35 protein-coding genes and 6 tRNA genes are annotated in these 41,341 nt (G+C 67.8%); 24 read left to right on the top strand and 17 right to left on the bottom strand.

Annotated elements, in window-relative coordinates:
- Positions 1 to 50: 50 nt before the first annotated feature.
- The 7 genes from mfd to IQ458_RS17140 form a co-directional block, all read right to left on the bottom strand.
- On the bottom strand, positions 51 to 3,536 hold the full coding sequence (mfd, locus tag IQ458_RS17170; RefSeq protein WP_203323568.1) for a transcription-repair coupling factor: 3,486 nt from the start codon (positions 3,534 to 3,536) through the stop codon (positions 51 to 53).
- Positions 3,537 to 3,652: 116 nt separating this feature from the next.
- Positions 3,653 to 3,925, bottom strand: coding sequence for a DUF4242 domain-containing protein (locus IQ458_RS17165; RefSeq protein WP_203323567.1), 273 nt, complete (start codon positions 3,923 to 3,925; stop codon positions 3,653 to 3,655).
- Positions 3,926 to 3,941: 16 nt separating this feature from the next.
- Positions 3,942 to 4,991, bottom strand: coding sequence for a class I SAM-dependent methyltransferase (locus IQ458_RS17160; protein ID WP_183637802.1), 1,050 nt, complete (start codon positions 4,989 to 4,991; stop codon positions 3,942 to 3,944).
- Between the two features lie 139 nt (positions 4,992 to 5,130).
- Positions 5,131 to 5,682: a GNAT family N-acetyltransferase gene (locus tag IQ458_RS17155; protein WP_183637798.1), complete on the bottom strand. Its 552-nt coding sequence runs from the start codon at positions 5,680 to 5,682 to the stop codon at positions 5,131 to 5,133.
- A 53-nt stretch (positions 5,683 to 5,735) separates the two neighbouring features.
- Positions 5,736 to 6,689, bottom strand: coding sequence for a DUF808 domain-containing protein (locus IQ458_RS17150; protein WP_192198796.1), 954 nt, complete (start codon positions 6,687 to 6,689; stop codon positions 5,736 to 5,738).
- A 68-nt stretch (positions 6,690 to 6,757) separates the two neighbouring features.
- On the bottom strand, positions 6,758 to 7,642 hold the full coding sequence (locus IQ458_RS17145; protein WP_203323566.1) for a 23S rRNA (adenine(2030)-N(6))-methyltransferase RlmJ: 885 nt from the start codon (positions 7,640 to 7,642) through the stop codon (positions 6,758 to 6,760).
- Between the two features lie 19 nt (positions 7,643 to 7,661).
- Positions 7,662 to 8,603 carry a LysR substrate-binding domain-containing protein gene (locus tag IQ458_RS17140; protein ID WP_203323565.1) on the bottom strand — a complete coding sequence of 314 codons (942 nt, stop codon included), beginning with the start codon at positions 8,601 to 8,603 and terminating at the stop codon, positions 7,662 to 7,664.
- 91 nt (positions 8,604 to 8,694) lie between these two features.
- Between IQ458_RS17140 and IQ458_RS17135 the strand changes: the two genes are divergently transcribed.
- The 9 genes from IQ458_RS17135 to IQ458_RS17095 all read left to right on the top strand — a co-directional run bounded on the left by IQ458_RS17135 (position 8,695) and on the right by IQ458_RS17095 (position 17,136).
- Entirely contained in the window at positions 8,695 to 9,414 is a 720-nt protein-coding gene (locus tag IQ458_RS17135; protein WP_235996939.1) for an FMN-dependent NADH-azoreductase, read from the top strand.
- A gap of 47 nt (positions 9,415 to 9,461) precedes the next feature.
- Positions 9,462 to 10,139 carry a two-component system response regulator CreB gene (gene creB / locus IQ458_RS17130; protein WP_203323564.1) on the top strand — a complete coding sequence of 226 codons (678 nt, stop codon included), beginning with the start codon at positions 9,462 to 9,464 and terminating at the stop codon, positions 10,137 to 10,139.
- 2 nt (positions 10,140 to 10,141) lie between these two features.
- Positions 10,142 to 11,563 carry a two-component system sensor histidine kinase CreC gene (gene creC / locus IQ458_RS17125; protein ID WP_203323563.1) on the top strand — a complete coding sequence of 474 codons (1,422 nt, stop codon included), beginning with the start codon at positions 10,142 to 10,144 and terminating at the stop codon, positions 11,561 to 11,563.
- Between the two features lie 188 nt (positions 11,564 to 11,751).
- Positions 11,752 to 13,131, top strand: a complete 1,380-nt coding sequence (creD, locus tag IQ458_RS17120) for a cell envelope integrity protein CreD (protein WP_203323562.1) — start codon at positions 11,752 to 11,754, stop codon at positions 13,129 to 13,131.
- A 9-nt stretch (positions 13,132 to 13,140) separates the two neighbouring features.
- Positions 13,141 to 13,593: a hypothetical protein gene (locus IQ458_RS17115; protein WP_203323561.1), complete on the top strand. Its 453-nt coding sequence runs from the start codon at positions 13,141 to 13,143 to the stop codon at positions 13,591 to 13,593.
- Positions 13,593 to 13,910, top strand: a complete 318-nt coding sequence (locus tag IQ458_RS17110; protein ID WP_203323560.1) for a hypothetical protein — start codon at positions 13,593 to 13,595, stop codon at positions 13,908 to 13,910. The genes IQ458_RS17115 and IQ458_RS17110 overlap by 1 nt, the downstream gene beginning before the upstream one ends.
- Positions 13,911 to 13,949: 39 nt before the next feature.
- Positions 13,950 to 14,555: a GNAT family N-acetyltransferase gene (locus IQ458_RS17105; RefSeq protein ID WP_203323559.1), complete on the top strand. Its 606-nt coding sequence runs from the start codon at positions 13,950 to 13,952 to the stop codon at positions 14,553 to 14,555.
- Entirely contained in the window at positions 14,552 to 15,436 is an 885-nt protein-coding gene (locus IQ458_RS17100; protein ID WP_203323558.1) for a carbon-nitrogen hydrolase family protein, read from the top strand. Before IQ458_RS17105 ends, IQ458_RS17100 begins: the two co-directional genes overlap by 4 nt.
- A gap of 128 nt (positions 15,437 to 15,564) precedes the next feature.
- A complete protein-coding gene (locus IQ458_RS17095; protein ID WP_235996941.1) occupies positions 15,565 to 17,136 on the top strand; it encodes a M28 family metallopeptidase in 1,572 nt (523 codons plus the stop codon).
- 79 nt (positions 17,137 to 17,215) lie between these two features.
- Here IQ458_RS17095 and IQ458_RS17090 read toward each other — a convergent pair whose 3' ends face one another.
- The 9 genes from IQ458_RS17090 to IQ458_RS17050 form a co-directional block, all read right to left on the bottom strand.
- Positions 17,216 to 17,767, bottom strand: a complete 552-nt coding sequence (locus IQ458_RS17090; RefSeq protein WP_183637761.1) for a phosphatase PAP2 family protein — start codon at positions 17,765 to 17,767, stop codon at positions 17,216 to 17,218.
- Positions 17,745 to 18,887 carry a glycosyltransferase family 4 protein gene (locus IQ458_RS17085; RefSeq protein ID WP_203323556.1) on the bottom strand — a complete coding sequence of 381 codons (1,143 nt, stop codon included), beginning with the start codon at positions 18,885 to 18,887 and terminating at the stop codon, positions 17,745 to 17,747. Before IQ458_RS17085 ends, IQ458_RS17090 begins: the two co-directional genes overlap by 23 nt.
- 343 nt (positions 18,888 to 19,230) lie before the next feature.
- Positions 19,231 to 20,202 (bottom strand): aldo/keto reductase, encoded by a 972-nt coding sequence (locus IQ458_RS17080; RefSeq protein ID WP_203323555.1) that lies wholly within the window; start codon positions 20,200 to 20,202, stop codon positions 19,231 to 19,233.
- Positions 20,203 to 20,277: 75 nt separating this feature from the next.
- Entirely contained in the window at positions 20,278 to 21,525 is a 1,248-nt protein-coding gene (locus IQ458_RS17075) for a sensor domain-containing phosphodiesterase (protein ID WP_183637753.1), read from the bottom strand.
- Between the two features lie 175 nt (positions 21,526 to 21,700).
- Positions 21,701 to 23,230 carry an exopolyphosphatase gene (ppx, locus tag IQ458_RS17070; RefSeq protein ID WP_183637750.1) on the bottom strand — a complete coding sequence of 510 codons (1,530 nt, stop codon included), beginning with the start codon at positions 23,228 to 23,230 and terminating at the stop codon, positions 21,701 to 21,703.
- A 71-nt stretch (positions 23,231 to 23,301) separates the two neighbouring features.
- The gene (gene ppk1, locus IQ458_RS17065; RefSeq protein ID WP_183637747.1) at positions 23,302 to 25,392 is read right to left on the bottom strand and encodes a polyphosphate kinase 1; all 2,091 of its coding nucleotides are present in this window, start codon (positions 25,390 to 25,392) and stop codon (positions 23,302 to 23,304) included.
- The gene (gene phoR, locus IQ458_RS17060) at positions 25,389 to 26,729 is read right to left on the bottom strand and encodes a phosphate regulon sensor histidine kinase PhoR (RefSeq protein WP_183637744.1); all 1,341 of its coding nucleotides are present in this window, start codon (positions 26,727 to 26,729) and stop codon (positions 25,389 to 25,391) included. The genes ppk1 and phoR overlap by 4 nt, the downstream gene beginning before the upstream one ends.
- Before the next feature lie 89 nt (positions 26,730 to 26,818).
- Entirely contained in the window at positions 26,819 to 27,508 is a 690-nt protein-coding gene (gene phoB / locus IQ458_RS17055) for a phosphate regulon transcriptional regulator PhoB (protein WP_141456251.1), read from the bottom strand.
- A gap of 127 nt (positions 27,509 to 27,635) precedes the next feature.
- Complete coding sequence (locus IQ458_RS17050; protein ID WP_235996931.1) at positions 27,636 to 29,279, bottom strand: M48 family metalloprotease; 1,644 nt, start codon at positions 29,277 to 29,279, stop codon at positions 27,636 to 27,638.
- 199 nt (positions 29,280 to 29,478) lie between these two features.
- Between IQ458_RS17050 and grxC the strand changes: the two genes are divergently transcribed.
- From grxC to IQ458_RS17030, 4 genes are all read left to right on the top strand, one after another.
- Positions 29,479 to 29,763 (top strand): glutaredoxin 3, encoded by a 285-nt coding sequence (gene grxC / locus IQ458_RS17045; RefSeq protein ID WP_221188916.1) that lies wholly within the window; start codon positions 29,479 to 29,481, stop codon positions 29,761 to 29,763.
- Positions 29,760 to 30,149, top strand: coding sequence for a carboxymuconolactone decarboxylase family protein (locus IQ458_RS17040; protein ID WP_183637738.1), 390 nt, complete (start codon positions 29,760 to 29,762; stop codon positions 30,147 to 30,149). Before grxC ends, IQ458_RS17040 begins: the two co-directional genes overlap by 4 nt.
- Positions 30,150 to 30,343: 194 nt before the next feature.
- Positions 30,344 to 31,351, top strand: coding sequence for an isocitrate dehydrogenase (locus IQ458_RS17035; protein ID WP_203323553.1), 1,008 nt, complete (start codon positions 30,344 to 30,346; stop codon positions 31,349 to 31,351).
- A gap of 153 nt (positions 31,352 to 31,504) precedes the next feature.
- Positions 31,505 to 32,824, top strand: coding sequence for a Na+/H+ antiporter NhaC family protein (locus IQ458_RS17030; protein ID WP_183637733.1), 1,320 nt, complete (start codon positions 31,505 to 31,507; stop codon positions 32,822 to 32,824).
- A 76-nt stretch (positions 32,825 to 32,900) separates the two neighbouring features.
- On the opposite strand, the gene IQ458_RS17025 is transcribed toward IQ458_RS17030, so the two are convergent.
- On the bottom strand, positions 32,901 to 33,665 hold the full coding sequence (locus IQ458_RS17025; protein WP_183637730.1) for a Bax inhibitor-1/YccA family protein: 765 nt from the start codon (positions 33,663 to 33,665) through the stop codon (positions 32,901 to 32,903).
- Between the two features lie 150 nt (positions 33,666 to 33,815).
- On the opposite strand from IQ458_RS17025, the gene IQ458_RS17020 reads away from it, so the two are divergent.
- The 11 genes from IQ458_RS17020 to IQ458_RS16970 all read left to right on the top strand — a co-directional run bounded on the left by IQ458_RS17020 (position 33,816) and on the right by IQ458_RS16970 (position 41,290).
- Positions 33,816 to 33,892, top strand: a tRNA-Pro gene (locus IQ458_RS17020).
- A 43-nt stretch (positions 33,893 to 33,935) separates the two neighbouring features.
- A tRNA-Arg gene (locus IQ458_RS17015) sits at positions 33,936 to 34,012 on the top strand.
- Positions 34,013 to 34,056: 44 nt separating this feature from the next.
- A tRNA-His gene (locus IQ458_RS17010) sits at positions 34,057 to 34,133 on the top strand.
- A gap of 74 nt (positions 34,134 to 34,207) precedes the next feature.
- Positions 34,208 to 34,283 (top strand) — tRNA-Lys (locus IQ458_RS17005).
- A gap of 87 nt (positions 34,284 to 34,370) precedes the next feature.
- Positions 34,371 to 34,456, top strand: a tRNA-Leu gene (locus IQ458_RS17000).
- A 222-nt stretch (positions 34,457 to 34,678) separates the two neighbouring features.
- Complete coding sequence (tig, locus tag IQ458_RS16995) at positions 34,679 to 35,971, top strand: trigger factor (protein ID WP_183637727.1); 1,293 nt, start codon at positions 34,679 to 34,681, stop codon at positions 35,969 to 35,971.
- Between the two features lie 94 nt (positions 35,972 to 36,065).
- Positions 36,066 to 36,692, top strand: coding sequence for an ATP-dependent Clp endopeptidase proteolytic subunit ClpP (gene clpP / locus IQ458_RS16990; RefSeq protein ID WP_183637724.1), 627 nt, complete (start codon positions 36,066 to 36,068; stop codon positions 36,690 to 36,692).
- Between the two features lie 126 nt (positions 36,693 to 36,818).
- Positions 36,819 to 38,102, top strand: a complete 1,284-nt coding sequence (gene clpX, locus IQ458_RS16985; protein WP_183637721.1) for an ATP-dependent Clp protease ATP-binding subunit ClpX — start codon at positions 36,819 to 36,821, stop codon at positions 38,100 to 38,102.
- Between the two features lie 136 nt (positions 38,103 to 38,238).
- Entirely contained in the window at positions 38,239 to 40,683 is a 2,445-nt protein-coding gene (gene lon / locus IQ458_RS16980) for an endopeptidase La (protein WP_183637718.1), read from the top strand.
- A gap of 221 nt (positions 40,684 to 40,904) precedes the next feature.
- Positions 40,905 to 41,177, top strand: a complete 273-nt coding sequence (locus tag IQ458_RS16975; RefSeq protein WP_141456262.1) for an HU family DNA-binding protein — start codon at positions 40,905 to 40,907, stop codon at positions 41,175 to 41,177.
- A gap of 38 nt (positions 41,178 to 41,215) precedes the next feature.
- Positions 41,216 to 41,290: transfer RNA gene (locus tag IQ458_RS16970), tRNA-Val, on the top strand.
- The last annotated feature ends 51 nt before the right edge of the window (positions 41,291 to 41,341 follow it).

The following is a 41,341-nucleotide window of genomic DNA, read 5'->3' as shown; positions in this document are numbered from 1 at the left end:
ATCGCGACTCACGTCGCTCCCACAAGATGCCACAAGGTCGATTCCGGCCGTCAGGCCACCTTGAGCGTGGTCAACAGCCCCTTGGCGGCATTGAAGCGATCCGCCGGTTCCACCATCGGCAGCTTGATGCGCAGTTTGTCCGGACCATCCATGCTGTAGATGCGCGGCTGTTTCTGGATCAGCTGGATGACCGACATCGGATCGATGTTCGGTTTGGCCTCGAACACGATGCGCCCGCCGGCATCGCCCAGATCCAGCTTGCGGATACCCAGCGCGGTGGCGTCGAGTTTCAGTTCGGCGGCGGCGAACAGGTACTTCACCGGATCCGGCAGCAGGCCGAAGCGATCGACCATCTCCACCTGCAGGTCGCGCAGTTCGTCGCGGTCGCGCGCGCTGCTGATGCGCTTGTACAGGGTCAGGCGGGTATGCACGTCGGGCAGGTAGTCGTCCGGAATCAGCGCCGGCACATGCAGTTCGACCTCGGCGCCGCGCGCCTCCTGGCCCAGGTCCGCGTCCGGCAGCTTGCCCTGGCGGATCGAGCGCACCGCGCGCTCCAGCAGTTCGGTGTACAGGCTGAAACCGATCTCGGCCATCTGTCCGCTCTGGTCCTCGCCCAGCAGTTCGCCGGCGCCGCGGATTTCCAGGTCGTGGGTGGCCAGCAGGAAGCCGGCGCCCAGTTCGTCCATCGCCGCGATCGCGTCCAGCCGGCGCTCGGCGTCGGAGGTCATGCTGCGCTTGTCCGGCACCACCAGGTAGGCATAGCTGCGATGGTGCGAACGGCCGACGCGGCCACGCAACTGGTGCAACTGGGCCAGGCCGAAGCGGTCGGCGCGATGGATGACGATGGTGTTGGCGTTGGGAATGTCGATGCCGGACTCGATGATCGTCGTGCACAGCAGCACGTTGAAGCGCTGCTTCTGGAAGCCCAGCATCACCTGTTCCAGCTCGCGCTCGGGCATCTGTCCGTGGGCGACGCCGATGCGTGCTTCCGGCACCAGTTCCTGCAGATCGCGCTGCATGCGGCCGATGGTCTCGACGTCGTTGTGCAGGAAGTACACCTGGCCGCCGCGCGAGAGCTCGCGCTGGAAGGCTTCGCGCAGCAGGGTGCCATCCCACGGGGTGATGAAGGTCTGCACCGCCATGCGGTTGGCCGGCGGGGTGGCGATGATCGACAGATCGCGCAGTCCCGCCATCGCCATGTTGAGCGTGCGCGGAATGGGCGTGGCGGTGAGGGTCAGCAGGTGGACATTGGCGCGCAGCGCTTTCAGCGCTTCCTTCTGGCGCACGCCGAAACGCTGTTCCTCGTCGACGATGACCAGGCCAAGATCCTTGAACTTCACGTCCGGCTGCAACAGCCGGTGGGTACCGACGATCACGTCCAGCGTGCCCTCGGCCAGCTTCTCCAACTCGGCCTTGATCTCCTTGGCGGTCTTGAAGCGCGACAGAACTTCCACCCGCAGCGGCCAGTCGGCGAAGCGATCGCGGAAGTTGCGGTAGTGCTGCTCGGCCAGCAGCGTGGTCGGCACCAGCACCGCCACCTGCTTGCCGGCGCTGGCGGCGGCGAAGGCCGCGCGCACCGCCACCTCGGTCTTGCCGAAGCCGACGTCGCCGCAGACCACCCGATCCATCGGCTGGCTGCTGCCCAGATCGCGCAGCACCGCCTCGATGGCGGCGTGCTGGTCCGGGGTTTCCTCGAACGGGAAGGCGGCGGCGAACGGTTCGTACATCGCCCGGTCCACCGGCAGCGCCAGGCCGGCGCGGGCCTGCCGGCGGGCCTGGATTTCCAGCAGTTCGGCGGCCACGTCGCGAACCTTCTCGGCGGCCTTCTTCTTGGCCTTGGTCCACGCCTCGCCACCCAGCGAATGCAGCGGCGCGGTTTCCACCGAGGCGCCGGAGTAGCGGCTGATCAGGTGCAATTGGGCGACCGGCACGTACAGGCGATCGCCCTTGGCGTATTCGATTTCCAGGTACTCGCCGGGCAGGCCGCCGGCTTCCAGCACCACCAACCCGCGATAACGGCCGACGCCGTGATCCTCGTGGACGATCGGCGCGCCTTCGCTCAGCTCGCCCAGGTCGCGGATGATGCTGTCCGGCTCGCGGCCGGTGCGCTTGCGGCGATACGGCTGGGTGGCGCGTTCCGGGAACAACTGGCGTTCGGTGAGCACCGCCACGGCGGGCGCATCCAGGGCGAAGCCGTCTTCCAGCGGCGCGACCGCGATGCCGAAGCGGGCACCGTCGGCGAGGAAGGCGGGCAGGTCGTGCAGCACCGCCGGTTTCAGTTCGGCTGATTGCAACACTTCCAGCAGCGCCTCGCGGCGACCGGCGGAGTCGGCGGCGATCAGCACCCGGCCCGGATAGTGATCCAGGAACGAACGCAGTGCCTGGCCCGGCGCCTGATCCTTCTGCGCCAGCGGCAGCGTTGGCGAAGGCTGGTCGCCCAGCGGCGCGGCTTCGGCATGGCGCGGGTGATCCGTTCCGCAGACTTCGATGCGCGATGACTGGTTGAGGCGTTCGCGCAGGTTGTCCGGCGGCAGGTACAGCTCTTCCGGCGGCAGCAGCGGGCGCTCGATGTCGTGGCGGCGCTGCTCGTAGCGGCCCTGCGTCTGCATCCAGAACGCGTCGGCGGCGGCGCTGGCGCCATCGGCCAGCAGCGGCAGGGCACGTTTGCCCAGGTAGTCGAACAGGGTGGCGGTCTGCTCGAAGAACAACGGCAGGTAGTACTCCACGCCGGCCGGCGCCAGTCCGGATTTCAGATCCTGGTAGAGCGCGCTGCGGCGGGTGTCGACGTCGAAACGGTCGCGCAGCAGGTTCATCGCACGCGCCAGCGAGGCATCGTCCAGCGGTACCTCGCGGCCGGGCAGCAACTGCACCGCATCGGTCCTTTCCAGCGAACGCTGGCTTTCCGGATCGAACTGGCGGATCGAATCGATGGTGTCGTCCAGCAACTCGATGCGCAGCGGCGCGTCGGCGCCCATCGGATATACATCGAGCAGGCCGCCGCGCACGGCGAAGTCACCCGGATCCAGCACCTGCGGCACGTGCCGGTAGCTGGCCGTTTCCAGCCGGCGCTTCTCGGCGTCGAAGTCCAGCACCTGTCCGACCCGGTAGTCGAAGCTGCCGCCGACCACGTGGCGCAGCGGCGGCAGGCGCTGCATCAGCGTCTGCACCGGCACCACCACGATGCCGCGCTTCAGCGCGGGCAGGCGGTGCAGCGCGGCCAGGCGCTGGGAAACGATGTCCGGATGCGGGCTGAAGCGATCGTAGGACAGCGTTTCCCAGTCCGGGAAAGGCAGCACCGGCAGATCCGGGCGTCCGTGTTCGCCCAGCAGCGTGCGCAGATCGCCTTCCAACTGGTGCGCCTGGTGGTTGTCGCGGGCAATCGCCACGATTGGACCGTCGTGGGCGAGCGCCGCGCGGGCCAGGAACCAGGCCAGCGCGGATGGCGAGGCCGGCGCGCGCCACCAGGCGCGCGACTGGGCGCCGCGGGGCAGGGGAGGAACGGGAGTGGAGGAGGCGGAATTCGGATCGGTGGTCATCGGTGCACAAAACAGCGGCAGCGCCGGGGGCGTCGTCCGCCACCAGCGCAAGGGACCGCCAGTCTACCGCGCCGCCGCTGCCGCCCGGGTAAACGCCGGCACCGTCATCATTGCCGTCATTCGGCGGTGACCGGGTCGATCACCGCATGGACTTCGGCGATGCGATTGGCGGGGAAACCGCCCGTCCGCGCGTGCTCGCGGATCAGGTCCTCGTTCGGCGCCACGTAGATGCAGTACACCTTGTCGGCGGTGACGTAGCTTTGCATCCACTGTACCTGTGGGCCCAGGTCCTCCAGCACCTCGCAGGATTTGCGCGAGATGGCGCGCAGTTCCTCCGCCGGCAACAGGCCGGCGCCGGGCAGATCGCGTTCGATCACATAGCGTGGCATGGGAATCTCCCGTGGTTCAGGGGCGTGCTTCGAACACCAGGTTGAACGGGGTCTGCGCCGCGCGCCGGAAACGGCCGAAGCCGCCGGCTTCCATCACCGCGCGCAGGCGCGCCTCGCCGGCCTGCGCGCCCAGCGCGGGGCCGTGGCGGGCCAGCGACACCGGCACGCAGATCTGCGAAGAAGCACCGTAGTAGACCCGGCCAACCGGATTGAGGTTGTCCTCGACGTTGTCGCCGGCGAACGGTTCCACCAGCAGGCAGTGCCCGTCCGGCTTCAGCGCCTGGCGGGCATGGCGCGCCGCGCCGACCGGATCGGCCATGTCGTGCAGGCAGTCGAAGAAGGCGATCAGATCGAAGTCATGCTCGCCGTAGCCGGTGGCGTCGGCGACTTCGAAGCGCGCGTTCTCCAGCCCGGCCTCGCGCGCGCGTTCGCCGGCCACCCGGATCGATTCGGGATGGTAGTCGTAGCCGACGAAGCGCGAGCGCGGGTAGGCGCGGGCCATCAGCAGGGTGCTGGCGCCATGGCCGCAGCCGACATCGGCGACCTGCGCGCCGGCGGTGAGCTTGGCGACCACGCCGTCCAGCGCGGGCAGCCATTCGCCGAGCAGGTGGGCGTTGTAGCCGGCGCGGAAGAACCGTTCGGTGCCATGGAACAGGCAGGCGTGGTGATCGCCCCATTCCAGCCCCGCGCCGGTGCGGAAGTTGTCCACGGTGCGATCCAGCGCGTGGAAGACCGCCTCGATGATGTAGTACGCGCCCGCCAGATCCACCGGACTGGCCGGGTCGGCCAGGCACAGCGCCTGTTCGGGCTCCAGCCGGTATTCGCCGCTGCCGGGATCGTAGGTGACGTAGCCGCCGGCGGCCTGGTTGGCCAGCCATTCGCGCAGGTAGCGTTCGTGGGTGCCGGTGCGCTCGGCCAGCGCCGCGGGCGTGAGCGGGCCCTCCGCCAGCGCCTTGTACAGGCCCAGCCGATCGCCTGCCAGGATCAGGGTGGCGCTGATCGCCGCGCCGAGGTCCTCGACCGCCTTGCCGAGGAAGGTGTTGAGCCGGGTTTCGTCGATGCCCATCGGGGAGCCCTCCGACCGCGCGCGACAATGCCTGCCGCAGGCCTCCCCTGACAGTCATGATGACGGCGATGTGGGTGGAGGACGGCCGTCCGCCGGTCGGAAAGTGGCCCGCGCGGGGGCTTCCGGATCAGCTTCCGGATCAGGCGACTTCGTTGAGGTCCAGCACCACCCGCACCAGGCCCGGCGCGGAGTCGGCTTCGCGGACCTGCTTGAAGCCCAGCGACTGGGCCAGTTGCAGCATCGGCAGGTTGCTGTCCAGGACGTCGCCGTAGAGCCGGTCCAGCTTCTTCGAACGCGCCCACTTCACCAGCCGGCGCATCAGGTGGCGACCCAGGCCCTGGCCGGCGATGAAATGGCTGACCAGGATGGCGAACTCGGCCTCGCGGGTGCGGTTGACCACCGACGCGCGCGCCACCGCGCCGACCAGCGCTTCGCCCGGCGGCAGCGATTCGGCGGCGACCAGCGCGAACTCGGTCTGCGGATCCGGCTGGCTCAGGCGCTGGGCCATTTCCGGGGTCAGTTCGCGCAGGGCGTACAGGAAGCGCTGGCGGATTTCGTCCGGTCCGAGCAGGGTGAAGGCGCCCTGGATGGGACCGGCGTCCTCGGGTCGGATCGGGCGGATCAGCAACTCGCGCCCGCTGGGCAGGCGGAAGTGTTCATGCCAGGGGGGCAGTCGTTTCGGCGCGGTCATGTGATCATGCTCGCACGAAATCCCCCAGGCAGGCGAGGCGCCTGAATAGCGGTTCAGGCAGCGTGGCGTTTCCCGCGCAGCCGCCCGATCAGCACCGTGACCGCCACGATCAGGGCACCGGCGACGATGCCGACGCCGGCGTTGAACAGCATCGACAGCAGCCCGCCGAGCGCGCCCTGCGCGTACGGCTCGATGAAGTGGTGGAGGGCGCCGATGCCGTGCACCAGGATGCCGCCGCCGACCAGGAACATCGCGGCCGTGCCGGCGATGGACAGGAATTTCATCAGGTAGGGCGCGCTGTGCAGGATGCCGCGGCCCAGGGCGCGCTTGAAGCGCGGCCAGCCGCCCGCGCGCTCGTCGCGGTTCAGCGCCAGGCCGGCGTCGTCGAGCTTGACGATGCCGCCGACCAGTCCGTACACGCCCACGGTCATGATCAGGGCGATGGCGACCAGCGTGAGCAACTGTTCGATGAAGGTTCGCCCGGCCAGGGTGCCGAGCGAGATGACGATGATCTCCGCCGACAGGATGAAATCGGTGCGGACCGCGCCACGGATGCGCTGCTGCTCGAAGGCGACCATGTCGACCTGTTCGTCCTGCACCGCGCGCACGCGTTCGGCGTGCTCCTGTTCGTCCTCGCCCTTGCCGTGCAGGAACTTGTGCGCCAGCTTCTCGACGCCCTCGTAGCAGAGGAAGGCGCCGCCGAGCATCAGCAGCGGGGTGATCAGCGGGATGTTGATCCCGCGTCCGTGCAGCCAGGTTTCCAGCGCGCTGATCGCCAGCGCGGCCGGTACCAGGATTGCCTTGTTGACCATCGATCCCTTGGCCACCGCCCATACCACCGGCAGTTCGCGGTCGGCCTTGATGCCTGAGACCTGCTGGGCGTTGAGCGCCAGATCGTCGCCAAGCACGCCGGCGGTCTTCTTGGTGGCGATCTTGGTCATCGCCGAGACGTCGTCCAGCAGGGTGGCGATGTCGTCGATGAGGGCGAACAGGCTGGATCCGGCCATGGAGGGATGCGCGAGGAGGGGAGCGGCGATTCTCGCACAGCCTCCCGACGGGATCGTGGCGGGCGCGCCTAGCCCGGGCGTTTGCCGGGCGCGGCGGCGGTTTCGCGCTTGATCCACTCCAGCCGGCTGCCGGCGCCGGTTTCGCCGAGCGCGGTCTGCAGGGCGGGCAGCACCGGCGCGATGGCGGCGTCGAACTGCCAGGGCGGATTGATCACCAGCATGCCGCTGCCGTTGAGCCGCAGCGGCGAATCGTCCGGGCGGACCTGCAATTCGGCCACCAGCGCCGACTTGGCCGGCAGGGCGGCCACCTTGCGGAAGAACGGCAACAGGCTGCGCCGCTGCTTGATCGGATACCACACCGCGTAGGTCGCGGCGGGCCAGCGTTGCAGGCCTTCGCGCACGGCATCGAGGATCTGCGGATACTCCGCGTCCTGCGCCTCGTAGGGCGGATCGATCAGCACCAGCCCGCGGGCGAAGCGGGTTTCGCCGAGCCGTGGCGGCAGCAGGGCGCGCATCGCCGCATAGCCGTCTCGCGCATGCACCGCCACCCGCGGGTCGTGGGCGAACAGCGCCTTCAGTTCGGCCGCTTCCTCGGGTTGCAGTTCGCAGGCGGCCAGCCGGTCCTGCGCGCGCATCGCCTGCGCCGCGAGCAACGGCGAACCCGGATAGGCCACCAGCGCGCCCACCGGGTTGTCGGCCTGCACCGCGCGCAGGTAGTCCTCCACCGGCGCGGGCAGGCGGGCGCTGTCGAACAGGCGGACGATGCCGCCATCGGCCTCGGCGGTCTTGCGGCTCTCGCTGGCGCCCAGCAGGTAGCGCCCGCGGCCGGCATGCGTGTCCAGCACGAAGAACGGCGTGTCCTTGCGCTTGAGTGCATCCAGCAGGGCCAGCAGCAGGACGTGCTTGAGGACGTCGGCGTGATTGCCGGCGTGGAAGGCGTGGCGATAGTTCATCGGTGAAGTATGCCGGGATTCAATCCGTCGCCGGGAAAGCATCGGCGGGGTTACCGGTACCCGGTGACGCTTCGGCCTGTTCCCGCAGCCAGGCGCGCACGCGCGCCACCGCGTCGTTGCCCGCGTGTCGTGGCGGCCAAAGCACCCGGATCGGATGGCCTTCCAGCACCGGACCGAAGGGTTGCACCAGGGTGCCGTCGCGCAGTTCGCCGGCCACCAGCGCCAGGTTCGCCAGCAGCACGCCCTGGCCCGAGATCGCGGCGACGATGGCATGCGACTCGTCGGAGAACATCCGTTCCGGCGCGTCGTCGGCGGCCATTCCGGCCTTGCGGAACCACAGCGGCCAATCGGGCGTGGCGCGATCGCGCTGCCGCCACTCGAAGCGCAGGCGCGGGAACGAGGACAGCCGCGCCGGATCGTGCAGGTCCAGGCGCGGACTGCACACCGGCGCGAAGCGGCACGCAAGCAGATGGTCCGCGTGCAGGCCGGGCGGCGGCGTCCGGCCGTAGCGCAAGGCCAGATCGACCTGGCCGGCGAGCAGATCCACCGGCGCGTCGGAGGCGTGCAGGTGCAGATCGATGTCCGGATGCGCATCGGCGAATGCCGGCAGCCGCGGCAGCAGCCATTGCGCGGCGAAGCCACGGGTGGAAGAAACCGTGACCGCCAGGCGCGGCGAGGGCGCGCGCAGCGCCGCCAGGGTCTGGCCGATGTTGTCGAAGCTGTCGCGCAACACCGGATACAGCCGCTGGCCGGCCTCGGTGAGCGCCACCCGCCGGGCCTGGCGGGTGAACAGTGGCAGGCCCAGCCGGTCTTCCAGCAGACGGATCTGGTGGCTGACGGCGGTGGGGGTGAGCGCCAGTTCCTCGGCGGCCCGCCGGAAGCTCAAATGCCGTGCGGCGGCTTCGAACACGCGCAGCGCGTTCAGGGACGGTAGTCGGGCTATGGGATGAATTTCATTCATCTATGAGGGTTCGCAAATATCGTTTTTTCTGGGGGTTGGTCCCCGGGAAAATGCGCATCATGCACCTGTTCCGGTGCGCTGCCAAAGATGAATGAAAATGAACATCCTGTGCATCGACTCCAGTGCCCGCGCGGGCCGCTCGGACCAGCAGGCGCATGGCTCGCACACCCGCCGCCTCAGTGCCGGATTCCTCCGTCGCTGGAAGGCGCGGCGTCCGCACGACCGGGTGGCGCATCGCGACGTGGGCCTGCATCCGCCCGCGCCAGTGACCGGCGACTGGGTACGCGCGGCGTTCACCCGGCCGGAGCAGCGCGACGAGCGGATGCTCGAGGCCCTGCGCGAGAGCGATGACCTCGTGGACGAACTGATCGCCAGCGAACTGATCGTGATCGCCGCGCCGATGTACAACTTCGGCATGCCGGCCCAGCTCAAGGCGTGGATCGACAACGTGGTGCGGGTCGGGCGCACGTTCGGCTTCGACCGCAGTCGGGCCGGGGAGCCGTACTGGCCGATGCTGGCCGGGCAGGGCCGGCGACTGGTCCTGTTGGGCGCGCGCGGCGATTTCGGCTATGACCCGGGCGGACGCCTGGCGCATCTGAACCATGTGGAGGACGGCATCGCCGTGCCGCTGGCGTACCTGGGCATCGATCGGGTGGACCGCATCGCGGTGGAGTACGACGAATTCGCCGACGCGCGCCTGGCCGGTTCGCTGGCGGCGGCCGAAGCCGAACTGGATGCGCTGGTGCCACGCCTGATTGCGGAAATGGCCGATGGCGCCGGCGCATCCCCGGTCCGGGTGGCGACAGGCTGAGGCAGGGCGCGTGGCGGCCCGCGCGGGGGCCGACTATCCTGTGCCGCATGCCGCTGATCCTGATTGCCGAAGACGAAGCCGCCATCGCCGACACCGTGTTGTATGCGCTGCGCAGCGAGGGACTGGAAACCGAGCATTGCCAGCTCGCGCGCGAGGTCGTGCCGCGGGTGCGCGCCGGTGGCGTGGACGTGGTGGTGCTGGACGTCGGCCTGCCCGACGCCAGCGGCTTCGACGTCTGCCGTGAATTGCGCGCCTTCAGCGACGTGCCGGTGATCTTCCTGACCGCGCGCAACGACGAGATCGACCGGGTGCTGGGGCTCGAACTTGGCGCGGACGACTATGTGGCCAAGCCGTTCTCGCCGCGCGAACTGGTGGCGCGGGTGCGCGCGCGGCTGCGCCGGTTGCATCCGGCCGCGCCGGATGCGGGCTGGATCCGCCAGGGCGGTTTCGCCATCGATCGCGACGGGCACCGGATCCATTACCAGGATCGCCCGCTGGATCTGACCCGCTACGAATACGCCCTGCTGGCGGCGCTGCTGCAGCGGCCCGGCGCGATCCTCAGCCGCGCGCAATTGATGGATCGCGGCTGGGACAGCGACGCCGATAGCATGGACCGCACCGTCGATACCCACATCAAGACGCTGCGCGGCAAGCTGCGCGCGGCCGGCGCGGAGCCGGATCCGATCCGCACCCATCGTGGTCTCGGCTACGCCATCGAGCTCTGATCATGCGCCTTGGCGCCCGCCTGTTCCTCGCCTTCTTCCTGATTGTCGGACTGGCCGCGTTCTTCGTGATGCGGGTGTTCGTCAACGAGGTCAAGCCGGGCGTGCGCCAGGCGATGGAATCCACCCTCGTGGATACCGCCAACCTGCTGGCGGTGATGGCCGCCGACGATCTGAAGGCCGGCCGCATCACCGACGGCGACTTCGCGGCCAAGATGTCCGAAGCCGCGGGACGTGATCTGCGCGCACGCATCTGGAGTTTTCCCAAGCGCCACATCGAATACCGGGTGACCGTCACCGACGCGCGCGGCATCGTGGTCTACGACTCGCAGGGCCGCGACCTCGGCCGCGACAACTCGCGCTGGAACGACGTCTACCTGACCCTGCGCGGCGAATACGGCGCGCGCTCCAGCCCGGAGACGCCCGACGATCCGGAGCGCACGGTGATGCACGTGGCCGCGCCCATCCGCGACGGCGACCGGCTGATCGGCGTGCTGACCGTGGCGCAGCCCAACCACACCATCGATCCCTTCATCACCGCCAGCCAGCGCAGCATCATGCGCCGCGGCGCCTGGCTGATCGGCCTGTCCGCGCTGATCGGCATGCTGATCACCTGGTGGCTGGTGAGCGGCATCCGCCGCCTGAACCGCTACGCGCAGGCGGTGGCCGCCGGCGAGCCGGTCCCGCCGCCCAAGCCGCGTCGCGACGAAATTGGCGATCTGGGCCGCGCGCTGGAGGCGATGCGGCGCAAGCTGGAGGGCAAGGCCTACGTCGAGCAGTACGTGCAGTCGCTGACCCATGAGATGAAGAGTCCGCTGGCGGCGATCCGGGGCGCGGCCGAACTGTTGCAGGAACCGCTGCCGGAAGCCGAACGGCAGCGCTTCGCCCGCAATATCCAGACCCAGGAGCAGCGCCTGACCGAGACCATCGACAAGCTGCTGGCGCTGGCCGAGGTGGAACAGCACGGCTGGCTGCAGAAGCGCCAGACGATGACGGCGGACGAATTGCTGGAGGCCGTGCGCGAGGCCGCGGAGATGCGCGCCACCGGCCTGGATCTGCGCGTGCGCGGCGCCCCGGGCCTGCGCCTGAGTGGTGATCCCTTCCTGCTCCGGCAGGCACTGAGCAACCTGCTCGACAACGCCATCGCGTTCTCGCCGTCCGGCGCGGAGGTGGTGCTGGCCGCCGAGACCGCCGGCGATCGCGTCCAGCTGAGCGTGCGCGATCACGGACCGGGCATTCCCGACTATGCGCGCGAACGCATCTTCGAACGCTTCTATTCGCTGGCCCGTCCGGGCAGCGGCCTGCGCAGTTCCGGCCTGGGCCTGCCGTTCGTGCGCGAAGTCGCGCGCCTGCATGGCGGCGACATCGTCCTGCGCAACCATCCCGACGGTGGCGCCGAAGCCGTGCTGACCCTGCCCGCGGCCTGATCGAACCCTGTCTTGTGGGAGCGACGTAAGTCGCGATTCGACCAAGCCGGGTTTCGCGACTCACGTCGCTCCCACAAAAGGGAGAAGGCGCCGGCCACCCACTTCACACAGACTTCAAATCCGCTTCCACGCCCGCCCACCGGCCGGCGCCAGGCTTTGTCCATCTCCACACCCGGATGGGCGAAGACATGAAGTCGTTGAAGCTGTTGTTGCGGTTCCTGACCGTGGGCGGTCTGGTGCTGCTGTTGATGATTCCCCTGCTGATGGTGCGCGGCGTGATCAGCGATCGCGAACGCTACCAGGCGCAGGCGGTCGAGCGCATCGCCGAGAGCATGGCCGGTCCGCAGCAGGTGATCGGACCGTTGCGGGTGGTGCCGTGGCAGAAGACCAGCAACACCACGGTGGTCAACGCCGAAGGCAAGCCGGAAATTCGCCAGGAAACCGTGCGTGGCTACGTGCTGCAGACGCCCAAGACGCTGCAGGCGGGCGGCGGGCTGAAGCCGGCGCTGCGGCGCATCGGCCTGTATGACGTGCGCACCTACCAGTGGTCGGCGCGCATGAGCGCGCACTTCGAGTCGCTGGTGCTGGAGCAGACGGACGGCCGCACCTATGGCAAGCCCATCCTGGTGATGGGCTTGAGCGATGTGCGCGGACTGGTGGGGACGCCGGTCGTCAAGGTCGACGGACGTACGCTCGCCTTCGAGGGCGGCACCGGCGCAATGTCCGCGCGGATGAGCGGCGTCCACGCGGTGCTGGGCGGCGAGGGCGGGATGCTCCTGCCGGCCAGCAACGTGCAACTGGACTTCGGCCTCGCCGGCACAGAATCGCTGGGCATCAGCCCGATCGCCGACAGCAACCGCATCGATGTCCATTCGGAATGGCCGCATCCGCTGTTCGGCGGTCGCTTCCTGCCGACCCAGCGCACCGTCGAGGCCAGCGGCTTCACCGCCAACTGGGAAATCTCCTCGCTGGCCAGCAACGCGCAGGCGCAACTGGCCAGCGCCGAAGGCGATTTCACCCGACGCATGCCGCTGACCGGCCAGGTCGCCATCGACGCATCCTCGGAAGGTCCCTCGCTGACCCGCATCGACAGCGCCGACATCCACCTGGTCGATCCGGTGGACATCTATACCCAGGCCGATCGCGCCAGCAAGTACGGCATCCTGTTCGTGGTGCTGACCTTCGTCGGGTTCGCCCTGTTCGAACTGATCAAGCGCCTGCCGATCCACCCGCTGCAGTACCTGCTGGTGGGCCTGGCGCTGGCGATCTTCTTCCTGCTGCTGCTCAGCCTGTCCGAACACATCGCATTCTGGAAGGCGTACCTGGTGTCGGCGGTGGCGTGCATCGGTCTGCAGTTCTTCTACCTGTCCGGCGTGCTGCGCAGTTGGCTGCGCGCGGCCGGGTTCGCGACGATGCTGACCGCGCTGTACGGGGTGCTGTATATGCTGCTGCTGTCGGAGACCAACGCGCTGCTGATGGGCACGCTGCTGCTGTTCGGCATCCTGGCGGGGATCATGTGGATCACCCGCAAGGTCGACTGGTACGACCTGGGCAACGGGTTGCGCTGAGGCACGCCCATGCTGGACCCGCAGACATTGCATCGCCGCGCGTGCCGTGTGTTGCCCGCCTGCCTGCACACCGAGGCCGTCATCGCCCTCGACGGCGGTGACGGCAAGCCAGCCGGTATCAGCGAACGCGCGCTCGCCACGCTGCTGCTGCCGCTGCGGCACGTGCACCGGGGCTGGCTGGGGTTCCGGTTGGCGGCGGAGACGCGCAACGCGCTGCGCCGCCGCCCGATGGTGTTGCTGCAGGACGCGACGCAGGCCAGGGAAGGCCTTTCGCGGCATGCCGTCCCCATTGCCTGGGGACCGTGGCAGGCGGCGGGCGAGCCACCGCGCGCCCGTCGCTTCATGACCTGCTCGCGGGATGGCCGCGCACGCCTGTGGGTGTTGCCCGAATCCGGAATCGTGGTCTACGACTGGGATGATCGCCGCTGCCTGCCGGCGGGAAGCGGCGAACGATGCCGGTGATGTTGGTGGGAACGGTCCTGGTCCTGCTGTTCTACGTCATGGCGGCGGTGATTTCATGGCGCTTGTACGGCGTACTGTTCCTGCTCCCGCAATTGCTGTTCTCGCTGCTGCGGTTGCAGCACTGCCATGCGTCATCGCAGCCGGGTCACGACGGGGGCCCGGGCGAAGGCCTTGGCGTGCTGATGGTGATGGCCGCGCAGGCGATGCTGATCGTGGGCGGCCTGCTTGCAGGCGTGGCGGTGGCGGCGGGGCGCGGGGTCGCCGGCGCGGGTATCGAGCCGCCACCGGGTGGGACCGGCGAGGATCCCACGCCGTGACCGCGCGTCGCCATGCCGGGGCTGCGGTAAAGTTCGCGGATGGATTCCCGCTTCGACATCCGTGTATTCCGTGGACCGGACATCGGACCGTGGCTGGCCGACGTGGCGCGCCTGCGCGTGGCCGTGTTCCGCGACTGGCCCTATCTGTACGAGGGTGATTTCGACTACGAGCGCGACTACCTGGCGGCCTACGCGGCGTCGCCGCGCAGCGTGTTCGTGCTGGCGCTGGACGGGGAGCGGGTGATCGGCGCGTCCACCGGGCTGCCGCTGCTGGATGACGGCGAAGCTTTCCGCCAGCCGTTCCTGGCATCGGAGATCCCGCCGGACGAGGTGTTCTATTTCGGCGAATCGGTGCTGTTGCCGGAGCATCGCGGTCGTGGCATCGGCCATGCCTTCTTCGATCGGCGGGAGGCGCATGCGCGCGCGCTGGGCGGATTCCGCTGGACCGGGTTCTGCGCGGTGGATCGCGACCCGATGGATCCGCGTCGGCCGGCGGAACATCGCGGCAACGACGGGTTCTGGCACAAGCGCGGCTACCGGCGCAGGGAGGGGATGACCATGCAGCTGGCATGGGACGAAATCGGTCGCGGCGAAATCCCGCATGCGCTGACGTTCTGGCTGCGTCCGCTGGAGGCCGCGCCATGAAGGTGGCCGCGGCCAAGTATCCGATCCAGGCGCCGCGCGACTTCGCCGCCTTCGCCGAACGACTGGGGCGATTGCTGGGTGATGCGGCCGCACAGGGCGCGAAGGTGGCGGTGCTGCCCGAATACCTGTCGCTGGAACTGGCCGCGACCTTCGCGGCGGACATCCGCGGTGATCTGGAAGCCTCGCTGGCGGCGACCCAGGCGCTGCACGCGGACTGGATGAGCTTGTTTCCGAAGCTGGCGACGGAACTGCGCCTGCATGTGGTGGCCGGCTCGTTCCTGCTCGCCGTGGGCGAACGGCGCTACCGCAATCGCAGCTACTGGTTCACGCCCGATGGCCGCCACGGTTGGCAGGACAAACTGCAGCTCACCGGTTTCGAGAAGGCCACCGGCGTGATCGAGGGCGGCGACGCACTGAATGTGTTCGATGTCGAGGGCGTCCGGGCCGGCGTCGCGGTCTGCTACGACAGCGAGTTCCCGCTGCCGGTGCGCGCGCAGTACGAAGCCGGCGCACGCCTGCTGGTGGTGCCCAGTTGCACCGACACCGAGGCAGGCGCCACCCGCGTGCGGGTCGGTTGCCTGGCGCGCGCGCTGGAGAACCGTTTCTTCGTGGCCCAGGCGGTTACCGCCGGCATCGCCGAATGGAGTCCGGCGCTGGACGTGAATACTGGCGAGGCGGCCCTGTTCGCGCCGATGGATCGCGGTTTCCCCGCCGACGGCGTGCTGGCGCAGACCCGTGGCGACGAGGTCTGGGCCATCGCCGATCTCGATTTCGACGCGCTGGATGCCAGCCGCGGCCAGGCGCAGGTCGCCAACGATCAAGACTGGACCGGACAGGGCATTCCCGCACTGCAGCGCGCCCGCCGCGAACCGTTCCGCTGAGCCCGGCTCTCCGCCCGACCATGACTGATGGCAGGGGGACCATGACCTTTGGCCGGGGCAGACTCGATCCTTTATGCACATTCGGGGACGGACCCGGGGAGAGCAGGGGCGTGTTGAAGCGGAGCGTGATGGCGTTGTGCCTGGGCCTGGCCGGAATGGCGCAGGCGAATGAGCCGGTGGACCTGGACATGGTCAACCGCATCCGCCAGGAGGCATTCCACCGGTCGCAGGTGATGGCGACCTTCGGCCACCTGACCGAGGAAATCGGGCCGCGCCTGACCAACTCGCCGGGCATGGCGCAGGCCAATGCCTGGTCGCGCGGCAAGTTCACCGAGTGGGGTCTGTCCAATGTCCATGACGAGGCGTTCGACGACTTCGGCCGCGGCTGGACCTATCGCTCGGCGAGCGTGGAACTGCTGGCGCCGCGGGTGACCTCGCTGCGCGCGGTGCCCAAGGCCTGGACGCCCGGCACGCAGGGCCCGGTCGAAGGCGAGGCAGTGGTCGTCACCCTCAAGACCAAGGCGGACCTGGACAAGTACAAGGGCAAGCTGAAAGGCAAGATCGTCCTGCTCAGCGAAGCCCGCGAGTACAAGCCCGGCACCGAGCCGGATTCGCGCCGCTACGACGAAGCCGGCCTGACCGAGCTGCTTTCCTTCAGCGTGCCCAAGGACACCAACCCGGCCGATCGTGGCAAGCGACTGGCCGAGTACCGGCAGCGCCAGGATCTGGTGCAGGCGACCAACCGTTTCCTGACCGAGGAAGGCGCGCTGGCCGCGCTGAGCATCAGCGGCTGGGACAACGGCATCATCCGGGTCGGCGGCGGCGGTTCGCGTCGTGCCGGCGAGCCGGCCGGCATTCCGGAACTGGCGGTGGCGGCCGAGCACTACAACCCGCTGCTGCGCGCGATCGAGCGCAAGCAGGACGTGCGCCTGCGCATCAACGTGGACGCGCAGTTCACCAGCGAGACCAATGATCCCGGCTACAACACGATTGCCGAGGTCCCGGGCAGCGGCAAGGCCGACGAGATCGTGATGATCGGCGCGCACATGGACTCCTGGCACGCCGGCACCGGCGCGGCCGACAACGCCGCCGGCGTGGCGGTGATGATGGAAGCCATGCGCATCCTCAAGGCGGTGGGCGCCAAGCCGCGCCGCACCATCCGGGTGGCGCTGTGGAGCGGCGAGGAGCAGGGCCTGATCGGTTCGGCTGCTTATGTCGCCAAGCACTTCGCCGACTATCCGGAAGCCACCGATCCGGAACAGAAGAAGCTGCCGCGCTACTTCCAGGAGCGCACTGGCCCGCTCCAGCGCAAGCGCGACTACGACAAGTTCTCGGCCTACTTCAACCTGGACAACGGCTCCGGCAAGATCCGCGGCATCTACGCGCAGGAAAACCAGGCGGCGATGCCGATCTTCGAAGCCTGGCTGAAGCCGTTCAACGATGTCGGCGCCACCATCGTGACCGTGCGCAACACCGGCAGCACCGATCACGTCTCGTTCGATCGCGTCGGCCTGCCGGGCTTCCAGTTCGTGCAGGACGGCCTGGACTATTTCAGCAACGTCCACCACAGCGATCTGGACACCTACGATCACGCCGCGCCGGAAGATCTGAAGCAGGCGGCGGCGATCCTGGCCTCGTTCGCCTACCACGCCGCGATGCGCGAGCAGAAACTGCCGCGCAAGCCGCTGCTGGAAAACTGAGCATCATCCTCGTGATGTGAAGAAGGCCGGATTCGCAGGAATCCGGCCTTCTTTTTTCCCAGCCGTTTTTCCGGTTCGCTCAGGCGAACAGCGACACGCCCGGCACCAGCCACAGCGACAACCCGGCCAGGGCCGAACCGATCACGGTGGCGGCCAGCACGTCGCTGGGATAGTGCAGGCCCAGCACCACCCGCGATACCGCCACGCAGGCCGCGAACGGAATCAGCAGCACCGCCAGCGCGGGGTAGTGGGCCAGCGCGACCACGGTGAAGGCGACCGCATGCAGCGTATGCCCGGACGGAAAGCTGAATTCGTCCAGCGGCGCGATCCAGGCGCGGATCCGCACGTCCGAGGCGAACGGGCGCGGGCGCCGGGTCCAGCGCTTGAGCAGCTTGTACAGGGTCAGCGCGATCACGCCGGTGGCCGCCAGGTGCGCCGACGCGGCAAGGCCGTCCAGTCCGTCCGCGACGATCAGTGCGCCCATCAGCACGTACCAGAACACGCCGTCGCCCAGGCGGCTGATCACCGCGAAGAAGCGGCGCACGCCCTGCCATTCGCCCCAGCGGTTGGCGCGCAGGCACCAGCCTGCGTCGCGGCCCCGGAGCGCGTTACGCGGTAGCGACGTTCTCATGCGGCCTCCTTTGCGCGGCCAGACCGGCCAGCAGGTTGTCGAAATCGGTGGCGACCTGTTCCGGGCGCAATACCCGCACGGCCTCGCTGGCATCGGCGCCCAGGCGCCGGCGCAGCGCTTCATCGGATCCCAACTGCGCGGCCGCGGCCACGAACGCGTCGTCGTCGCGCACCGCGAAGCCGTGCACGCCGTTGCGCAGGTGTTCGCGCGCGGCGCCGTAGTCGAAGGCCACGGTCGGCACGCCGCTGGCCATGGCTTCCAGGGTCACGTTGCCGAAGGTTTCGCTGTGGCTCGGGAACAGGAACAGATCGCCGCTGGCGAAATGCCGCGCCAGCGCCGTGCCACGCTGAACTCCGCAGAACACGAAATCGGGATTGGCCGCCGCCAACCGCTCGCGCGCCGGACCGTCGCCGACCCAGACGAAACGCGCGTCGGGGCGGTCGCGCTGGATCGCGCGGAACGCCTGCACGGCCAGGGTGAGGTTCTTTTCCGCGGCGATGCGGCCCACGTAGATCGCCACCGGCGTGTCCGCGCCCGCGCCCCATTCGGCGCGCAGGCCGTCATCCCGGTGCGCCGGCGAGAACTGCGAGGTGTCGACCGCGCGCGCCAGCCGCACCACCCGGGCGAAGCCCTGCGCGGTCAGGAATTCCTGCAGCTCGCGGGTCGGCACCAGGGTGGCGTCGGCGCCGTTGTGGAAGCGCCGCATCCAGCGCATCGCGGTCTGTTGCAGGAACGCCGCGCCGTAGTCGCGCATGTATTCGTCGAAGCGGGTGTGGAAGCCGGTCGCGACCGGAATGCCCAGCCGCCGCGCCGCGCGCAGCGCCGACCAGCCCAGCGGGCCTTCCGTGGCCACGTAGATCGCATCCGGTGCCGATTCGCTCCACAGCCGGGCCAGGCGACGCGCCGCCGGCAGGCCGAATTTCAATCCGGGGTAGCGGGGCAGCGCCGCGCCGCGCACCAGGGTGGTGTCATCGAGTTCGCGCGGGTCGCCTTCCTGCCGCGGCCGCACCAGCGAGACCCGGTGCCCGCGCGCGCGCAGACCCTGTTCCAGCCCCTGCACGGTCAGGGCAACGCCGTTGACCTCGGGCGGATAGGTTTCGGTGACGATGGCGTACCGCATGCGCAACTCCACGTTTTGCGCATGGTGGAGACCGGCCATGAAACCCGCATTGCAGTTACATGGCGTTCGCGTGACAGGAGGACATGGGATTGGATTTCCGGGAAAGATGCCTTCGAGGAGCCAATGCGGAGTTCACATATCGAGTAACCGCTCAGCTAAGCCCCCTTTGAAAAAGGGGGCAGGCACCTGCGAAGCAGGTGACGGGGGATTTGCTCTTGGCGCAAAAAGCAAATCCCCCTCAATCCCCCTTTTGACCAGCCATTCGGCTGTTGAGAAGCGTTTCAAAGGGGGAGGCAAAAGCAGAAGCTCCCAATCCCCAATCCCGAATCCCCAATCCCCACCCTCAAGGCACCGGCCCGCCCCGCGCCGCGGTGAACAGCGCATACCACTCCTCGCGGCTCAGTTCGATGCGGTCGGCGGCGCAGGCCGCGGCCAGGCGATCGGGGCGGGTGGTGCCGATGACGGGTTGGATGCCGGCGGGGTGGCGCAGCAGCCAGGCCAGCAGGATGGCTTCAGGCGAAACGTCGTGGCGGGCGGCGACCAGGGCGACGGCTTCAGCGGCGGGGCGCAGCGCGGGCTCGGCGGTTTCCGGGTGCGAGAGCCGGCCACCGGCCAGCGGCGACCAGGCCTGCAGCAGGATGCCCTGGCGCCTGCATTCGTCCAGGGTGCCGGCCGAGGCGGTGTAGGCGGTGCCGCGGGTGGCGGCGATCACGCCCTCGTTGATCAGGTGATGGTGCAGCAGGCTGATTTCGACCTGGTTGGCGACCAGCGGCCGATCGACATGCGCCCGCAGCAACGCGATCTGGCTGGCGGTATGGTTGCTGACGCCGAAATGCCGCACCTTGCCGCTGCGATGCAGATCGTCGAAGGCACGGGCGACTTCTTCCGGTACGCCCAACGGATCCGGCCGGTGCAGCAACAACAGGTCCAGGTAGTCGGTGCGCAGCCGGCGCAGGCTGCCCTCGACGGATGCGACCAGGTGCGCATGGCTGAAATCGTAGCGACCCGGCGAATCCGGTTGCGGGTCATGGGCGAAGCGGATGCCGCACTTGGATTGCAGGATCAGTTCGTCGCGGCGCGAGGGCGAGGCCGCCAGCCAGTCGCCGAACAACCGCTCCGACTTGCCGCGCGCATAGATGTCGGCATGGTCGAACAGGTTGATGCCCTGTTCCAGCGCGGTCTCGATGAGCTGCGCGGCCTGCCGTCGTTCTTCCGCGGTGGGATCGGTGTCGTCCCAGGCGCGGCTCAGCTGCATGCAGCCGCAGGCGATGCGCGAGGCGCGCAGGTCGGTGTGGGGAATCGGTTGGCGCCGCATGGGATGGGTTCCGGTCAGGACGCCGGATCATGCCAGAGCGGCGCGCCGCTCCGCCGGGATATGGGTACGGCGGCGTCAGTGGACCCGCTTGCCCGGTGGATCCAGCAACGCCAGCAGTGCCGGCAATGACAGCGGCCGCGACAGGAAATAGCCCTGGGCGTCCGGCACGCCCAGGGCGCGCAACGCGGCCAGTTCTTCCGCCGTCTCCACGCCTTCGGCGACGATGCCGCTGTGGGTTTCGCGGGCGAAGGCGATCAGCGCCGCGGCCAGTGCGCGGCGTGGCGAATCGGTGTCGATGCTGCGGGTCAGGGTCATGTCCAGCTTGATGATGTCCGGGCTGGTGGCCAGCACGTGGCGCATGCTCGCGTAGCCGGCCCCCGCATCGTCGACCGCGACGCGCACACCCTGCCGGCGCAGCGGCGCCAGCCGTTCGCGCAACACCGCGTAGTCTTCCACGTAATCGTGCTCGGTGATTTCCAGCACCAGCCGGTGCGGCGGCAGTTCGTCCAGGTAACCGGCGATCTCGCCGCTGATGAGCGTCTGCGGCGAGACGTTGACCGATACGTAGAAGTCGCCGGGGACGTGGCGCAGGCCGTCGAGCGCGGTGAGGATCGCGTTGAGTTCCATCCGCACGCCCAGGCCGATTTCGCGCGCCTCGTTGAACCACAGGTCCGGTGGCCGTGGCGGGTTGATGTCGAACCGGGACAGGCATTCGATGCCGATGATGCGCTCCCCGGCCAGATGGTAGATCGGCTGGTAGACGATGCTGGGCTGGCCCATCTCGAGCACCGAGGTGATCCGCTCGACCTTTTCCTGGTGCAGGCGCACGGCGTCCAGATCGCCGTCGATCTGGTAGGCAAGCAGATCCGCGAAGGCGCGCATCATGTGCAGGTCGCGTTCGCCAAGCGACAGGTGCGGGCGCAGGCTAAAACAGCAGAAGGTGCCGTAGACGCGGCCGTCGCGCAGGCGGATGGGAACGCTGATGTGCGCGCCGATGGGAACCAGCGCGGTCTCCGGAATCGCGGCCAGCGCCGGTACCGCGGCGGTATCCGGTATCAACTGCGGGATGCGGCCCTCGACCACGCGCAGGCAGTAGCCTTCATCGAGCGGGCTGCTGTCGCCGGGACGGATCGGCATCGGTTCAATCGAGCCCGCCACGTGGCGGAAGGTCCGGTAGTGGCCACCGAACTCGGAAATGAAGGCCACGTCCATGCCCAGATGGGTACGCACCGCGTCGAGCACGCGATCGACGTTGTGGCCGATGGCCAGCGCGCCGGGCCCGCCTTGGGCCAGGATGGCATTCCAGGGAGCGTCGTTCCGCATGACTTCCTCCTGAAGGCAAGGGCGGGAAACGATCGATGGACACGGGCGCAGGGCGGTTATGGCGAGGCAGGATCGGTCCCCTGTCCGATCCGGCGCCGCCCGGCATGGCCTCGACGGTTTCCCGGGCGGAGTCTAGCGCGGGTGTTTGCGGTTTGCAGCGGCCGGGCGTCCCGGCTCAGGCGACGAAGGGCTTGAAGGTGATGCCCAGGCCCTGCATGTCCTCGGGCTCGCCGACCAGGTCCGACTTCAGCAGCGGCCGGGCTTCGATCCAGCGGCGGTCCACCACCAGCCGGAGTTCGTCGCCCTCGGCGGTGAGCTCGAGGCGGGGAATCGGCGCGGCCTCGTGCGCGCGATGCAGCAGCACCGCCAGCCGCAGCAGCGCGGCCTTGCGCTTGGCCGACAGCAGCAGGCGGTCGGGCAGGGCGTCGAACGCGGTCTTGGGAATGTTGCGGCGGTGCGTGCGCACCAGCGCCGCCAGGACCTGCTGTTCCTGCCGGGAGAAGCCGGCGATGTCAGAATTCTCCAGCACGTAGGCGCCGTGCGCGTGGTACTGGCTGTGGGCGATGACCAGGCCGATCTCGTGCAGGCGCGCGGCCCAGCCGAGCATGCGGGCGTCGTCATCGTCCAGCTTCCAGGCACCGGCGACCTGCTCGTGCAGGCGCAGCGCGGTGGCTTCCACCCGCGCGGCCTGGATTTCGTCGATGCCGTAGCGCTGGGTCAGCGCGGCCGCCGACATGTCGCGCGGATCGTTGTCGCTGCCGCGGCCCAGCATGTCGTACAGGATGCCTTCGCGCATGGCCGCCTTGCTGACCATCAGCCGCTGCAGGCCCAGCGCCTCGAAGGCGGCCTCCAGCACCAGCACGCCGCCGGCGATGATCGGGCGGCGGTCGCTGGACAGACCGGGCAGATCGATGGCGTCGATGCGCTCGGCCTGCAGCAGGCGATCGCGCACCTGCGGCAGGGCCTCGGCGGTGACCGCGCCCTTGGTCAGTTTCATCGCCGCGCAGATTTCGCCGATCGCCTTGTTGGTGCCGGAGGAGCCGATCGCCTCCTGCCAGCCCAGCGAGCGGTACTGGCCGGCGAACTGCTGGAACTCGGCGGCGATTTCGGTGAGGGCTTCCTTCCAGCGCTTCTTGGACAGCTTGCCGCCGGGGAAGAAGCGCCGGGTGCTGGCGATGCAGCCGGCCTGCAGGCTTTCGCGTTCCAGGGTATCCATCCCGCGACCGATGATGAACTCGGTGGAACCTCCGCCGATGTCGATGACCAGGCGCAGTTGCCCCGCCTTGGGCGGCTGCGCGTGCGCCACGCCCAGGTAGATCAGGCGCGCCTCCTCGCGGCCGGACACCACTTCGATCGGCTTGCCCAGGGCGGCTTCGGCGGGGACCAGGAAGGACTGCGGATCGGCCAGTTGGCGGACCGTGTTGGTGGCCAGCGCGCGCACCCGGCTGGCCGGGATGTCGCGGATGCGCTGGCCGAAGCGCGACAGGCAGTCCAGCGCGCGTTCGCGCGCGGCCTGCGACAGTCCGCCCTTGCCGTCCAGGCCGTCGGCCATGCGCACGGTCTCGCGCAGGCGATCGACCACGCGCAGCTGTCCCAGCGTGTAGCGCGCCACGATCATGTGGAAGCTGTTGGAACCGAGATCGATGGCGGCAAGCTGTTCGCCGTCATGGGGAGGCGGCGAGACGTGGGCGGAGACGGGCGGCATCGGAAAAGCCTAGAGGCAGAGACCGCGGCTTGGCAACGCGGCCCCTGCCATTTCAGGCACTTGCATCGCCCTCAGACCCCGGCCAGCAGGGTCGCCTGCGCCGAATGCGGTGCTTCGCCCTCGGCCGGCGCGACCTTGCGGTAATTGCCGTCGGCGTCCAGCGCCCAGGCGTTCTGGTTGTCGTCCAGATAGTTCTGCAGGCCGTCGCGGAACACCCGCCTGGCCAGCTCCGGATCCAGGATCGGGAAGCAGGTCTCGACCCGGTGCAGCAGGTTGCGCTCCAGCCAGTCCGCGCTGGCGCAGTAAAGCTCGGGGTTGCCGTCGTTGCCGAACCAGTAGACCCGGCTGTGTTCCAGGAAGCGTCCGACAATCGAGCGCACGTGGATGTTCTCGGAAATCCCCGGCACGCCCGGCCGCAGGGCGCAGGCGCCACGCACGATCAGGTCGATGCGCACGCCCGCCTGCGAGGCCGCGTACAGCGCGCGGATCAGGCGCGGCTCGTTGAGCGCGTTGATCTTGGCGATGATGCGGGCCGGCTTGCCGGCCTTGGCCAGCTTCGCCTCGCGCTCGATCTTGCGGATGAGCCCGGCATGCAGGGTGAACGGGGATTGCAGCAGGCGCTTGAGCTTGGTCGACGGGGCCAGGCCGGACAACTGCTGGAACAGCAGGTGCACGTCGTTGCCGATGTCGGCGTCGGCGGTGATCAAGCCCAGGTCTGTGTAGGCGCGGGCGGTGCCGCTGTGGTAGTTGCCGGTGCCCAGGTGCACATAACGGCGCAGCTTCTTGCCCTCGCGGCGCACGATCAGCAGCATCTTGGCGTGGGTCTTGTAGCCGACCACGCCATACACCACCTGCACGCCGGCTTCCTGCAGGCGATCGGCCACGCCCAGGTTGGCGTCCTCGTCGAAGCGCGCGCGCAGTTCCACCACCACGGTGACGTCCTTGCCGTTGCGCGCCGCCTGTACCAGCGCATCGACGATCGCCGAGTCCTTGCCGGTGCGGTACAGGGTCTGCTTGATCGCCAGCACGTTCGGATCCACCGCCGCCTGCTTCAGCAGCTCCAGCACCGGGGTGAACGCGTCGAAGGGATGGTGCAGCAGCACGTCGCCGTCATCGACCTTGTCGAAGATGGCGTCGCTGTCGCGCAGGGTGCGCGGGGTGAAGACGGGGTACTTGAGTTCCGGGCGCTGCACCAGGTCGTACACCTGGATGACCCGGTTGAGGTTGACCGGCCCGTCGATCAGGTAGACCGCGTTGTCGGGCAGGGCGAAATTCTGCAGCAGGGTGCGGATGATCGGCTTCGGGCAGTCCTGGGCGATTTCCAGCCGTACCGCCGGCCGGTAGCCACGGCCGATCAGTTCGTCGCGCAGCGCCAGCGCCAGGTTCTCCACTTCCTCCTCGTCGACAACCACTTCGGAGTTGCGGGTGACACGGAACTGGTAGGAACCCTTGACCTCCATGCCCGGGAACAGTTCGTCGACGAACGCCGACAGCACCGAGGACAGCAGCACGAAGTCGTTCTCGCCGCCGGACACGCGCGAGGGCAGGTGGATGATGCGCGGCAGCGAGCGCGGCGCGCGCACGATCGCCAGGTGGCCGGCACGACCGAACGCGTCCTTGCCCTTCAGCACCACCACGATGTTGAGGGACTTGTTGAGGATCTTCGGGAACGGGTGCGCCGGGTCCAGGCCCAGCGGCGACAGCACCGGCATGATCTCGTTGCGGAAATAGGCGCGCAGCCAGCGCGTCTGCCGCGCGCTCCAGGCGCCACGTCCGAACACCCGCACGCCGGCTTCGTTCAGCGCCGGCCGCAGCACCTCGTTCCAGCACTTGTACTGCGCATCCACCAGTTCCGCGGCGCGATCGTGGATGCGGTTGAGCGCGACGGTGGGGCTCATCCCGTCGGCGCCCGGCGGCAGGCCGAAGTCCTGCGCATGGCGGACGGTGGCCGCGCGGATCTCGAAGAATTCGTCCAGGTTGGTGCACGAGATGCACAGGAAGCGCAGCCGCTCCAGCAGCGGCACTTGCGGATCCTGCGCCTGCGCCAGCACGCGGAAGTTGAAATCCAGTTGCGACAGTTCGCGATTGAGGTAGAGCGAGGGATCGCGCAGGGCGTCTTCGTTGCTCAGATGGTCTGGCGTCGTGTCGATGGCGGCGTTCATGCGATCTGGCCGTGGGGCAGGGAAGGGGAGGGGGCGGGAGCGCGCGGATGCACGCGCTCGCCGCCGAAGTGCACCGAGAACACGCTACCGTGGCCGACCTCGCTCTGGATGTCCAGCCGCGCCTGGTGCAGGTTCAGCACGTGCTTGACGATCGACAGGCCCAGGCCGGTGCCGCCGCTTTCGCGCGAGCGGCTGGTGGACACGCGGTAGAAACGCTCGGTGATGCGCGGCAGGTGCGCGGCCGGAATGCCGTAGCCGGTGTCGCGCACGCTCAGCATGGCACCGTCGCCCTCGCGCACGAAGCGCACGGTGATGGTGCCGCCGGCCGGGGTGTAGCGGACGGCGTTGCTGACCAGGTTGGAGAATGCGCTGTGCAGCTCCTTGTTCGATCCCCACAGATCCACGCCGGCTTCGTCTTCCACCACCACGATGTGGCGCTTGTGGCTGAGCGCCTCGGCCTCGCGGCGCAGGGTCGCCAGCATCGGCGCCATCGCCACGCTTTCGTCCGGCAGACTGTCCTGCGCCTCCAGCCGCGACAGGGTCAGCAGATCCTCGACCAGCTGGGTCATGCGCTGGGACTGTTTCTGCATTTCCGCCAGCATCGGCGCCCATTCCGGGAAGTCCTGCGGGTCCAGCATGTCGAGATAGCCGTGGACCACGGTCAGCGGCGTGCGCAACTCATGGGAGACGTTGGCGACGAAGTCGCGGCGCATCTGTTCCAGCCGCAGCATCTTGCTGACGTCGCGCGCGACCAGCAGCCAGTACTGGTCGGAATAGGGAATGAGGCGCAGGTTGAGGCGCAATTGCGGATCCACCGGCGAGGCGGCATCCAGCATCGGCTCGGCATTGCGGCCGGCGGCCAGCCAGTGCGACATCGGCAGCGGTTGCAGGCGATCGCCGATCGGCGCGCCGATGTCGGTCGGATACTGCAGCCCCAGCAGGCTGGTGGCGGCCTTGTTGAACCATTGCACGCGCTGGTTGTTGCGTTCCACCACCACCACCGCGTCCGGCAACGCCGCGGCGGCGGCGCGGTAGGCACGCAGCATGTCCAGCAGCCGGCGCTTGCGCGCGCGCATTTCCGCATGGCCGCGGAACAGCAGCCGATCCAGTTCGTTCCAGACGCCATTGCCGCGCGCCGGCTCCAGTCGCTGGCGCGCGGTCAGCCGCACCAGCACCTTGCGCAATCGCCAGTAATGCCAGGCCACCACGCCCAGCGCGGCCAGGGTGACGACCGGCCAGACGTGGCCAATCAGCAATCCAATGACCACCGCCAGGGCCAGCACACCCGCCAGTTGACCGAGCGTCTTGAACCAGGCGGAGCGTATGTATTGGGGCATGGACCGATTGTAGGCAGTTATTTATGACAGCCAGCGGGAGCAGGCGGGGGAAACATCGAATTCAGAATCCCCCATGCCGAATCCCGCGCCTAGACCGACGCCGAGAACCGGTAGCCGGAACCGCGCACGGTCTGCACCATGTTCTCCAGGCCGTGCGGTTCCAGGGTCTTGCGCAGGCGGCGGATGTGCACGTCCACCGTGCGCTCCTCCACGTACACGCTGCCGCCCCAGACGTGGTCGAGCAACTGCGTGCGCGAATAGACCCGCTCGGGGTGGGTCATGAAGAAATGCAGCAGGCGATACTCGGTCGGGCCGATCGGCACCGGGGTATCGCCGGCGAACACCCGGTGGGCGGCGCCGTCTATGCGCAGCGGGCCGATGCCGACGCTGCCGTCCTCGTCGTCCTCGCGGGAGCGGCGCATGACCGCCCGGATGCGCGCCAGCAGTTCGCGTGCCGAGAACGGCTTGACCACGTAGTCGTCGACGCCGGCTTCCAGGCCGCCGACCCGATCATTCTCCTCGCCGCGGGCGGTGAGCATGATGATGGGGACGTCGCGGGTCATCGCGTCCTTGCGCCAGCGGCGCGCCAGCTCCAGGCCGCTGGTGCCGGGCAGCATCCAGTCCAGCAGGATGAGGTCCGGCACCCGGTCGGCGATGGCGTTCTGGGCCTCGCGGGCATCACCCGCATGCACGGGTTCGTAATCGCCCTTGCGCAGGGCGAAGGCGACCATGTCGCGGATGGCCGGCTCGTCGTCAACGATCAGGATGTGCTTCTGCACGCGATTACCGTCGTCTGTGGGGTACCGCACCAGTAGACGACAATTTTATGACGGAAACATGACATGCCGCGCGCCCGTCATATGACAGTCGGGCCGCTGGTCGCCGCCGGGAGCCCCGGCGGCCGGGCTAGCGGCGTTCGATGTCCGGGTCGCGCACGCCCTGGCGCCGCAGTTCCAGCACCTGCGGGGTGATGACGGAGATGCGGGCGTCGATGCGGGCGCGGGCGTAGTAGTCCAGGTCGCTGCGCTTCTTGAGATTCTGCAACTGGATGAGCGCCTGTTCGGGCCGTCCATTGAGGAAGGCCGCCTCGGCGAAGGCCTCGCCGGCGCGGACCGGGTCGCCGGCCAGCTCGTTGGCCCGGCCGAATTCCTGCTGGAACACCGGGTCGTTGCCGGCCCGGGACAGCAGCGGACGCAGCACCGCCTGGGCGTGCCGGCCAGCTTCGGCGCCCCCCTGCTCGTTGAGGACGCGGGCGAAAGTCAGCGCGATGGGGCGGTTGTTCGGCATCTGCTGGAGCAGGCGGGCGAGCCGTTGGTTGGCCGCCGCGGTGCGGCCCGCGCGGGATTCGGCCTCGGCGGTCGCCAGTTCCAGCCACAGGTTGCCCGGATGCTCGGCCAGCAGCGGGGCCAGCTCGGTCAATGCCACCTCCGGCCGTCCCGATCCCAGGTGGGCCAGGGCCAGGCCATAACGCTGGGCATCGTCCAGGCCCTTGCCGGATTCCCGGCGGATGGTCTCGTAGTCGCGGGCGGCGCCGTCGGCGGTGGTCGCGCTGAGCACCCGCAGGCGTTCCCGGGCCCAGTCGAAGTCACCGGTGGGGCCACGGCTGAACAGGTCGCCCGGCAGGCGCACGGACAGGGGCAGCAGCGGATTGTCGCTGTCCTTTTCAGGTGCGACCACGCGCTTGGGATCGAACTGTTCGACCCGCTCGCCGCCGCCCGGAACCCGGGTGATCAGGGTCAGGTTGTCCTTGCGCATCTGCTCGGCGCGTTCCTTGGCCTCGCTGATCCGGGTGGTGGTGACCGGGTGGGTCATCAGGTAGTCGGGGTACGCCTCGCGGCCGGTGCCGCGGTTGGCGCGGGTGGCCTGGGCCATGCGGGCGAAGAAGCCGGCCATGGCGTCCACGTCGTAGCCGGCGCGCGACAGGGTGCGGATGCCCAGCCGGTCGGCCTCGGATTCGTTGGAACGGGTGTAGTCGATCTGGCGTTGCTGCATCAGGCCCATGCCGCTGGCGACCGCCGCCATCGAGGCGTCGCCGCTGGAATTGCCGCCGGCGCTCTGCGCCAGCACGATCGCGCCCAGCATCCCGAGCAGGATCGGAATCTGATCGCGCTCGGCCCGCTCGACGCCGCGCAGCACGTGCTGCTGGGTGACGTGGGCGATTTCGTGGGACAGCACCGCGGCGACTTCGTCCTCGCGTTCGGCGGTCAGGATCAGGCCCGCGTTGGTGCCGATGTAGCCGCCCAGCGTGGCGAACGCATTGATCTGCCGGTCCTTCATCAGGAAGAACGTATAGCTCTGGCGCGGCGAGTCGCTTTCCGCGCCCAGCCGGGTGCCGACCTTCTGCAGCCAGTCGTCCAGCAGCGGGTCTTCCAGCAGGTAGCCGTAGTTGCGCAGCTCGCGCAGCATCATTCCGCCGTACTCCGCCTGGCGCGCCGGGCTCAGCACCTCGCCGGCGGAGGAACCGATGTCCGGCAGGCGCACGTCCTGCCCTTGCGTCAGAGGCGCGGCCAGGAGCACGGTGAGGGCGGTGGAAAGCAGCGGAAGGCGCAAACGGAACTCCGTTGTCGGACAATGGCGGCAGGCTTGCGAGCGGCAGGATGACGCTTTGCCGCCGGCAGCGAGTGAACATGCGGTTAACCGGACCCACGGCCCGCACTGTTCCACTCGGCCGGCTGGAAAGCGCGCCATCGGCCACCCATATTGCCCTCAGACCCGACTTTGAACGCGTTGTTCCATTCAGGAGGATTCCTTGAGCGACACCGAGACCGGCGGCCCCGCCATCACCCTCTACACGACCGCGATCTGCCCTTACTGCGTGGCCGCGAAGAACTTCCTCAAGAGCAAGGGCCAGAGCTGGAAGGAAGTCCGCATCGACCTGGAGCCGGACGAGCGCGAACGCATGATCGCCCGCGCGCGCCGCACCAGCGTGCCGCAGATCTTCATCGGTGAGACCCACGTCGGCGGCTACGACGACATGATCGCCCTGCATCGGGCCGGCAAGCTGGAGCCGCTGCTGGCCGGAGAGGGCGCATGAGCGGCGGTGAAAAGGACCGTCTGCGCGAATTCACCGAATTCCGCCAGCGCATGAACGAGCGCATCCTGGCCGAACCGAACCAGGTCGTCCGCCGCTTCTTCGCCCTGGACACCCAGACCTACCAGCCCGGCGCGCTGGATGTGAAGACCAAGGAACTGCTCGGGCTGGTGGCGTCGATGGTGCTGCGTTGCGACGACTGCATCAGCTACCACGTGGCCCAGTGCAAGGACGCCGGCGTCAGCCGCGACGAGTTCTTCGAGACCTTCTCGGTCGGGCTGGTGGTGGGCGGCTCCATCGTCATCCCGCACCTGCGCAGGGCGGTGGACTTCCTGGATCAGCTGGAGGCCGGCGCGGCCGACGCGCCTTCGGCGCACGGCCACGATTGACCCGCGAATCGGCCCCGCGCCGGCGCCGGCCTTGGCTGGAACCGGCGCGACAAGGCCGGTTTTCCGCTCCTCCGACGATGGTCGATTTGGGACCGTACAGGGGGTTCAGGCATAATTGCCGGACTTGAAACCCCCTCCGCGCCTGCATCCCGGTTCCCGGCCCGCACGGCGCCCCTGTTCGGAATCCCAAGCAAATGACCCAGACGATTACGGTCATCCGCGGCGACGGTATCGGCCCGGAGATCATGGACGCGACCCTGCACGTGCTCGAAGCCCTGAAAGTGGGCCTGAGCTACGAGGAAGCCGATGCCGGCATGGTCGCGCTGGAAAAGCACGGCGACCTGCTGCCGCAGGCGACCCTGGAATCGATCCGCAAGAACGGCGTGGCCCTGAAGAGCCCGCTGACCACGCCGGTGGGCGAGGGCTTCAGCTCGATCAACGTGGCCCTGCGCCGCCATTTCGACCTGTACGCGAATGTCCGCCCGGCCAAGTCGTTCCCCAACACCAAGTCGCGCTTCCCCTCCGGCGTGGATCTGATCACGGTCCGCGAGAACACCGAAGGCGCCTACATCGGTGAAGGCCAGTCCATCTCCGAGGACGGCGAAACCGCGCTGCTGACCCAGAAGATCACCCGCAAGGGTTCCGAGCGCATCGTCCGCTACGCCTTCGACCTGGCCCGCAAGACCGGCCGCAAGAAGGTCACCGTGGTGCACAAGGCCAACATCCTCAAGACCACCTCGGGCCTGTTCCTGAAGGTCGCGCGCGAAGTGGCCGCGCAGTACCCGGACATCCAGTGCAACGAGATGATCGTGGACAACACCTGCATGCAGCTGGTGATGCGTCCGGAGCAGTTCGACATCATCGTCACCACCAACCTGTTCGGCGACATCATCTCCGATCTGTGCGCCGGCCTGGTCGGCGGCCTGGGCCTGGCCCCGGGCGCCAACATCGGCGTCGACGCGGCCATCTTCGAGGCGGTCCACGGCTCGGCCCCGGACATCGCCGGCAAGGGCATCGCCAATCCGTGCGCGCTGCTGCTGGGCGCGGCGCAGATGCTCGACCACCTCGGCCAGCCGGACAAGGCCGAACGCCTGCGCGCGGCGATCATCGCCACCCTGGAAGCCAAGGATTCGCTGACCCCGGACCTGGGCGGCGAGGGCACCACGATGTCCTTCGCCAAGGCGATCGCCAGCCGGGTCTGATGTCCCGGCGGCGCCGGGTTTTACCGGCCTGAAACACGGAAACGGGGCGCCCAGCGTCCCGTTTTTGTTTGCGTTCGTCCCGCCCGCGGGGCTTGGACCGGGCCGTGGCAAGCCGGACAATCGCCGGTTTCCCGCACACCTCCGCCGCCCACGATGACCGTCCGCCCCAGCGCGCTCGCGCTGACCCCGCTGCTGCTGTTCCTGGCCCTGTTCTTCGGCGCCGGCCTTTACTACACGTCCCAGGGCGACGCCATGGGCTTCTACCAGTTGCGCGCGCCGGTGGCGATCCTGCCGGCGCTGGCGCTGGGGGCGTGGCTGGCCCATCGACGCGGCGTGGCGGCCTCGCCGACGCTGCTGGGCGGCATGGGCGATGCCAACGTGATGCTGATGTGCCTGATCTTCCTGCTGGCCGGCGCGTTCGCCACCGTGTCCAAGGCCATTGGCGCGGTGGATGCGGTGGTTGCGCTGGGACTGGGCGCGCTGCCGCCGTCGCTGATCCTGCCCGGATTGTTCCTGGTGGCTTCATTCGTGTCGCTGGCCATCGGGACGTCGATGGGCACGATCGCCGCCGTTGTGCCGATCGCGCTGGGCGTCGCCGACGCCGCTGGCCTGGATCGCACGCTGGTCGTCGGTGCGGTCATCGGTGGTGCGATGTTCGGCGACAACCTGTCGGTGATCTCGGATACCACGATCGCGGCGACCCGCAGCCAGGGCGCGGAGATGCGCGACAAGTTCCGCGAGAACTTCAAGATTGCGTTACCCGCCGCCCTGGCCACCGCGGTGCTGCTGGCGTTCCTGGGAGAGGGGGCGCCGGTGGAGGCGCCCGGCGGCGCGTCGCCCTGGCTGGTGCTGCCCTATGTACTGGTGCTGGTGCTCGCCCTGATTGGACTGGACGTGGTGGTGGTGCTGGCGATCGGCCTGGCGCTTTCCGGCGTTTTCGGCTTCGTCTTTGCCGGCGACTACACGCCGGTCGATCTTGCCGGAGACATCTACGCCGGATTCGAGAGCATGGTGGAGGTGACCCTGCTTTCGATCCTGATCGGAGGACTGGGGGCGCTGATGAAGGCGAGCGGGGGCCTGGACTGGCTGGCGCGGACGATTGCCCGTTTCGCCCGCGGCCATACCGGGCGGCGCTCCGGCGAATTCAGCATCGCCGCGCTCTCCGCCGGGACCGATGTCCTGACCGCCAACAACACCGTGGCGATCCTCATCACCGGCAGTCTCGCCAAGGACATCGCCGAGCGCCACGGCATCACGCCGCGTCGTTCGGCCAGTCTGCTCGACATCTTCGCCTGCGTGGTGCAGGGCGTGCTTCCTTATGGCGCGCAGATTCTGCTGGCATCGTCGCTGGCGGCCGTTTCGCCGCTGGCGCTGGCCGGCAGCGTCCACTATTGCTGGCTGCTGGTCGCGGCGGCCGTGGTGTTCATGCTGCTTCCCGCGCGCCGCTCAACTGCCGTGGCGGGTACCGGCTGAGCGTCGCGTCGCATCCTGGGCAGCAAAAAAAACGGGGCGCCTTGCGCCCCGTTTCTTGTTTTACCGGCCTGGAGATTCAGTTGCGCGACTGCAGCTTGGACAGCAGGCGCAGGAACTCGATGTACAGCCAGATTAGGGTGACCATCAGGCCGAACGCCGCGTACCACTCCATGTACTTGGGTGCGTTCTGCTCCACGCCGGTCTCGATGAAATCGAAATCCAGCACCAGGTTCAGCGCCGCGACCACCACCACGAACAGGCTGAAGGCGATGCCGATAAGACCCGAGTCGTGGATGTAGGGAATGTTGATGTTGAAGAAGCCCAGCACGATCGTGGCCAGGTAGATCAGCGCGATGCCGCCGGTGGCCGCGACCACGCCCAGCTTGAAGTTCTCGGTGGCCTTGATCCAGCCCGAGCGGTAGGCCATCAGCAGCGCGAACAGGGTGCCGAAGGTCAGCAGCACCGCCTGCAGCACGATGCCGTTGAACTTCACCTCGTACATCGCCGAGATGGCGCCGAGGAACAGGCCCTCGGCCAGCGCGTAGAGCGGGGCGGTGACCGGTGCCCAGGTCTTCTTGAAGATGGTGATCATGGCCAGCACGAAGCCGCCGATGAGCCCCCCCAGGATGTACAGCATCGCCCCCGGCGCGAGTTCGCCGGTCGGGGTGAGTGCCGTGTTCCAGGTGTAGGTGGCGGTCAGCACGCACAGCAGCAGCAGGATGCCGGTCCGGTTGACCGTGCCGTTCAGGGTCATCGCGCCGGCATCGCGCGAAACCACCGCGCCGCTGCCCAGGTCGAGGAAGGTGGACTCCTTAAGAGCCGGATTGCCGCTGCGCATCATGGTTCCCTCATGGTTGATTCGGACTTCTGTCCCCAGCCGCGGAGCATAGCCGATGCCCGTGACCGGACGCGGCGTTTGACAGGAAGCCGGCAGATTCCGACAATAGACGGCCTTGTCGACGCTGCCTGGCGCCGATGCCGGGGCCCTCGTCGGGGTATAGCGCAGTCTGGTAGCGCATCTGCTTTGGGAGCAGAGGGTCGGGGGTTCGAATCCCTCTACCCCGACCAGTCTGGTTCGTCCCGACGACAGGGATGCGACAATCCGGTCCGGGCGCCCGTAGCTCAACCGGATAGAGCACCGGCCTTCTAAGCCGGCGGTTACAGGTTCGAGTCCTGTCGGGCGCGCCATCCGGCGCAAGCGGCGGACAAAGCGGTAGAAAAAAGTTTCAGTGGTGGCTGTAGCTCAGTTGGTTAGAGTACTGGATTGTGATTCCAGATGTCGGGGGTTCGAGTCCCCTCAGCCACCCCACCAAGCAAGGCTTTCGCGCAAGCGGGGGTTTGTAAGAAAAAGAAGATGCGGTTACACTACGCGTCCAGTTTTTGGGGCCGTTAGCTCAGTTGGTAGAGCAGTTGACTCTTAATCAATAGGTCCAAGGTTCGAATCCTTGACGGCCCACCAAACAGAACGCCCGACCGCGAGGTCGGGCGTTTTCTTTTCCGGGATGCTCCGTCGGCCTTCCCGGCTGGGTAGAATGCCGGCGCACCTGCGAAAGTGGCGGAATTGGTAGACGCACTGGATTTAGGTTCCAGCGGGTAACCCCCGTGAGGGTTCGAGTCCCTCCTTTCGCACCACGTCCTTCCGGACGTTTCCGGGACCGGCCCGGAATCCGGGGCCCCGGCCATTTCCCCGGATTGCCCCGAAATTCCCTTCCCCGGCGCCTGCGGTTGGCAGGAAAGCCCGGAATAGGCGAAACTATTCCGTTCCGCCGGTCGGCACGTCGCGTGTCCGCGGGCGACCCGAATTCATCAACATCATGCCCGGGCATGGGACCCGGGCAGCAGGAGCCAGTGAGTATGCAAGTTTCGGTCGAATCGGTCGGCAACCTCGAACGCCGCATGACCTTCAGCCTGCCGGCTGAGCGTCTGGATACCCACATCGGTGGCCGCCTGCGCGAAATCGCGCGCACCGCCCGCATCAAGGGTTTCCGTCCCGGCAAGGTGCCCACCAAGGTGATCGAGCAGCGCTTCGGCCAGCAGGTCCGCGCCGAGGCCCTCGACGGCCTGCTGCGCGAGACCTTCAACAACGCCGTGCGCGACAACGATCTGCAACTGGCCGGCAATCCCCGCATCGAGAAGAACGGCGAGGGTGAGCTGGATTTCATCGCGACCTTCGAAGTGGTGCCGGATTTCGGCGAGATCGACGTGACCAAGCTCAACGTCATCCGCCACACCGCCGAAGTGGCCGACGCCGACATCGACCAGATGGTCGAGAACCTGCGCCTGCAGCGCCGCACCTTCGAAGTGGTGCAGCGCGGTGCGAAGGACGGCGACCGCGTCGAACTGGAAACCTGGTCGCAGGCCGGTGACGAACGCCTGCCCGCCGAGGGCGCGGAAAAGGGCGCCACCCTGATCGGCTCGGGCGTGATGTTCGCCGATATCGAGAAGGGCCTGATCGGCCTGGCCGCCGGCGAGGAGAAGACGATCCAGGTGCAGTTCCCCGCCGACTGGCGCGTGCCGCAGCTGGCGGGCCGCCAGGTCGACGTCTACGTGAAGGTCACCGAAGTGGCCGAGTCGGTGCTGCCGGCGGTCGACAAGGACTTCATCCGCAGCTTCGGCGTGAAGAGCGGTGACGCCGAACAGTTCCGCCGCGACATCCGCAGCAACCTGGAGCGCGAGCTCAAGGGCGCCCTGATGGGCCGCCTGCGCCGGGAAGTCGGCGAGCAGCTGATTGCCGCCTGGGCGCACGTGGAAATGCCGCCGCGCCTGGTCGAGAACGAGGCCCGCGCGATGGTCCAGCAGACCGCCGATCAGGCCGCCCGCAACGGCCAGCAGGTGCAGATCCCGCCGAACGCCCATGAGGGCTTCATGGATGCGGCCCGCAAGCGCGTCCTGGTCGGCCTGCTGGTGGGCGAGGTCGCCCGCCGCAACCAGCTGCGCCTGGATCCCAAGCGCCTGAACGAGACCCTGCGCCTGATCGCCTCCACCTACGAGGAACCGGAGCAGGTCATTGAGTTGTACCGCAACGATCCCCAGTTGATGGGGGGACTGCAGTCCCGGGTGATGGAAGAGCAGGTGATCGACTGGATCGCCGAGCGCGCCCAGCACACGGAGCAGTCGCTGAGCTTCCAGGAAGCCATCCGGAACTAACGGCGGTTCGCCGGGGTCGATGAGACCCCAGCCCGTCCCGGTCCGGCTATCCTAGGCCGGACCCCTCCACGACAATTTGGGCGCGAATAAGCCGATGAGCATTGAAACCAAAGCCTTGAACCTGGTGCCGATGGTGGTCGAACAGACCAGCCGCGGCGAGCGCGCCTACGACATCTATTCGCGCCTGCTCAAGGAACGCATGATCTTCCTGGTTGGCGGCGTGGACGACCAGGTGGCGAACGTGATCGTGGCGCAGATGCTGTTCCTCGAGGCCGAGAACCCCGAGAAGGACATCAGCCTGTACATCAATTCGCCCGGCGGCGTGGTCACTGCCGGCATGGCCATCTACGACACCATGCAGTACATCAAGCCGGACGTCAGCACCGTCTGCATCGGCCAGGCCGCCAGCATGGGCGCGCTGCTGCTGGCCGCCGGCGCCAAGGGCAAGCGCTACGCGCTGCCCAACTCGCGGGTGATGATCCACCAGCCGCTGGGCGGCTTCCAGGGCCAGGCCACGGACATCGACATCCATGCCCGTGAAATCCTGACCCTGCGTTCGCGCCTGAACCAGATCCTGGCCAAGCACACCGGCCAGGCCCTGGAAACCATCGAGCGCGACACCGAGCGCGACAATTTCAAGAGCGCCTCCGACGCGCAGGCCTATGGCCTGGTCGACCAGGTGCTGGAACGCCGTCCTGAAGAGACCATCCAGCCGGCGTGAACCCCGGGCGCGGCCCCTGTTTGCCGCGCCTGCCACCCCCTCCGCGGACCCGGCTGACAGGCCGGGGCCGTGTGCTATTCTCCGACCGAGTCCGCCTAGCGGGCAGGGTGACCGAGTAATCGAAGCATGAGCGAAGACCGTCAGGGCCGTACCGGCGACAGCAGCAAGATCCTGTATTGCTCGTTCTGCGGCAAGAGTCAGCATGAAGTCCGCAAGTTGATCGCGGGCCCCAGCGTGTTCATCTGCGATGAATGCGTCGAGCTGTGCAACGACATCATCCGCGAGGAACTCGAGGAGAAGGCGCAGTCCGCCCGCAGCCACCTGCCCAAGCCGCGCGAGATCCTGGAAGTCCTGGATCAGTACGTGATCGGCCAGCAGCGTGCCAAGCGCACCCTGGCGGTGGCGGTCTACAACCACTACAAGCGCATCGAGAGCCGGCAGAAGAACGACGACGTCGAACTGGCCAAGTCGAACATCCTGCTGGCCGGCCCGACCGGTTCCGGCAAGACCCTGCTGGCCGAGACGCTGGCCCGCCTGCTCAACGTGCCGTTCACCATCGCCGACGCCACCACCCTGACCGAAGCCGGTTACGTGGGCGAGGACGTGGAAAACATCATCCAGAAGCTGCTGCAGAAGTGCGACTACGATGTCGAGAAGGCGCAGCAGGGCATCGTCTACATCGATGAAATCGACAAGATTTCGCGCAAGAGCGAAAACCCGTCGATCACCCGCGACGTGTCCGGCGAAGGCGTGCAGCAGGCGCTGTTGAAGCTGATCGAAGGCACCGTCGCCAGCGTGCCGCCGCAGGGCGGTCGCAAGCATCCGCAGCAGGAATTCCTGCAGGTGGACACCAAGAACATCCTGTTCATCTGCGGTGGCGCGTTCGCCGGCCTGGACAAGATCATCCAGCAGCGCTCCACCGAGGCCAGCGGGATTGGCTTCGGCGCCAAGGTCCGCAGCGCCGAGCGCAAGACCGAGACCGGCAAGCTGCTGTCCGAGGTCGAGCCGGAAGATCTGATCAAGTTCGGCCTGATCCCCGAGTTCGTCGGCCGCCTGCCGGTGGTCGCGACCCTGGAGGAACTGGACGAGCCGGCCCTGGTCAAGATCCTCACCGAGCCCAAGAACGCCATCACCAAGCAGTTCAAGAAGCTGTTCGACATGGAAGGCGTGGAACTGGAGTTCCGCCCGGACGCGCTGTCGGCGATTGCCCGCAAGGCGCTCAAGCGCAAGACCGGCGCGCGCGGCCTGCGCACCATCGTCGAGTCGGTCCTGCTGGACACCATGTACGACCTGCCGTCGCTGGAAAACGTCAGCAAGGTGGTGGTGGACGAATCGGTCATCGAACACAAGTCCGAGCCGTACCTGATCTACCAGAATCCGCCGGCCCAGAAGGTCGCCGCCGCGGAATGAAGCGAGGCCGAGCATTCGGCGCAAGTATTTGATTCAATTAACATTTAGAGGTTGCACTTGCATCCTCCCGACAATGGCCCCATAACGGGGCCATTGGCTTTTTGGCCTCCGTAATTCCGCATCCGCTGGAGCCCCCATGCCCCGCCGTACCCCCACCGAAATTCTCGACCTGCCGGTCCTGCCGCTACGCGACGTAGTGGTGTTCCCGCACATGGTCATTCCCCTGTTCGTCGGCCGCGACAAGTCCATGCGCGCGCTGGAGCAGGCCATGGAAGCGGACAAGCGCATCCTGCTGCTGGCCCAGAAGTCGGCCGAGACCGACGATCCCGTGGCCGCCGATCTCTACAGCATCGGCACCCTGGCCCAGGTCCTGCAATTGCTGAAGCTCCCCGACGGCACCATCAAGGTGCTGGTCGAGGGCGTCTCCCGCGTGAAGGTTTCCAATGTCGTCGAGCGCGACGGTTCGCTGTACGGCGAAGGCGAGGAAATCGAATCCACCGAAGGCCGCGAGCCGCGTGAAATCGAAGCGGTCGCGCGTTCGCTGATGGGCCTGTTCGAACAGTACGTCAAGACCAACCGCAAACTGCCGCCGGAACTGCTGCAGACGCTGGCCGGCATCGATGAACCCGGTCGCCTGGCCGACACCATCGCCGCCCATCTGGGCGTGCGCCTGAGCGACAAGCAGCGCCTGCTGGAAACCATCGGCATCGGCGAGCGGCTGGAATTGCTGGTCGGTTTCGTCGACGGCGAAATCGACGTGCAGCAGCTGGAAAAGCGCATCCGCGGCCGGGTCAAGTCGCAGATGGAGAAGAGCCAGCGCGAGTACTACCTCAACGAGCAGATGAAGGCGATCCAGAAGGAACTGGGCGAGCTCGACGACGCGCCGAACGAGCAGGAGGAACTGGCCCGCAAGATCGCCGAGGCCGGCATGCCCAAGGCGGTCGAGACCAAGGCCAAGAACGAACTCAACAAGCTCAAGCAGATGTCGCCGATGTCCGCCGAGGCGGCGGTCGTGCGCAATTACCTGGACTGGCTGCTGGGCGTGCCGTGGAAGAAGCGCAGCAAGGTCCGCAAGGACCTGAAGGTCGCGCAGGAAACCCTGGACGCCGACCATTACGGCCTGGACAAGGTGAAGGAACGGATCCTCGAATATCTCGCCGTGCAGTCGCGCGTGCAGAAGATGCGCGGCCCGATCCTGTGCCTGGTGGGACCGCCGGGCGTGGGCAAGACCTCGCTGGGCCAGTCAATCGCCAAGGCGACCAACCGCAAGTTCGTGCGCATGTCGCTGGGCGGCGTGCGCGACGAGGCCGAGATCCGGGGCCACCGCCGCACCTACGTGGGTTCGATGCCGGGCCGCATCGTGCAGAACCTCAACAAGACCGGCAGCAAGAATCCGCTGTTCGTGCTGGACGAAATCGACAAGATGTCGATGGACTTCCGCGGCGATCCCTCGTCGGCGCTGCTGGAAGTGCTGGATCCGGAGCAGAACAGCGCCTTCAACGATCACTACCTGGAAGTGGATCTGGACCTGTCCGAAGTGATGTTCGTCGCGACCTCCAACTCGCTCAACATCCCCGGCCCGTTGCTGGATCGCATGGAAGTCATCCGCATCCCGGGCTATACCGAGGATGAGAAGCTCAACATCGCCCTGCGCTACCTGCTGCCCAAGCAGATCAAGGCCAACGGCCTGAAGCCGGAAGAGCTCACGATCGCCGAGGACGCCATCCGCGACCTGGTGCGTTACTACACGCGCGAATCCGGCGTGCGCAACCTGGAACGCGAAATCGCCAAGATCTGCCGCAAGGTGGTCAAGGAAATCGCGCTGGCCGGCCCGCAGCCGGCCAAGAAGAAGAAAAAGGGCGCGCTGGTGCAGGTCAGTTCGAAGAACCTGGACAAGTATTCCGGCGTGCGCCGCTTCGATTTCGGTCGCGCCGAGGAGCAGAACGAGATTGGCCTGGTCACCGGGCTGGCCTGGACCGAAGTGGGCGGCGATCTGCTGCAGATCGAAGTCGCGCTGGTGCCGGGCAAGGGCCTGTTGACCCTGACCGGCCAGCTGGGCGACGTGATGAAGGAATCCGCGGCCGCCGCGATGTCGGTGGTGCGCGCGCGCGCCACCGCACTGGGCATCGATGCCGAGTACCTGCAGAAGCACGACGTCCACCTGCACGTGCCCGACGGCGCGACGCCGAAGGATGGTCCCAGCGCCGGTGCCGCGATGGTGACCGCGCTGGTGTCCACGCTGACCCGCACGCCGGTGCGTGCCGACGTGGCGATGACCGGCGAGATCACCCTGCGCGGGCGCGTGTCCGCCATTGGTGGCCTGAAGGAAAAACTGCTGGCGGCGCTGCGCGGCGGCATCACCACCGTGATCATCCCGGAAGAGAACCGCAAGGACCTCGCCGACATTCCCGCCAACGTCACCCAGGGCATGAAGATCGTGCCGGTCCGCTGGATCGATGAGGTGCTGGATCTCGCGCTGGAACGGCCGCTGGCGCCCACCGCGGCGCCGACCGAGGGGGGCAAGCCGCGGCGCGTGCCGGCCCGCCGCAAGGCGCCCGTGCAGCCCGACGTCAAGCACTGAATCGCGGCATACACGGAAGGTAAAAAACCCGCAAAACCCGCGTCATTATTGGGTTTTCGGCTTGCGTGCCTGTATACCCGCTGGTATAACGGCGTCACCCGCAAACACGATGAGCATCGTTCTCGTCGTGTTCGTGGAAGACGATCGGAAGCGCGTGACGATCAGATTCCCGCGCATTCCGGTTACACATTCCGCGGTTGTTCCGCAAAAGGAGTTTCTACATGAACAAAACCGAATTGGTTGATGCCGTCGCCGACGAAGCCGAAATGTCCAAGGCTGAAGCTGGACGTGCCGTCGACGCCGTGATTTCCAGCATCACCAAGGCCCTGAAGAAGGGCGACAGCGTGACCCTCGTGGGCTTCGGCACCTTCCAGGTGCGCAAGCGCGCCGCCCGTACCGGCCGCAACCCGAAGACCGGCGACACCATCAAGATCAAGGCTTCCAAGAATCCCGCCTTCAAGGCTGGCAAAGCCCTGAAGGATGCCGTAAACTAATCGACTCGCTGCTGCCGAGTGAGTCCGGTCGGTTGAACGGGTGCTTAGCTCAGCGGTAGAGCGTCGCCCTTACAAGGCGAGGGTCGGGGGTTCGAAACCCTCAGCACCCACCAAACCGGACCAACTGTTTAAGTTTCCGCGGAGTGGTAGTTCAGTCGGTTAGA

Source organism: Pseudoxanthomonas beigongshangi (genome assembly GCF_016820515.1).
GTDB lineage: Bacteria > Pseudomonadota > Gammaproteobacteria > Xanthomonadales > Xanthomonadaceae > Pseudoxanthomonas_A > Pseudoxanthomonas_A beigongshangi.
Note: the sequence above shows the minus strand (reverse complement) of the source record. Positions and strands in the feature narration are given on the sequence as shown.

What these genes read in the sequence shown, in the direction of transcription:
- mfd (WP_203323568.1), bottom strand. Translation starts at nt 3,536, where the DNA reads ATGACCACCGATCCGAATTCCGCCTCCTCCACTCCCGTTCCTCCCCTG.
- IQ458_RS17165 (WP_203323567.1), bottom strand. Translation starts at nt 3,925, where the DNA reads ATGCCACGCTATGTGATCGAACGCGATCTGCCCGGCGCCGGCCTGTTG.
- IQ458_RS17160 (WP_183637802.1), bottom strand. Translation starts at nt 4,991, where the DNA reads ATGGGCATCGACGAAACCCGGCTCAACACCTTCCTCGGCAAGGCGGTC.
- IQ458_RS17155 (WP_183637798.1), bottom strand. Translation starts at nt 5,682, where the DNA reads ATGACCGCGCCGAAACGACTGCCCCCCTGGCATGAACACTTCCGCCTG.
- IQ458_RS17150 (WP_192198796.1), bottom strand. Translation starts at nt 6,689, where the DNA reads ATGGCCGGATCCAGCCTGTTCGCCCTCATCGACGACATCGCCACCCTG.
- IQ458_RS17145 (WP_203323566.1), bottom strand. Translation starts at nt 7,642, where the DNA reads ATGAACTATCGCCACGCCTTCCACGCCGGCAATCACGCCGACGTCCTC.
- IQ458_RS17140 (WP_203323565.1), bottom strand. Translation starts at nt 8,603, where the DNA reads ATGAATGAAATTCATCCCATAGCCCGACTACCGTCCCTGAACGCGCTG.
- IQ458_RS17135 (WP_235996939.1), top strand. Translation starts at nt 8,695, where the DNA reads ATGAAAATGAACATCCTGTGCATCGACTCCAGTGCCCGCGCGGGCCGC.
- creB (WP_203323564.1), top strand. Translation starts at nt 9,462, where the DNA reads ATGCCGCTGATCCTGATTGCCGAAGACGAAGCCGCCATCGCCGACACC.
- creC (WP_203323563.1), top strand. Translation starts at nt 10,142, where the DNA reads ATGCGCCTTGGCGCCCGCCTGTTCCTCGCCTTCTTCCTGATTGTCGGA.
- creD (WP_203323562.1), top strand. Translation starts at nt 11,752, where the DNA reads ATGAAGTCGTTGAAGCTGTTGTTGCGGTTCCTGACCGTGGGCGGTCTG.
- IQ458_RS17115 (WP_203323561.1), top strand. Translation starts at nt 13,141, where the DNA reads ATGCTGGACCCGCAGACATTGCATCGCCGCGCGTGCCGTGTGTTGCCC.
- IQ458_RS17110 (WP_203323560.1), top strand. Translation starts at nt 13,593, where the DNA reads ATGTTGGTGGGAACGGTCCTGGTCCTGCTGTTCTACGTCATGGCGGCG.
- IQ458_RS17105 (WP_203323559.1), top strand. Translation starts at nt 13,950, where the DNA reads ATGGATTCCCGCTTCGACATCCGTGTATTCCGTGGACCGGACATCGGA.
- IQ458_RS17100 (WP_203323558.1), top strand. Translation starts at nt 14,552, where the DNA reads ATGAAGGTGGCCGCGGCCAAGTATCCGATCCAGGCGCCGCGCGACTTC.
- IQ458_RS17095 (WP_235996941.1), top strand. Translation starts at nt 15,565, where the DNA reads ATGGCGTTGTGCCTGGGCCTGGCCGGAATGGCGCAGGCGAATGAGCCG.
- IQ458_RS17090 (WP_183637761.1), bottom strand. Translation starts at nt 17,767, where the DNA reads ATGAGAACGTCGCTACCGCGTAACGCGCTCCGGGGCCGCGACGCAGGC.
- IQ458_RS17085 (WP_203323556.1), bottom strand. Translation starts at nt 18,887, where the DNA reads ATGCGGTACGCCATCGTCACCGAAACCTATCCGCCCGAGGTCAACGGC.
- IQ458_RS17080 (WP_203323555.1), bottom strand. Translation starts at nt 20,202, where the DNA reads ATGCGGCGCCAACCGATTCCCCACACCGACCTGCGCGCCTCGCGCATC.
- IQ458_RS17075 (WP_183637753.1), bottom strand. Translation starts at nt 21,525, where the DNA reads ATGCGGAACGACGCTCCCTGGAATGCCATCCTGGCCCAAGGCGGGCCC.
- ppx (WP_183637750.1), bottom strand. Translation starts at nt 23,230, where the DNA reads ATGCCGCCCGTCTCCGCCCACGTCTCGCCGCCTCCCCATGACGGCGAA.
- ppk1 (WP_183637747.1), bottom strand. Translation starts at nt 25,392, where the DNA reads ATGAACGCCGCCATCGACACGACGCCAGACCATCTGAGCAACGAAGAC.
- phoR (WP_183637744.1), bottom strand. Translation starts at nt 26,729, where the DNA reads ATGCCCCAATACATACGCTCCGCCTGGTTCAAGACGCTCGGTCAACTG.
- IQ458_RS17040 (WP_183637738.1), top strand. Translation starts at nt 29,760, where the DNA reads ATGAGCGGCGGTGAAAAGGACCGTCTGCGCGAATTCACCGAATTCCGC.
- IQ458_RS17035 (WP_203323553.1), top strand. Translation starts at nt 30,344, where the DNA reads ATGACCCAGACGATTACGGTCATCCGCGGCGACGGTATCGGCCCGGAG.
- IQ458_RS17030 (WP_183637733.1), top strand. Translation starts at nt 31,505, where the DNA reads ATGACCGTCCGCCCCAGCGCGCTCGCGCTGACCCCGCTGCTGCTGTTC.
- IQ458_RS17025 (WP_183637730.1), bottom strand. Translation starts at nt 33,665, where the DNA reads ATGATGCGCAGCGGCAATCCGGCTCTTAAGGAGTCCACCTTCCTCGAC.
- tig (WP_183637727.1), top strand. Translation starts at nt 34,679, where the DNA reads ATGCAAGTTTCGGTCGAATCGGTCGGCAACCTCGAACGCCGCATGACC.
- clpP (WP_183637724.1), top strand. Translation starts at nt 36,066, where the DNA reads ATGAGCATTGAAACCAAAGCCTTGAACCTGGTGCCGATGGTGGTCGAA.
- clpX (WP_183637721.1), top strand. Translation starts at nt 36,819, where the DNA reads ATGAGCGAAGACCGTCAGGGCCGTACCGGCGACAGCAGCAAGATCCTG.
- lon (WP_183637718.1), top strand. Translation starts at nt 38,239, where the DNA reads ATGCCCCGCCGTACCCCCACCGAAATTCTCGACCTGCCGGTCCTGCCG.
- IQ458_RS16975 (WP_141456262.1), top strand. Translation starts at nt 40,905, where the DNA reads ATGAACAAAACCGAATTGGTTGATGCCGTCGCCGACGAAGCCGAAATG.